The sequence below is a fragment of the Enterobacter sp. 342 genome, assembly GCF_036663495.1.
Taxonomy (GTDB): Bacteria; Pseudomonadota; Gammaproteobacteria; order Enterobacterales; family Enterobacteriaceae; genus Enterobacter.
Genome location: NZ_JAWUEI010000003.1, coordinates 112,334 through 170,004 on the forward strand (window position 1 = coordinate 112,334; position 57,671 = coordinate 170,004).

General features: G+C 54.3%; 48 protein-coding genes, 1 pseudogene and 1 other annotated feature (2 of these 50 running past the window's edge). Of the genes and pseudogenes, 29 read left to right on the forward strand and 20 right to left on the reverse strand.

Annotated elements, in window-relative coordinates:
* On the reverse strand, positions 1-479 hold the 5' portion of the coding sequence (arcA, locus tag V6E55_RS03820) for a two-component system response regulator ArcA (protein ID WP_003856501.1). It extends 238 nt beyond the left edge of the window; 479 of the gene's 717 nt are visible here — the first part of the coding sequence; the start codon lies at positions 477-479; its stop codon lies beyond the left edge, outside the window.
* A 95-nt stretch (positions 480-574) separates the two neighbouring features.
* Between arcA and yjjY the strand changes: the two genes are divergently transcribed.
* The 6 genes from yjjY to thrC all read left to right on the forward strand — a co-directional run bounded on the left by yjjY (position 575) and on the right by thrC (position 6,845).
* Complete coding sequence (gene yjjY / locus V6E55_RS03825; RefSeq protein ID WP_085928893.1) at positions 575-715, forward strand: protein YjjY; 141 nt, start codon at positions 575-577, stop codon at positions 713-715.
* A gap of 399 nt (positions 716-1,114) precedes the next feature.
* On the forward strand, positions 1,115-1,801 hold the full coding sequence (locus V6E55_RS03830; protein ID WP_114979262.1) for a tRNA/rRNA methyltransferase: 687 nt from the start codon (positions 1,115-1,117) through the stop codon (positions 1,799-1,801).
* A 211-nt stretch (positions 1,802-2,012) separates the two neighbouring features.
* A complete protein-coding gene (gene thrL, locus V6E55_RS03835; RefSeq protein WP_015572623.1) occupies positions 2,013-2,081 on the forward strand; it encodes a thr operon leader peptide in 69 nt (22 codons plus the stop codon).
* Positions 2,020-2,137: a sequence feature (Thr leader region), on the forward strand. Its footprint overlaps the gene before it by 62 nt.
* Positions 2,138-2,161: 24 nt before the next feature.
* Positions 2,162-4,624: a bifunctional aspartate kinase/homoserine dehydrogenase I gene (thrA, locus tag V6E55_RS03840; protein ID WP_316942214.1), complete on the forward strand. Its 2,463-nt coding sequence runs from the start codon at positions 2,162-2,164 to the stop codon at positions 4,622-4,624.
* A gap of 1 nt (position 4,625) precedes the next feature.
* A complete protein-coding gene (gene thrB, locus V6E55_RS03845) occupies positions 4,626-5,555 on the forward strand; it encodes a homoserine kinase (RefSeq protein ID WP_028016618.1) in 930 nt (309 codons plus the stop codon).
* 3 nt (positions 5,556-5,558) lie between these two features.
* Positions 5,559-6,845 carry a threonine synthase gene (gene thrC / locus V6E55_RS03850; protein ID WP_129996717.1) on the forward strand — a complete coding sequence of 429 codons (1,287 nt, stop codon included), beginning with the start codon at positions 5,559-5,561 and terminating at the stop codon, positions 6,843-6,845.
* 92 nt (positions 6,846-6,937) lie between these two features.
* On the opposite strand, the gene yaaA is transcribed toward thrC, so the two are convergent.
* Complete coding sequence (gene yaaA, locus V6E55_RS03855) at positions 6,938-7,711, reverse strand: peroxide stress protein YaaA (RefSeq protein ID WP_028016621.1); 774 nt, start codon at positions 7,709-7,711, stop codon at positions 6,938-6,940.
* A gap of 66 nt (positions 7,712-7,777) precedes the next feature.
* On the reverse strand, positions 7,778-9,208 hold the full coding sequence (locus V6E55_RS03860; protein WP_316942215.1) for an alanine/glycine:cation symporter family protein: 1,431 nt from the start codon (positions 9,206-9,208) through the stop codon (positions 7,778-7,780).
* Positions 9,209-9,470: 262 nt separating this feature from the next.
* Between V6E55_RS03860 and tal the strand changes: the two genes are divergently transcribed.
* The 3 genes from tal to V6E55_RS03875 all read left to right on the forward strand — a co-directional run bounded on the left by tal (position 9,471) and on the right by V6E55_RS03875 (position 12,567).
* On the forward strand, positions 9,471-10,424 hold the full coding sequence (gene tal / locus V6E55_RS03865; RefSeq protein ID WP_028016623.1) for a transaldolase: 954 nt from the start codon (positions 9,471-9,473) through the stop codon (positions 10,422-10,424).
* Positions 10,425-10,535: 111 nt separating this feature from the next.
* Complete coding sequence (gene mog / locus V6E55_RS03870) at positions 10,536-11,123, forward strand: molybdopterin adenylyltransferase (RefSeq protein WP_049005231.1); 588 nt, start codon at positions 10,536-10,538, stop codon at positions 11,121-11,123.
* A 121-nt stretch (positions 11,124-11,244) separates the two neighbouring features.
* On the forward strand, positions 11,245-12,567 hold the full coding sequence (locus V6E55_RS03875) for an MFS transporter (protein ID WP_114979266.1): 1,323 nt from the start codon (positions 11,245-11,247) through the stop codon (positions 12,565-12,567).
* Here V6E55_RS03875 and satP read toward each other — a convergent pair.
* Positions 12,544-13,110 (reverse strand): acetate uptake transporter, encoded by a 567-nt coding sequence (satP, locus tag V6E55_RS03880; protein WP_028016626.1) that lies wholly within the window; start codon positions 13,108-13,110, stop codon positions 12,544-12,546. The two genes, V6E55_RS03875 and satP, sit on opposite strands and share 24 nt — an antisense overlap.
* Before the next feature lie 296 nt (positions 13,111-13,406).
* On the opposite strand from satP, the gene dnaK reads away from it, so the two are divergent.
* The 4 genes from dnaK to nhaR all read left to right on the forward strand — a co-directional run bounded on the left by dnaK (position 13,407) and on the right by nhaR (position 18,858).
* The gene (dnaK, locus tag V6E55_RS03885; RefSeq protein WP_108089544.1) at positions 13,407-15,320 is read left to right on the forward strand and encodes a molecular chaperone DnaK; all 1,914 of its coding nucleotides are present in this window, start codon (positions 13,407-13,409) and stop codon (positions 15,318-15,320) included.
* Positions 15,321-15,407: 87 nt separating this feature from the next.
* Entirely contained in the window at positions 15,408-16,553 is a 1,146-nt protein-coding gene (dnaJ, locus tag V6E55_RS03890; RefSeq protein WP_028016628.1) for a molecular chaperone DnaJ, read from the forward strand.
* Positions 16,554-16,725: 172 nt separating this feature from the next.
* Entirely contained in the window at positions 16,726-17,901 is a 1,176-nt protein-coding gene (nhaA, locus tag V6E55_RS03895) for a Na+/H+ antiporter NhaA (protein WP_236920122.1), read from the forward strand.
* 57 nt (positions 17,902-17,958) lie between these two features.
* A complete protein-coding gene (gene nhaR / locus V6E55_RS03900; protein WP_129996712.1) occupies positions 17,959-18,858 on the forward strand; it encodes a transcriptional activator NhaR in 900 nt (299 codons plus the stop codon).
* A gap of 57 nt (positions 18,859-18,915) precedes the next feature.
* Here the strand turns inward: nhaR and rpsT are convergent, their stop codons facing one another.
* Entirely contained in the window at positions 18,916-19,179 is a 264-nt protein-coding gene (rpsT, locus tag V6E55_RS03905) for a 30S ribosomal protein S20 (protein WP_003856458.1), read from the reverse strand.
* 101 nt (positions 19,180-19,280) lie between these two features.
* On the opposite strand from rpsT, the pseudogene V6E55_RS03910 reads away from it, so the two are divergent.
* The 13 genes and pseudogenes from V6E55_RS03910 to folA all read left to right on the forward strand — a co-directional run bounded on the left by V6E55_RS03910 (position 19,281) and on the right by folA (position 34,582).
* Positions 19,281-19,499, forward strand: a pseudogene (locus V6E55_RS03910) (DUF2575 domain-containing protein).
* Positions 19,500-19,506: 7 nt separating this feature from the next.
* Positions 19,507-20,433, forward strand: coding sequence for a bifunctional riboflavin kinase/FAD synthetase (gene ribF / locus V6E55_RS03915; RefSeq protein ID WP_114979269.1), 927 nt, complete (start codon positions 19,507-19,509; stop codon positions 20,431-20,433).
* Positions 20,434-20,478: 45 nt separating this feature from the next.
* The gene (gene ileS, locus V6E55_RS03920; RefSeq protein ID WP_316942216.1) at positions 20,479-23,295 is read left to right on the forward strand and encodes an isoleucine--tRNA ligase; all 2,817 of its coding nucleotides are present in this window, start codon (positions 20,479-20,481) and stop codon (positions 23,293-23,295) included.
* The gene (lspA, locus tag V6E55_RS03925) at positions 23,295-23,795 is read left to right on the forward strand and encodes a signal peptidase II (RefSeq protein ID WP_028016633.1); all 501 of its coding nucleotides are present in this window, start codon (positions 23,295-23,297) and stop codon (positions 23,793-23,795) included. The genes ileS and lspA overlap by 1 nt, the downstream gene beginning before the upstream one ends.
* Positions 23,796-23,847: 52 nt before the next feature.
* Positions 23,848-24,297 (forward strand): FKBP-type peptidyl-prolyl cis-trans isomerase, encoded by a 450-nt coding sequence (gene fkpB / locus V6E55_RS03930; protein WP_013095528.1) that lies wholly within the window; start codon positions 23,848-23,850, stop codon positions 24,295-24,297.
* 1 nt (position 24,298) lies between these two features.
* On the forward strand, positions 24,299-25,249 hold the full coding sequence (gene ispH / locus V6E55_RS03935; RefSeq protein WP_114979271.1) for a 4-hydroxy-3-methylbut-2-enyl diphosphate reductase: 951 nt from the start codon (positions 24,299-24,301) through the stop codon (positions 25,247-25,249).
* Positions 25,250-25,455: 206 nt separating this feature from the next.
* Positions 25,456-26,277: a 4-hydroxy-tetrahydrodipicolinate reductase gene (gene dapB / locus V6E55_RS03940; protein WP_316942217.1), complete on the forward strand. Its 822-nt coding sequence runs from the start codon at positions 25,456-25,458 to the stop codon at positions 26,275-26,277.
* A 454-nt stretch (positions 26,278-26,731) separates the two neighbouring features.
* Entirely contained in the window at positions 26,732-27,880 is a 1,149-nt protein-coding gene (gene carA, locus V6E55_RS03945) for a glutamine-hydrolyzing carbamoyl-phosphate synthase small subunit (RefSeq protein ID WP_129996709.1), read from the forward strand.
* Between the two features lie 18 nt (positions 27,881-27,898).
* Positions 27,899-31,123 carry a carbamoyl-phosphate synthase large subunit gene (carB, locus tag V6E55_RS03950; RefSeq protein ID WP_028016645.1) on the forward strand — a complete coding sequence of 1,075 codons (3,225 nt, stop codon included), beginning with the start codon at positions 27,899-27,901 and terminating at the stop codon, positions 31,121-31,123.
* 139 nt (positions 31,124-31,262) lie between these two features.
* Positions 31,263-31,496 (forward strand): YgdI/YgdR family lipoprotein, encoded by a 234-nt coding sequence (locus tag V6E55_RS03955; protein ID WP_049005244.1) that lies wholly within the window; start codon positions 31,263-31,265, stop codon positions 31,494-31,496.
* A 103-nt stretch (positions 31,497-31,599) separates the two neighbouring features.
* Positions 31,600-32,130, forward strand: a complete 531-nt coding sequence (gene kefF / locus V6E55_RS03960) for a glutathione-regulated potassium-efflux system oxidoreductase KefF (RefSeq protein WP_114979063.1) — start codon at positions 31,600-31,602, stop codon at positions 32,128-32,130.
* Positions 32,123-33,988 carry a glutathione-regulated potassium-efflux system protein KefC gene (gene kefC, locus V6E55_RS03965; protein ID WP_114979064.1) on the forward strand — a complete coding sequence of 622 codons (1,866 nt, stop codon included), beginning with the start codon at positions 32,123-32,125 and terminating at the stop codon, positions 33,986-33,988. The genes kefF and kefC overlap by 8 nt, the downstream gene beginning before the upstream one ends.
* Before the next feature lie 114 nt (positions 33,989-34,102).
* A complete protein-coding gene (gene folA, locus V6E55_RS03970) occupies positions 34,103-34,582 on the forward strand; it encodes a type 3 dihydrofolate reductase (RefSeq protein WP_008502023.1) in 480 nt (159 codons plus the stop codon).
* 38 nt (positions 34,583-34,620) lie between these two features.
* Here the strand turns inward: folA and apaH are convergent, their stop codons facing one another.
* From apaH to lptD, 6 genes are read right to left on the reverse strand one after another with little or no spacing between them, the layout of a single operon-like run.
* Complete coding sequence (gene apaH / locus V6E55_RS03975; protein WP_129996707.1) at positions 34,621-35,469, reverse strand: bis(5'-nucleosyl)-tetraphosphatase (symmetrical) ApaH; 849 nt, start codon at positions 35,467-35,469, stop codon at positions 34,621-34,623.
* A gap of 4 nt (positions 35,470-35,473) precedes the next feature.
* Positions 35,474-35,851, reverse strand: a complete 378-nt coding sequence (gene apaG, locus V6E55_RS03980) for a Co2+/Mg2+ efflux protein ApaG (RefSeq protein WP_028016649.1) — start codon at positions 35,849-35,851, stop codon at positions 35,474-35,476.
* A 3-nt stretch (positions 35,852-35,854) separates the two neighbouring features.
* The gene (gene rsmA, locus V6E55_RS03985) at positions 35,855-36,676 is read right to left on the reverse strand and encodes a 16S rRNA (adenine(1518)-N(6)/adenine(1519)-N(6))-dimethyltransferase RsmA (RefSeq protein ID WP_013095540.1); all 822 of its coding nucleotides are present in this window, start codon (positions 36,674-36,676) and stop codon (positions 35,855-35,857) included.
* A complete protein-coding gene (pdxA, locus tag V6E55_RS03990) occupies positions 36,673-37,659 on the reverse strand; it encodes a 4-hydroxythreonine-4-phosphate dehydrogenase PdxA (protein ID WP_028016650.1) in 987 nt (328 codons plus the stop codon). The genes rsmA and pdxA overlap by 4 nt, the downstream gene beginning before the upstream one ends.
* Positions 37,659-38,945, reverse strand: a complete 1,287-nt coding sequence (surA, locus tag V6E55_RS03995; protein ID WP_129996705.1) for a peptidylprolyl isomerase SurA — start codon at positions 38,943-38,945, stop codon at positions 37,659-37,661. The genes pdxA and surA overlap by 1 nt, the downstream gene beginning before the upstream one ends.
* 53 nt (positions 38,946-38,998) lie before the next feature.
* Complete coding sequence (gene lptD, locus V6E55_RS04000; protein WP_316942219.1) at positions 38,999-41,350, reverse strand: LPS assembly protein LptD; 2,352 nt, start codon at positions 41,348-41,350, stop codon at positions 38,999-39,001.
* 238 nt (positions 41,351-41,588) lie between these two features.
* Between lptD and djlA the strand changes: the two genes are divergently transcribed.
* Positions 41,589-42,404 (forward strand): co-chaperone DjlA, encoded by an 816-nt coding sequence (djlA, locus tag V6E55_RS04005; protein WP_114979069.1) that lies wholly within the window; start codon positions 41,589-41,591, stop codon positions 42,402-42,404.
* A gap of 30 nt (positions 42,405-42,434) precedes the next feature.
* Here djlA and rluA read toward each other — a convergent pair whose 3' ends face one another.
* The 6 genes from rluA to araB all read right to left on the reverse strand — a co-directional run bounded on the left by rluA (position 42,435) and on the right by araB (position 52,543).
* Positions 42,435-43,094, reverse strand: coding sequence for a bifunctional tRNA pseudouridine(32) synthase/23S rRNA pseudouridine(746) synthase RluA (gene rluA, locus V6E55_RS04010; protein WP_316942220.1), 660 nt, complete (start codon positions 43,092-43,094; stop codon positions 42,435-42,437).
* 12 nt (positions 43,095-43,106) lie between these two features.
* Complete coding sequence (rapA, locus tag V6E55_RS04015; protein WP_316942221.1) at positions 43,107-46,013, reverse strand: RNA polymerase-associated protein RapA; 2,907 nt, start codon at positions 46,011-46,013, stop codon at positions 43,107-43,109.
* Between the two features lie 127 nt (positions 46,014-46,140).
* Entirely contained in the window at positions 46,141-48,528 is a 2,388-nt protein-coding gene (gene polB, locus V6E55_RS04020; RefSeq protein ID WP_316942222.1) for a DNA polymerase II, read from the reverse strand.
* A 44-nt stretch (positions 48,529-48,572) separates the two neighbouring features.
* On the reverse strand, positions 48,573-49,268 hold the full coding sequence (gene araD, locus V6E55_RS04025) for an L-ribulose-5-phosphate 4-epimerase (RefSeq protein ID WP_129996700.1): 696 nt from the start codon (positions 49,266-49,268) through the stop codon (positions 48,573-48,575).
* 52 nt (positions 49,269-49,320) lie between these two features.
* Positions 49,321-50,823: an L-arabinose isomerase gene (gene araA / locus V6E55_RS04030; RefSeq protein ID WP_316942223.1), complete on the reverse strand. Its 1,503-nt coding sequence runs from the start codon at positions 50,821-50,823 to the stop codon at positions 49,321-49,323.
* Between the two features lie 10 nt (positions 50,824-50,833).
* Complete coding sequence (gene araB / locus V6E55_RS04035; RefSeq protein ID WP_316942224.1) at positions 50,834-52,543, reverse strand: ribulokinase; 1,710 nt, start codon at positions 52,541-52,543, stop codon at positions 50,834-50,836.
* A 337-nt stretch (positions 52,544-52,880) separates the two neighbouring features.
* On the opposite strand from araB, the gene araC reads away from it, so the two are divergent.
* Positions 52,881-53,726, forward strand: coding sequence for an arabinose operon transcriptional regulator AraC (gene araC, locus V6E55_RS04040; RefSeq protein ID WP_108089555.1), 846 nt, complete (start codon positions 52,881-52,883; stop codon positions 53,724-53,726).
* 128 nt (positions 53,727-53,854) lie between these two features.
* Entirely contained in the window at positions 53,855-54,622 is a 768-nt protein-coding gene (locus V6E55_RS04045) for a DedA family protein (protein ID WP_028016661.1), read from the forward strand.
* Here the strand turns inward: V6E55_RS04045 and thiQ are convergent.
* The 3 genes in view from thiQ to thiB are tightly spaced (each overlapping or abutting the next) and all read right to left on the reverse strand, a layout consistent with a single transcriptional unit that may run on beyond the window.
* A complete protein-coding gene (gene thiQ, locus V6E55_RS04050; RefSeq protein ID WP_316942225.1) occupies positions 54,619-55,314 on the reverse strand; it encodes a thiamine ABC transporter ATP-binding protein ThiQ in 696 nt (231 codons plus the stop codon). The genes V6E55_RS04045 and thiQ overlap by 4 nt on opposite strands.
* Complete coding sequence (gene thiP / locus V6E55_RS04055) at positions 55,298-56,908, reverse strand: thiamine/thiamine pyrophosphate ABC transporter permease ThiP (protein ID WP_316942226.1); 1,611 nt, start codon at positions 56,906-56,908, stop codon at positions 55,298-55,300. The genes thiQ and thiP overlap by 17 nt, the downstream gene beginning before the upstream one ends.
* Positions 56,884-57,671, reverse strand: partial view of a thiamine ABC transporter substrate binding subunit gene (gene thiB, locus V6E55_RS04060; RefSeq protein ID WP_316942227.1) — the 3' portion only. The gene runs 196 nt beyond the window's last position; only the last 788 of its 984 coding nucleotides appear in the window; its start codon lies off the right edge, out of view — the gene reads right to left on this strand; the stop codon is at positions 56,884-56,886. Before thiB ends, thiP begins: the two co-directional genes overlap by 25 nt.

Here is a 57,671-nt window from a genome sequence, read left to right on the forward strand (position 1 = left end):
TTATACTGCTCACCGTTCGGGCTAATCAGTGAACGGCTATTGATATCAAGTTCCCAGCCGTTGAATTTGTAGCTATCTACGCTACGACGCTCTTCGCTGACCGTACCCAGATTCATGGTACGAGACAGCAGGTTGCGTGCACGAATGGTTAACTCGCGAGGATTGAACGGCTTGGTGATGTAGTCATCCGCACCGATTTCCAGGCCAAGAATTTTATCAACTTCGTTGTCACGGCCTGTCAGGAACATTAACGCGACGTTCGCCTGTTCACGCAGCTCGCGCGCCAGAAGAAGACCATTTTTGCCCGGAAGGTTAATATCCATGATCACCAGGTTGATATCATTTTCAGAAAGGATCTGATGCATCTCTGCGCCATCGGTCGCTTCAAAGACATCGTAGCCTTCTGCTTCGAAAATGCTCTTTAACGTGTTGCGTGTTACCAACTCGTCTTCAACGATAAGAATGTGCGGGGTCTGCATGTTTGCTACCTAAATTGCCAACTAAATCGAAACAGGAAGTACAAAAGTCCCTGACCTGCCTGATACATGTCGCAAATTAACATGACCGGCCTAACGTGACTAAAGTACGTAATTGCGTTCTTGATGCACTTTCCATCAACGTCAACAACATCATTAGCTTGGTCTTGGGTACTTTCCCTTTGGACCCGACAGTGTCAAAAACGGCTGTCATCCTAACCATTTTAACAGCAACATAACAGGCTAAGTGACACCAGACACCCAATAAAACTACGCTTCGTTGACATATATCAAGTTCAATTGTAGCACGTTAACAGTTTGATGAAATCATCGTAGCTGAATGCTAGCCTTTATCACAATTTTTCAATAAACCAACTAGTTGCGGACATTGATTTATAAACGAAGTGAATCCAATCAGAATAGGGTATTCATGTCGCCATTATCATTATAAAACATAAGGATAATAGTCTTCTGTTAACATTCTAACTGATTGTTCAGACACAAAATAGTTTAGCGTTTTTAATTTGTTATGAAACGCTATTTCGGTGATTTGTGTTGCAATTTTGTAAATTCGCGCTGCGTAATATGTTGATGTGCATCACATTTTTACCCGCTAACTGATTAAAAAGAGAGCATAAATGCATCTGTCGATTGTACTTGTCGCCCCTGCAAGAGCTGAAAATATAGGCGCTGCCGCGCGTGCCATGAAGACCATGGGTTTTACCGATTTGCGTATCGTGGACAGTACGGCACACCTGGAGCCTGCCGCTCGTTGGGTGGCGCATGGTTCAGGCGATATTCTCGATAATATAACCACTTACGACACGCTCGCCGCCGCGTTGCATGACATCTCCTTTACCGTTGCCACCACGGCACGCAGCAGGGCGAAGTTCCATTATTACGCCACGCCAGCGGAGCTGGTGCCGATGTTGAGTGAGAAAAGCCAGTGGCTGGAGAAAGCGGCGCTGGTGTTTGGTCGTGAAGATTCCGGGTTAACAAACGAAGAACTGGAACTCGCCGACGTGCTGACGGGGGCACCGATGGTGGCAGATTACCCGTCCCTGAATTTAGGCCAGGCGGTCATGGTCTACTGCTATCAATTAGCCTCACTAATGCAAATTCCTCAGCCTCAGGCTGAAGGGGCAAATGAAAACCAGCTGGCCGCACTGCGTGCTCGCGTTGAGCAATTGTTATCTCAACTGGGAGTTGCTGACGATCAAAAAATGGCTGACTGGCTGCAGCAGCGTCTTGGGCGTCTTGAACAACGGGACACTGCAATGTTGCATCGTTTGCTGCACGATATTGAAAAAAAATTGGCCGAGTAAAATACCGCCATAAGTTTTTATTATGGCGAATAAGTCTGTCTTTGTGGGTTGCACCCGGGGGAATCGGATGAAAATAAATCTGCAAGCAGCGGGACGTGAGAGTCTCCCGAAATGTGATCAAATTAAAAATCCATTGACTTAAGGTGCCCGATCCTTTAACCCTAAAAGAATACAGCACAGACAGATAATAATGACAGAGTACACAACATCCATGAAACGCATCAGCATCACCACCATTACCACAACCATCATCATTACCACAGGTAACGATGCGGGCTGACGCGTACAGGAAAAACAAAAAAAAGCCCGCACCTGAACAGTGCGGGCTTTTTTTTCGGCTAAAGGAAACGAGGTAGAACCATGCGAGTGTTGAAGTTCGGCGGTACATCAGTGGCAAATGCAGAACGTTTTCTGCGCGTTGCCGATATCCTGGAAAGCAACGCCAGGCAGGGGCAGGTTGCGACCGTGCTCTCTGCCCCGGCAAAAATCACGAACCATCTGGTGGCGATGATTGAAAAAACCATCGGTGGTCAGGATGCACTCCCGAACATCAGCGACGCCGAGCGTATCTTCGCTGACTTACTGCAGGGGCTGGCAGAGGCGCAGCCAGGCTTTCCGCACGCTCAACTGAAGTCCTTTGTTGAGCAAGAATTCGCGCAAATTAAACACGTTCTGCACGGCATCAGTCTTCTCGGCCAGTGCCCGGACAGCATCAACGCGGCGCTGATCTGCCGTGGCGAAAAACTCTCTATCGCCATCATGGCGGGCGTGCTGGAAGCGCGTGGTCATCACGTGACTGTGATCGATCCGGTTGAAAAACTGCTGGCGGTGGGCCACTACCTCGAATCCACTGTTGATATTGCCGAATCAACCCGCCGCATCGCCGCAAGCAAAATTCCGTCTGACCACATGATCCTGATGGCAGGCTTCACCGCCGGTAACGAGAAGGGCGAGCTGGTGGTGCTGGGCCGTAACGGCTCCGACTACTCCGCCGCCGTGCTGGCCGCCTGTTTACGCGCAGACTGCTGTGAGATCTGGACTGACGTCGACGGTGTTTATACCTGCGACCCACGCCAGGTACCGGACGCCAGGCTGTTGAAGTCGATGTCGTATCAGGAAGCGATGGAGCTTTCTTACTTCGGCGCTAAAGTCCTTCACCCGCGTACCATCTCTCCGATTGCCCAGTTCCAGATCCCTTGCCTGATTAAAAACACTGGTAACCCACAGGCACCCGGTACGTTGATTGGTGCGAGTAACGATGAAGACGGCCTGCCTGTGAAAGGCATCTCTAACCTCAACAACATGGCGATGTTCAGCGTCTCTGGTCCGGGAATGAAAGGGATGGTCGGTATGGCGGCGCGCGTGTTTGCTGCTATGTCCCGCAACGGTATCTCCGTGGTGCTGATCACCCAGTCTTCTTCGGAATACAGCATCAGCTTCTGCGTGCCACAGGCCGACTGCCTGCGCGCTCGTCGTGCGCTGGAAGAGGAATTCTATCTTGAGCTGAAAGAAGAACTGCTGGAGCCCCTGTACATTCAGGAGCGTCTGGCGATCATCTCGGTGGTGGGCGATGGCATGCGCACGCTACGCGGTATCTCCGCCAAGTTCTTCGCTGCGCTGGCACGCGCCAATATCAATATCGTGGCGATTGCCCAGGGCTCGTCAGAGCGTTCAATCTCTGTTGTTGTGGACAACGATGACGCCACCACCGGCGTTCGCGTGGTTCACCAGATGCTGTTCAACACCGATCAGGTCATCGAACTGTTCCTGATTGGCGTGGGTGGCGTTGGCGGCGCGCTGCTGGAGCAGGTGAAGCGCCAGCAGGCGTGGCTGAAGAAGAAACATATTGATCTGCGCGTCTGCGGGATCGCCAACTCAAAAGCGTTGCTGACCAACGTGCATGGCCTGAATCTGGAAAACTGGCAGGCGGAAATGAACGAGGCGAAAGAGCCGTTTAATCTGGGCCGCCTGATCCGTCTGGTGAAAGAGTACCACCTGCTCAACCCGGTGATTGTCGACTGTACGTCGAACCAGGCGGTTGCCGATCAGTACGCTGACTTCCTGCGTGAAGGCTTCCACGTGGTGACGCCGAACAAAAAGGCCAACACCTCGTCGATGAACTACTACCACCAGTTGCGCCTGGCGGCGAGTAAATCGCGTCGTAAATTCCTGTATGACACCAACGTGGGGGCTGGTCTGCCGGTTATCGAGAACCTGCAAAACCTGCTGAACGCGGGTGATGAACTGCAGCGTTTCTCCGGTATCCTCTCCGGATCGCTGTCGTTTATCTTCGGCAAACTGGATGAAGGCATGAGCCTCTCCGAAGCGACCCGTGCTGCGCGTGAACTGGGCTATACCGAGCCGGATCCGCGTGACGATCTCTCCGGGATGGATGTGGCGCGTAAGCTGCTGATCCTGGCGCGTGAAACAGGTCGTGAGCTTGAGCTGTCCGATATCGTGATTGAACCGGTCCTGCCCGCAGAGTTTGATAGCACCGGTGATGTCGCTGCCTTTATGGCTAATTTGCCGCAGCTTGACGATGCGTTTGCCGCGCGCGTTGCGAAAGCCCGTGATGAAGGTAAGGTATTGCGCTATGTTGGCAATATTGAAGAAGATGGTGTGTGCCGGGTGAAGATTGCCGAAGTGGATGGCAACGATCCGCTGTACAAAGTCAAAAACGGCGAAAACGCCCTTGCGTTTTACAGCCACTATTATCAGCCATTGCCGCTGGTGCTTCGCGGTTATGGCGCAGGGAACGATGTTACAGCGGCGGGTGTGTTTGCCGATCTGCTGCGTACCCTGTCATGGAAGTTAGGAGTTTAACATGGTCAAAGTTTATGCCCCGGCTTCCAGCGCCAATATGAGCGTCGGATTTGATGTGCTGGGTGCGGCGGTAACGCCGGTTGATGGTTCTCTGCTGGGCGATACGGTCACGGTTGAAGCGGCAAATAGCTTCAGCCTGAATAACGTGGGCCGTTTTGCCAGCAAACTGCCGTCCGACCCGCGCGAGAATATCGTCTATCAGTGCTGGGAGCGCTTCTGTCAGGAGATTGGCAAAAATGTGCCGGTTACCATGACGCTGGAAAAAAGTATGCCGATTGGCTCAGGGCTGGGCTCCAGTGCCTGCTCTGTGGTTGCTGCACTGGTGGCCATGAATGAACACTGTGGCAAACCGCTGAACAATAACCGCTTGCTTGGGTTAATGGGCGAGCTGGAAGGGCGGATCTCTGGCAGTATTCACTATGACAACGTCGCGCCCTGTTTCCTCGGTGGCATGCAACTGATGATTGAAGAGAATGGCATCATCAGCCAGCAGGTGCCAGGGTTTGATGAGTGGTTGTGGGTGCTGGCCTATCCGGGCATTAAGGTGTCCACCGCTGAAGCGCGTGCGATCCTGCCTGCGCAGTATCGTCGCCAGGACTGTATCGCCCACGGACGTCATCTGGCAGGCTTTATTCACGCCTGCTACACCCGTCAGCCGCAGCTGGCGGCGAAATTGATGAAAGATGTCATTGCCGAGCCATACCGCACAAAACTGCTGCCTGGTTTTAACGAGGCGCGACAGGCATCTTTGGATATTGGCGCGCAGGCATGCGGCATTTCCGGCTCTGGCCCGACGCTGTTCGCCTTATGCGATAAACCAGACACTGCGCAACGCGTGGCGGACTGGCTCTCTAAACACTACCTGCAAAATCAGGAAGGCTTTGTTCATATTTGCCGTCTGGACACGGCTGGCGCACGAGTACTGGGATAACGAATGAAACTCTACAATCTTAAAGATCATAACGAGCAGGTCAGCTTCGCGCAGGCGGTGACTCAGGGACTGGGCAAAAATCAGGGGTTATTCTTCCCGCATGACCTGCCGGAATTTCAGCTGACCGAGATTGATGAACTGCTGAAGCTGGATTTTGTCACCCGCAGTACCAAAATTCTGTCTGCGTTTATCGGCGATGAAATCCCGCAGGAACTGCTGGAAGAGCGCGTGCGGGCGGCGTTCGCTTTCCCGGCTCCGGTTCAGCAGGTGGAGCCTGACGTTGGCTGTCTGGAGCTGTTCCATGGTCCGACCCTGGCGTTCAAAGATTTCGGCGGCCGCTTTATGGCGCAGATGCTAACTCACATCAGCGGCGACAAACCGGTAACCATCCTGACGGCTACCTCCGGTGATACCGGTGCGGCGGTTGCGCATGCGTTCTACGGCCTGAAAAACGTTCGTGTGGTGATCCTCTACCCGAAAGGCAAAATCAGCCCGCTGCAGGAAAAACTGTTCTGTACCCTCGGCGGCAACATTGAAACCGTGGCGATCGACGGTGACTTCGACGCCTGCCAGGCGCTGGTCAAACAGGCCTTCGATGATGAAGAACTGAAAGTGGCGCTGGGTCTGAACTCCGCGAACTCCATCAACATCAGCCGTCTGCTGGCGCAGATTTGCTACTACTTCGAAGCGGTTGCACAGCTCCCGCAGGAAGCGCGTAATCAGCTTGTTGTCTCTGTCCCAAGCGGTAACTTTGGTGACCTGACGGCTGGCCTGCTGGCAAAATCCCTGGGTCTGCCGGTGAAACGCTTTATCGCTGCTACCAACGCTAACGACACCGTGCCGCGTTTCCTGAAAGATGGCAAATGGGCGCCGAACGCGACGCAGGCAACGCTCTCCAACGCGATGGATGTGTCGCAGCCGAATAACTGGCCGCGAGTGGAAGAACTGTTCCGCCGCAAAATCTGGCGTCTGGGCGATCTGGGTTACGCAGCGGTGACGGATGAAACCACCAAATCCACAATGCGCGAGCTGAAAGCAGTGGGGTATACCTCTGAGCCGCACGCGGCAATTGCTTACCGGGCATTGCGTGACCAGCTTAATCCGGGTGAATATGGCCTGTTCCTGGGGACGGCGCATCCGGCAAAATTCAAAGAAAGCGTGGAAGAGATTCTGGGTGAAACGCTGCCGCTGCCGAAAGAGCTGGCCGAACGTGCCGACCTGCCGCTGCTGTCTCATGAACTACCTGCGGATTTTGCCGCGCTGCGTAAGTTGATGATGAGCCGCGCGTGATTTTGTTGCCCGGTGGCGGTTACGCCTTACCGGGCCTACAACAGCGCTGAGCGAAGGCCGGGTAAGGCAAAGCCACCACCCGGCTTTCTGTTTTACTGCTCGTGTCGTTTAAACACCAGTTCACCTTTCCCTGACGACGCTTCGTCAAAGAAATACCCTTCGCTGTTAAATCCGGTCAACTGCTCCGGCTTCGTCAGTCGGTTCTGAATGATGTAGCGGCTCATCAGACCACGCGCTTTTTTGGCGTAGAAACTGATCACTTTGAACTTACCGTTTTTCTCATCAAGGAAGACTGGCTTGATGATTTCCGCATCCAGTTTCTTCGGCTTCACGGACTTGTAGTATTCGTCAGAGGCCAGATTAATCACCACGTTATCGCCCTGGGCATGTAGGGCTGCGTTTAGCTTGTCGGTGATGATGTCTCCCCAGAAATGGTAGAGATCTTTGCCTTTGGCGTTTTCCAGACGGATACCCATCTCCAGGCGATACGGCTGCATCAAATCCAGCGGACGCAGTACCCCGTACAGACCTGAGAGCATGCGCAGGTGCTGCTGGGCAAAATCGAAATCGGCTTCGCTGAACTCTTCCGCCTGCAGGCCGGTATACACATCACCCTTAAAAGCCAGCAGTGCCTGGCGAGCGTTGGCTGGCGTGAAATCCGGGTGCCACTCGTGGAAGCGAGTGGCGTTAAGGTCCGCGAGCTTATCGCTGATGCTCATCAGCGAGGCGATTTGTGGCGCAGAGAGTTTACGTGCTTCGCGGATCAGCTGTTGTGAATAGTCCAGCAGTTCAGGTTGCGTATAGCGCTCGGTGGCGAGTGGGCTCTGATAGTCGAGTGTTTTTGCAGGTGAAATAAGAATCAGCATATCCAGTCCTTGCAGGAAATTTAGAGCGACTTTAGCAAAAAATCGCCCTGAATTGATCGATAGCTGTTATCGCCGGGGCAAATCATCCCAGGAGCCGGGAGCCAGTTGCGCTTCAACTTCGGGATAGCGTGTGGGATCAAATACCGGTGGAATCCCCAGCTTACGCTGACGAAGATAGTCCCGGGCAATAAGACTAACAATGGGCGAGAGCAGCAGGATCGCCGTGAGGTTGGTGATGGCCATCAGTGCCATGATGACGTCAGCCAGTTGCCAGACCAGCGGCATGCTGAGCAGGGAGCCTGCTATGATCATCAGGATCACCCCCAGACGCAACGCACTGATTGCGGCGCGGGAGTCGAGTTTCAGGAAAATAAGGTTATTTTCAGCGTAGAGGTAATTCACCACAATCGAGCTGAAGGCGAACAATATCAGTATGAGCGCGACAAATCCGGCACCCCAGCCGCCAGCAAGGTTTACCAGAGCCTGCTGGAGAAGCTGTATCCCGGCGGTTCCCGCCGAATGCGGTACGGGGCCTGCCAGCAGCAAGATCATCGCGCTGGCAGAACAGATAATAATGGTATCGGTAAAGACGCCAATCATCTGCACAATGCCTTGTGCGGCTGGGTGAGGCGGCCATGAAGAGGCGGCTGCCGCTGCATTGGGGGTTGACCCCATACCGGCTTCATTGGAAAACATTCCACGCTGAAAACCTGCCATCAGCGCCTGGCTGAAGGTGTAACCCAACGCGCCAGATGCCACCTCACGCCAGCCAAAGGCGCTTTTGAAGATCGTGGCAATGATTCCCGGAACCTGGTCGATATGCCGTGCGGCGACAAACAGGCTCGCGCCAACCCAGAGCAGCGCCATCATGGGAACCATCCACTGCATCAGACGGGCAATACCTTTGAGACCAGCAGAAATGGTGAACAGAACGAAGAGGGATAAAACGATGCCTGTGATCCATTCCGGACAAGCGAAGGCATAGCGCAGGGCATTGGCGACCGAATTAGCCTGAACAGTATTAAAAATAAGGCCATAAGCGAGCAGTAAAAAAAGCGAGAACAGAACGCCCATCCAGCGCATCCCTAATCCACGCGCCATATACCAGGCCGGACCGCCGCGAAACTGACCGTGTTTGTCCTTCTCTTTGTACAGCTGTGCGAGAGAGCATTCGGCAAACGAGGTGGCCATGCCAATGATCGCGGTGACCCACATCCAGAAGACGGCGCCAGGGCCACCGGCGCTGATGGCCAGCGCCACCCCCGCCAGGTTACCGCTACCGACACGTGCGGCGAGACTGGTACAAAGCGCCTGAAACGAGGTGAGTCCGCCTGGCTGCGGTGTAATGCTGTTTTTCAGACTTCTGCCAAACTTGCGTATATATCTAAACTGGATAAAACCACTGCGCAGTGTGAACCATATACCTGCTCCTAATAGCAGATATATCATTATCGAACCCCAGAGGATTTCGTTGATAAAGAAAAGGAAATCAGGCATTAACGTCCCTCTTGTTGATGCCAATATGAATATGTAAGCGCTACCACTGATTGAGCATGCTGTTACTTAGCAGCCTGTTAATATTCTGAGTTTATCATACTCTGTCTAAGCGCACTGTCTGCGGTTGCGCTACCTCTCACTCGTGTTATCATCTGGGCAGACCGGTTACATCCCCCTAACAAGTAAACCTGTCATTTTTCCGCTGCAGGCATGCTGTCGGTAGCGTGAATTATCCAGGGCACGTTAAAAGAGAAATACTATCATGACGGATAAATTGACCTCCCTTCGTCAGTTCACCACTGTCGTAGCTGACACCGGAGATATCGCGGCAATGAAGTTGTACCAGCCGCAGGATGCCACAACTAACCCTTCTCTGATCCTGAACGCTGCGCAGATCCCTGAGTATCGCAAACTGATTGACGACGCTGTGACCTGGGCGAAAGCGCAGAGCAATGACCGCGCGCAGCAGATCGTTGATGCCACTGACAAACTGGCAGTGAACATCGGTCTGGAAATCCTGAAACTGGTTCCTGGCCGTATCTCTACCGAAGTGGATGCTCGCCTCTCCTACGACACCGAAGCGTCAATCGCCAAAGCAAAACGTCTGATCAAAATGTACAACGATGCGGGTATCAGCAACGACCGTATCCTGATCAAACTGGCTTCTACCTGGCAGGGCATTCGCGCGGCTGAGCAGCTGGAAAAAGACGGTATCAACTGTAACCTGACTCTGCTGTTCTCCTTCGCGCAGGCACGTGCTTGTGCTGAAGCCGGTGTATACCTGATTTCTCCGTTCGTAGGCCGTATTCTGGACTGGTACAAAGCCAACACCGATAAGAAAGAGTACGCACCTGCTGAAGATCCAGGCGTGGTTTCCGTTACTGAAATCTACGAATACTACAAACAGCACGGCTATGAGACTGTTGTTATGGGCGCAAGCTTCCGTAACGTTGGTGAAATCATCGAGCTGGCTGGCTGTGACCGCCTGACCATCGCCCCTGCACTGCTGAAAGAGCTGGCAGAAAGCGAAGGCGCGATCGAGCGTAAACTGTCTTACACCGGTGAAGTGAAAGCGCGCCCAGAACGCATCACTGAATCCGAGTTCCTGTGGCAGCACAACCAGGATCCAATGGCAGTAGACAAACTGGCGGACGGTATCCGTAAGTTTGCTGTTGACCAGGGCAAACTGGAAAAAATGATCGGCGACCTGCTGTAATCATTTCTGCGTGACCGGGTTCCCGGTCACGCGACTTCTTTCGTACCCTGTCTGAATTTCCTCTCTGCGTGTATCATTCCCTTTAATCAGTATTTTTTAAATGGAATGGCTATGAATACCTTACGCATCGGCTTAGTGTCGATTTCTGACCGCGCCTCCAGCGGTGTTTACCAGGATAAAGGCATCCCGGCTCTGGAAGAGTGGCTGGGCAGCGCGCTGACTACCCCTTTTGAAATCCAGACCCGCTTGATCCCTGACGAACAGCCGATCATTGAGCAGACGTTGTGCGAGCTGGTGGATGAGATGAGCTGTCATCTGGTGTTGACCACGGGCGGAACCGGTCCTGCACGTCGCGATGTCACGCCAGATGCGACGCTGGCAGTCGCCGACCGTGAAATGCCGGGTTTCGGTGAGCAAATGCGTCAGATCAGCCTACACTTTGTTCCAACCGCCATACTCTCTCGCCAGGTGGGTGTGATCCGCAAACAGGCGTTGATCCTGAACCTGCCGGGCCAGCCGAAATCGATCAAAGAGACGCTGGAAGGGCTTAAAGCCGACGATGGCAGCGTAATTGTGCACGGGATCTTCGCAAGTGTACCGTATTGTATACAGCTGCTGGACGGTCCGTATGTGGAAACTGATGAGAAAGTCGTAGCAGCTTTTCGCCCTAAAAGTGCACGCCGCGAGACAATATCCTGAAAATAATGATTATGTGACATTAGCTGAAGCAGCGATGCGTGCTAAAGGTTTTACGGTATAGTAATTTTTTCTTTACGATTGCTGTAAAAATAAATCCACAATACACGCATAATGGTTCGCTATGTCACATAACACCCGACCTCTGAATCGACAGGACTACAAAACCCTCACGCTCGCTGCTCTGGGTGGCGCGCTGGAGTTCTACGACTTCATCATCTTTGTTTTCTTTGCCGCCGTCGTGGGGGAGCTTTTCTTCCCGGCGGATATCCCGGAATGGTTGCGGCAGGTACAAACCTTCGGCATTTTTGCTGCCGGGTATCTGGCTCGCCCGTTGGGTGGCATTGTTATGGCGCACTTTGGCGATCTGGTCGGGCGTAAGAAGATGTTTACCCTCAGTATTTTGCTGATGGCTGTGCCGACGCTGGCGATTGGTTTGCTGCCAACTTATGCCTCGATGGGCCTTGTTGCCCCGCTATTGCTGTTGCTGATGCGCGTTCTTCAGGGGGCCGCGATTGGCGGTGAAGTGCCTGGCGCGTGGGTGTTTGTCGCGGAGCATGTTCCGGTGCGCCGCATTGGTATCGCCTGTGGAACCTTAACGGCGGGCCTGACCATCGGCATCCTGTTGGGCTCGGTTGTTGCAACTCTTGTGAATACCCATATGACGCAACAGGCTGTGCACGACTGGGGCTGGCGTCTTCCGTTCCTGCTGGGCGGGGCCTTTGGTCTGGTGGCGATGTACCTGCGCCGCTGGTTGCAGGAGACGCCGATCTTCCTTGAGATGCAGCAGCGCAAGGCACTGGCGCAGGAGTTACCGGTGAAAGCGGTGGTGGTCCGTCACAGAAGTGCGGTGGTGGTGTCGATGCTGCTGACCTGGCTGCTGTCGGCGGGTATTGTCGTCGTGATCCTGATGTCGCCGGTCTGGCTGCAAAAGCAATACGGTTTCGCACCAGCGGTCACCCTGCAGGCGAACAGTATTGCGACGATTATGCTCTGTTTTGGTTGTCTGGCGGCTGGCCTTGCTGTTGATCGTTTTGGCGCGAGCCGGACCTTTATCGTCGGCAGTCTGCTACTGGCTGCATCAAGCTGGGCGTTCTACCATCTGGCGGGTAGCCACCCGGAGCAACTGTTCCTGCTGTACGGGGTAGTCGGGCTGTGCGTCGGTGTTGTGGGGGCGGTGCCGTATGTGATGGTGCGTGCGTTCCCGCCAGAGGTTCGTTTCACCGGTATCTCTTTCTCTTACAACGTGTCGTATGCCATTTTTGGTGGTCTGACACCGATTGCCGTCACCATGCTGATGGGGATATCGCCGATGGCTCCAGCCTGGTACGTTCTCGCGCTCTCGCTGATGGGGCTGGTGTTAGGGGTCTGGCTTCGCAAAGGGTGGGAATGTCGTGCCCGCGAGGCAGGCACGACAGAGGGATCAGTGTTTTTCACCAATCGGTAGAATGGTGCGGTCAAACTGCTCGTTCAGCACTTCGCCCATTGCCAGGTAGATTGCGCTCGCGCCACATACCAGGCCAATCCAGCCGGCAACGTGAACGATGCCTTCGTTATCCACCAGGTGACCGATCGCCAGCAGGGCGAACAGTACGGTCAGGCTCAGGAAGACGAACTGCAGCGCGCGGTTACCTTTCAGGGTGCCGAAGAACATGAACAGGGTGAAGACGCCCCACAGACCCAGATAAACGCCCAGGAAATGGGCGTTTGCCGCGTCTGCCAGACCCATTTTAGGCATCAGCAGAATGGCAACCAGGGTCAGCCAGAAAGAGCCGTAAGAGGTGAAGGCGGTTAAGCCGAAGGTATTACCTTTCTTATATTCCAGCAGGCCCGCGAAAATTTGCGCGATGCCGCCGTAAAAAATGCCCATCGCCAGGATGATGCCATCCATCGGGAACATCCCGATATTGTGCAGGTTCAGCAGGATAGTGGTCATGCCAAAACCCATCAGGCCCAGCGGAGCCGGATTAGCCAACTTAGTGTTGCCCATAAGTCCTCAAAAAAATCATCATTAATATGGTGAAATGGTGAATCCCGCGTCAATACTCCCTGACGGGGCGCGGCATCATAATGGGCGCAATCGATGGCGTCTATGATCTCATCAGGGTGAAATTAAAATTTTTTTTATCCTTCCCCCTTGATGGATGCTGTGGCGACCCCATCTTGTAGTCAACCGCAGTGTGTGGACCTGAAAAAAATCAAATCTGGGCAGTTGAAAAAGCACGTTCTGCCCTTATTACAGGTACACAACCACATGTTGACTGAATTTTTAGTGGAGACGTTTAGATGGGTAAAATTATTGGTATCGACCTGGGTACTACCAACTCTTGTGTAGCGATTATGGATGGCACTACTGCACGTGTGCTGGAGAACGCCGAGGGCGATCGCACCACGCCTTCTATCATTGCTTATACCCAGGACGGTGAAACTCTGGTTGGTCAGCCGGCTAAACGTCAGGCAGTGACAAACCCGCAAAACACCCTGTTTGCGATTAAACGCCTGATTGGCCGCCGCTTCCAGGACGAAGAAGTTCAGCGTGACGTTTCTATCATGCCTTACAAAATCATCGCGGCAGATAACGGCGATGCATGGCTTGATGTGAAAGGCACCAAAACTGCACCACCGCAGATCTCTGCTGAAGTGCTGAAAAAAATGAAGAAAACCGCGGAAGATTACCTGGGTGAGCCGGTAACTGAAGCTGTTATCACCGTTCCTGCATACTTCAACGATGCTCAGCGTCAGGCAACCAAAGATGCTGGCCGTATCGCAGGTCTGGAAGTAAAACGTATCATCAACGAACCAACCGCGGCTGCACTGGCTTACGGTCTGGATAAAGAAGTCGGCAACCGTACTATCGCGGTTTACGACCTGGGTGGTGGTACCTTCGATATCTCTATTATTGAAATCGACGAAGTTGACGGCGAAAAAACCTTCGAAGTTCTGGCAACCAACGGTGATACCCACCTGGGTGGTGAAGACTTCGATACCCGTCTGATCAACTACCTCGTTGACGAGTTCAAGAAAGATCAGGGCATTGACCTGCGTAACGACCCGCTGGCCATGCAGCGCCTGAAAGAAGCCGCTGAGAAAGCGAAGATTGAACTGTCTTCTGCTCAGCAGACCGACGTGAACCTGCCGTACATCACTGCAGACGCGACCGGTCCTAAACACATGAACATCAAAGTGACCCGTGCGAAACTGGAAAGCCTGGTAGAAGACCTGGTGAACCGTTCCATCGAGCCACTGAAAGTTGCTCTGCAGGACGCTGGCCTGTCCGTATCTGACATCCAGGACGTTATCCTGGTGGGTGGTCAGACGCGTATGCCAATGGTTCAGAAGAAAGTGGCTGAATTCTTTGGTAAAGAGCCGCGTAAAGACGTGAACCCGGACGAAGCTGTTGCTATCGGTGCAGCGGTTCAGGGTGGTGTACTGACTGGTGAAGTGAAAGACGTACTGCTGCTGGACGTTACCCCGCTGTCTCTGGGTATCGAAACCATGGGCGGTGTGATGACTGCACTCATCAACAAAAACACCACTATCCCGACGAAACACAGCCAGGTGTTCTCTACCGCTGAAGACAACCAGTCTGCGGTAACCATCCATGTGATTCAGGGTGAGCGTAAACGTGCGGCGGATAACAAGTCTCTGGGTCAGTTCAACCTGGATGGTATCAACCCGGCACCACGCGGCATGCCGCAGATCGAAGTCACCTTCGATATTGATGCTGACGGTATCCTGCACGTGTCTGCAAAAGACAAAAACAGCGGTAAAGAGCAGAAGATCACCATCAAGGCATCTTCTGGCCTGAACGAAGCTGAAATCGAGAAAATGGTTCGTGATGCAGAAGCTAACGCTGAGTCCGACCGTAAGTTCGAAGAGCTGGTTCAGACCCGTAACCAGGGTGACCATCTGCTGCACAGCACCCGTAAGCAGGTTGAAGAAGCAGGCGATAAACTGCCAGCGGAAGACAAAACTGCTATCGAAGCTGCACTGAGTGCGCTGGAAACTTCACTGAAAGGTGAAGATAAAGCGGACATCGAAGCGAAGATGCAGGAACTGGCACAGGCTTCCCAGAAGCTGATGGAAATCGCTCAGCAGCAGCACGCTCAACAGCAGGCAGGCGCTGACGCTTCCCAGAACAACGCGAAAGACGACGATGTTGTTGACGCTGAGTTCGAAGAAGTTAAAGACAAAAAATAATCGCCCTGATGCAGGGTAATTAATTGGCACGGGCGTAGGAGAACTCTCCACGCCCGTGCTCGCATGTTAAGGGGCTTAAAAAAACCAATGGCAAAGCAAGACTATTACGAGATTTTAGGCGTTCCGAAAACTGCGGAAGAGCGTGAAATCAAAAAGGCGTATAAGCGCCTGGCCATGAAATTCCACCCGGACCGTAACCAGGGTGACAAAGAGGCTGAAGCCAAATTTAAAGAGATCAAAGAAGCCTACGAAGTCCTGACCGATGCACAAAAACGTGCAGCCTATGACCAGTATGGTCACGCAGCCTTTGAACAGGGCGGCATGGGCGGCGGTGGATTCGGTGGCGGCGGCTTTGGCGGCGGCGCTGACTTCAGCGATATCTTTGGTGATGTATTCGGCGACATCTTCGGCGGTGGCCGTGGTCGTCAGCGCGCAACGCGCGGCGCGGACCTGCGCTACAACATGGAACTGACGCTGGAAGAGGCTGTTCGCGGTGTCACCAAAGAGATCCGTATTCCGACGCTGGAAGAGTGTGACGTTTGCCACGGCAGCGGCGCGAAAGCGGGAACCCAGCCGCAGACCTGCCCAACCTGTCACGGTTCAGGCCAGGTACAGATGCGTCAGGGCTTCTTCGCGGTACAACAGGCCTGTCCTCACTGTCACGGTCGCGGTACGCTGATTAAAGATCCGTGCACCAAATGCCACGGCCACGGTCGCGTTGAGAAAACGAAGACCCTGTCCGTTAAAATTCCGGCTGGCGTCGATACGGGCGACCGCATCCGTCTGGCGGGCGAAGGTGAAGCTGGGGAACACGGCGCACCGGCAGGCGATCTGTACGTTCAGGTGCAGGTTAAACAGCACGCCATTTTCGAGCGTGAAGGTAACAACCTGTATTGCGAAGTGCCGATCAACTTCGCGATGGCGGCACTCGGTGGTGAAATCGAAGTCCCGACGCTGGATGGTCGCGTTAATCTGAAGATCCCAGGTGAAACCCAGACCGGTAAGCTGTTCCGCATGCGCGGGAAAGGCGTTAAATCCGTGCGTGGTGGTGCTCAGGGCGACCTGCTGTGTCGCGTCGTCGTGGAAACGCCGGTTGGCCTGAATGACAAGCAGAAACAACTGCTGAAAGAGCTTCAGGAGAGCTTTGGCGGCCCGACGGGTGAGAAGAACAGCCCGCGTTCCAAAAGTTTCTTCGATGGCGTCAAAAAATTCTTCGATGATTTGACCCGCTAATTCGTTAGCTGGCCTTCATCTGCAAAAGCCTGGAAGCAATTCCGGGCTTTTTCTTTTTGTAGGAATAGTTCGGTAAAACTGAACCTATACTCAACATTAATCTGTTTTTGCCGAGCTATGTGGCTTGGTATTATGGTTTTATCGAGGTATTGTTGTAAAAGAGAGAGTTAAAGTGAAATTACTACACCGTTTCTTTAGCAGTGAAGCGTCCGGTGGCGTGATCCTGATTATTGCCGCTGCGGCTGCGATGGTGCTGGCTAACCTGGGGCTTACCCGCGATCTATACCACGCATTTCTGGAAACGCCCGTCGAGCTGAAGGTTGGGGCGCTGGAAATTAACAAGAACATGTTGCTGTGGATCAACGATGCACTGATGGCTGTGTTCTTCCTCCTGGTGGGGCTTGAAGTTAAACGCGAGTTGGTGCTGGGTTCACTTGCCAGCCGCCAGCGCGCGGCGTTCCCGATTATTGCCGCCATCGGTGGGATGGTGGTTCCGGCGTTGCTCTTCCTGGCGTTTACCTGGCAGGACCCCCTTGCGCGTCATGGCTGGGCGATCCCGGCCGCAACGGATATTGCCTTTGCGCTCGGTGTTTTAGCCCTGCTGGGCAGCCGCGTGCCGGTGGCACTGAAGATCTTCCTGATGGCGCTGGCAATTATTGATGATTTGGGCGCTATTGTGATTATCGCGCTGTTCTATACCAGCGAGCTGTCGATCCTGTCACTGAGTGTCGCTGCTGGGGCGATTGCTGTGCTGGCACTGCTGAACATTTTCAATGTGCGTCGCATCGGCATCTACATCCTCGTGGGGATGGTGCTGTGGACGGCGGTGCTGAAATCGGGCGTGCATGCCACGCTGGCAGGTGTGATCGTCGGCTTCTTCGTGCCGCTTAAGCCGCAGGACGGCAAGTCGCCTGCCAAACAGCTGGAACATGTGCTGCACCCGTGGGTAGCCTTTATGATCCTGCCACTGTTCGCATTTGCCAACGCAGGTGTTTCCCTGGGCGGTGTCACGCTGGACGGGCTGACGTCCGTGCTACCTCTGGGCATTATTGCCGGGCTGTTTATCGGTAAGCCGCTGGGGATTAGCCTCTTCTGCTGGCTGGCGCTGAAGCTGAAGATGGCATCATTGCCGCACGGCACAACCTTTGGACAGATTATGGCCGTTGGCGTGCTGTGTGGGATCGGGTTTACGATGTCGATCTTTATCTCGACGCTGGCATTTGGTACGCATGCACCGGAGCTTATCGTCTGGGCAAAACTTGGCATTCTTATCGGGTCATTGCTGGCCGCAGTGATCGGTTATACCTTGTTGAAGGTGAAGTTGTCTGGACAGGCTGTCCAGGCATAACGGAAACCGGGAGGAGGGGAGCCTTCTTCCGATAGACTATCAGGGAGCGAAGACGCAATGTCTCATTTGAATTACAACCATCTTTACTACTTCTGGCACGTCTACAAACAGGGCTCTGTCGTGGGCGCCGCAGAGGCGCTCTACCTGACACCACAAACCATCACCGGGCAAATCAAGGCGCTGGAAGAACGTCTGCAGGGCAAGCTGTTCAAGCGCAAGGGTCGTGGGATTGAGCCCAGTGAACTGGGTGAGCTGGTTTTCCGTTACGCAGACAAAATGTTTACCCTGAGCCAGGAGATGCTGGATATCGTCAACTACCGCAAAGAGTCTAATTTGCTCTTTGATGTCGGTGTGGCCGATGCGCTGTCAAAACGGCTGGTGAGCGGTGTGCTGGATGCGGCAGTGGTTGAAGATGAGCAAATCCATTTGCGCTGCTTTGAATCCACTCACGAGATGCTGCTGGAGCAGTTGAGCCAGCATAAGCTGGATATGATTATCTCGGATTGCCCAATCGACTCCACGCAGCAGGAGGGCTTGTTCTCGGTGAAGATTGGTGAGTGTGGCGTCAGCTTCTGGTGTATTAATCCGCCACCGGACAAGCCGTTTCCTGCCTGTCTGGAAGAGCGTCGTTTGCTGGTGCCTGGACGGCGTTCTATGCTGGGACGAAAGTTGCTGAACTGGTTTAATTCGCAGGGGCTGAACGTTGAAATCCTCGGCGAGTTTGATGACGCGGCACTGATGAAAGCCTTTGGTGAAGCCCACAATGCGATCTTCGTTGCACCAACGCTGTACGCGCACGATCTCTATTCTGATGACAAGATTACGGAGATAGGCAGAGTGGATAACGTGATGGAGGAGTATCACGCCATTTTTGCTGAAAGGATGATTCAACACCCGGCGGTACAGCGAATCTGTAACCGCGACTACTCTGCGCTGTTTACACCTCCGGCAATCTGAAGGCATAAAAAAACCCGCGTTAAGCGGGTTCTTTAAACAAGCAACAACAAATAGCGATTAAGCCAGTTTGTTGATCTGCGCGGTCAGGTTTGCTTTATGACGCGCTGCTTTGTTTTTGTGGATCAGACCTTTAGCAGCCTGACGATCCACGATTGGTTGCATTTCGTTAAATGCGTTCTGCGCTGCAGCTTTGTCGCCAGCTTCGATTGCTGCGTATACTTTCTTGATGAAAGTACGCATCATAGAGCGACGGCTTGCGTTGTGCTTACGAGCCTTTTCAGACTGAACGGCACGTTTCTTAGCTGATTTGATATTAGCCAAGTCCAACTCCCAAATATGATCTATGTGGACAATTCAAAGGCCGAGGAATATGCCCTCTTTGCCTTCTTTTGTCAATGGATTTGTGCAAATAAGCGCCGTTAATTAGCGACGCTACGTTACGTAGTGATGGCGCAGGATTCTACCAGCTTGTCTTCCCTGAATACAGCCTTTCGGCATAAAAATCGCAGTTCACGAGCAGATTTTTTCGCTGCGAAAGGTCAGCCTGATGAAATCATTACGGCTTTCTGTTTTGCGCGAACAATCGCCGGTTAACCTTAACCGCCGTACAAGGTATACTTTGGCGATTTTCACTGTTTTGAGCCAGACATGAAGCTGATACGCGGCATACATAATCTCAGCAGAGCACCGCACGGGTGCGTGCTGACCATTGGTAATTTCGACGGCGTGCATCGTGGTCATCAGGCGCTGTTGCAGGGATTGCGTAAAGAAGGGGAGGCCCGTGGCCTGCCTGTTGTAGTGATGATTTTCGAACCGCAGCCGCTGGAGCTGTTCGCGGGCGATAAATCTCCCGCCCGTCTCACTCGCCTGCGCGAGAAGTTGCGCTACCTGGCTGAGTCCGGTGTGGACTACGTATTGTGTGTACGTTTCGATCGTCGTTTTGCTGCACTGACAGCACAAAATTTCGTCAGTGACCTGCTGGTTGAACGTCTTGGTGTGCAGTTTCTTGCTGTGGGGGATGATTTCCGCTTTGGCGCTGGTCGTCAGGGCGATTTCTTGCTATTACAGAAGGCTGGTCTGGAGTACGGTTTTGACGTCACAAGCGCGATGACCTTCTGTGAAGGTGGCATACGCGTCAGCAGCACGGCGGTACGCCAGGCGCTGGCAGATGATGAACTGGATACGGCAGAAACCCTGCTGGGGCATCCGTTCACCATCTCAGGTCGCGTCGTTCATGGCGATGCGCTCGGCCGCACTATTGGTTTCCCGACGGCGAATATACCGCTGCGTCGTCAGGTTTCCCCGGTTAAAGGGGTCTATGCGGTGGAAGTGGCAGGACTGGGCGATAAGCCGTTTTACGGCGTCGCTAACATTGGCACGCGTCCAACTGTCGCGGGTGTGCGTCAACAATTAGAAGTGCACCTGCTGGATGTTGTAATGGACCTTTATGGTCGCCATATAGATGTGATACTGCGTAAAAAAATACGCAACGAGCAGCGATTTGCTTCGCTGGATGAACTAAAAGCGCAGATTGCGCGAGATGAATTGACGGCCCGCGAGTTTTTTGGGCTTTGAACCCGGCTTAAATGCCTACGTGATAAATACGGAACCGAGAATCTGATGAGTGACTATAAATCAACCCTGAATTTGCCGGAAACAGGGTTCCCGATGCGCGGCGATCTCGCCAAGCGTGAACCGGGAATGCTGGCGCGTTGGACTGATGATGACCTGTACGGCATCATTCGTGCAGCCAAAAAAGGCAAAAAAACCTTCATTCTGCATGATGGCCCTCCATATGCGAATGGCAGCATTCATATTGGTCACTCTGTAAACAAGATTCTGAAAGACATTATCGTGAAGTCCAAAGGACTCACGGGATATGACTCGCCTTACGTTCCGGGCTGGGACTGCCACGGTCTGCCAATCGAGCTGAAAGTTGAGCAAGAGTTTGGCAAGCCAGGTGAGAAGTTCACCGCCGCAGAGTTCCGCGCGAAATGCCGCGAATATGCTGCCACTCAGGTTGATGGTCAGCGTGCTGACTTCATCCGTCTGGGCGTGCTGGGTGACTGGTCACACCCATACCTGACCATGGACTTCAAAACTGAAGCCAACATCATCCGTGCGCTGGGTAAAATCATCGGAAACGGCCACCTGCACAAAGGCGCGAAGCCGGTGCACTGGTGCGTGGACTGCCGTTCTGCGCTGGCAGAAGCGGAAGTTGAGTATTACGACAAAACCTCTCCGTCTATCGACGTGGCGTTCCACGCGGTGGATCAGGATGCAGTAAAAGCCAAATTTGGCGTGTCGTCCGTTAACGGTCCAGTCTCTCTGGTTATCTGGACCACCACGCCGTGGACGCTACCTGCCAACCGTGCGATCTCCCTGTCTGGTGAGTTCGAATACGCGCTGGTGCAGATTGACGGTCAGGCAGTCATCCTGGCGAAAGATCTGGTTGAGAGCGTGCTGAAACGCGCAAACATCACCGACTACAGCGTGCTGGGCACCGTGAAAGGTGACGCGCTGGAGTTGATGCGCTTCAAACACCCGTTCCTGGACTTCGACGTTCCGGCGATCCTGGGCGAGCACGTCACGCTGGACGCGGGTACCGGTGCAGTACATACCGCCGGTGGCCACGGTCCTGACGACTACAACATCAGCCTGAAATACGGTCTGGAAATCGCCAACCCGGTTGGCCCGGACGGTTCATACCTGCCTGGCACCTACCCGGCGCTGGACGGTATCAACGTCTTTAAAGCGAACGACATCATCGTCGATATGCTGCGCACCAGCGGCGCACTGCTGCACGTTGAGAAAATGCAGCACAGCTACCCATGCTGCTGGCGTCACAAGACACCGATCATCTTCCGTGCGACCCCGCAGTGGTTCGTCAGCATGGATCAGAAAGGCCTGCGTGAGCAGTCTCTGAAAGAGATCAAAGGCGTGCAGTGGATCCCGGACTGGGGCCAGGCGCGTATCGAATCCATGGTGGCTAACCGTCCTGACTGGTGTATCTCCCGTCAGCGTACCTGGGGCGTGCCAATGTCTCTGTTCGTGCATAAAGAGACGCAGGAACTGCACCCGAACACCCTGGAACTGATGGAAGAAGTGGCGAAGCGCGTCGAAGTTGACGGTATTCAGGCGTGGTGGGATCTCGACTCCCGCGACATCCTGGGCGCAGACGCTGATAACTACGAAAAAGTACCAGATACTCTGGACGTGTGGTTCGACTCCGGTTCTACCCACTCCTCAGTCGTTGACGTGCGTCCGGAATTTGCCGGTCACGCCGCCGACATGTATTTGGAAGGCTCTGACCAACACCGTGGCTGGTTCATGTCATCTCTGATGATCTCCACCGCCATGAAAGGTAAAGCCCCTTACCGCCAGGTACTGACCCACGGTTTCACTGTGGATGGTCAGGGCCGTAAGATGTCCAAGTCTATCGGTAACACTGTTTCTCCGCAGGACGTGATGAACAAACTGGGCGCAGACATCCTGCGTCTGTGGGTTGCATCCACTGACTACACCGGCGAAATGGCGGTGTCTGATGAGATCCTGAAACGTGCTGCTGACAGCTATCGTCGTATCCGTAACACCGCGCGCTTCCTGCTGGCGAACCTGAACGGTTTTGATCCAGTGAAAGACATGGTGAAACCGGAAGAGATGGTCGTTCTGGATCGCTGGGCGGTAGGCTGTGCGAAAGCGGCGCAGGAAGATATCCTGAAAGCCTATGAGTCTTACGACTTCCACGAAGTGGTGCAGCGCCTGATGCGTTTCTGCTCCATTGAGATGGGCTCGTTCTACCTCGACATCATCAAAGACCGCCAGTACACCGCGAAAGCGGACAGCGTGGCGCGTCGTAGCTGCCAGACCGCGCTGTTCCACATCGCAGAAGCGCTGGTGCGCTGGATGGCACCGATCATGTCCTTCACCGCGGATGAAATCTGGGGTTACCTGCCAGGCGACCGTGAGAAGTATGTCTTCACGGGCGAGTGGTACGAAGGTCTGTTCGATCTCTCCAGCACCGAAGCAATGAACGATGCTTTCTGGGACGAACTGCTGAAAGTGCGTGGCGAAGTGAACAAGGTTATCGAGCAGGCGCGTGCGGATAAGAAAGTCGGCGGCTCTCTGGAAGCGACAGTGACTCTGTACGCAGAACCTGAGCTGGCAGCGAAACTGACGGCACTGGGCGATGAATTGCGATTTGTCCTGTTGACCTCCGGTGCGAAAGTTGCGGATTATGCCGAAGCTTCTGCTGATGCTCAGCAGAGCGAGCTGCTCAAAGGACTGAAAGTCGCGCTGAGCAAAGCCGAAGGTGAGAAATGCCCGCGTTGCTGGCATTACACCACTGATGTCGGCAAGGTGGCGGAACACGCAGATATCTGCGGACGCTGTGTAAGCAACGTCGCCGGAGACGGCGAAAAACGTAAGTTTGCCTGATGAGTAAAACTCTCTGTTCAACAGGACTGCGCTGGCTGTGGCTGGTTGTGGTGGTGCTGATTATTGATCTGGGCAGCAAATTCCTGATCCTCCAGAATTTTGCTCTGGGGGAGACGGTTTCACTGTTCCCGTCACTTAACCTGCACTATGCACGCAACTACGGCGCGGCGTTTAGTTTCCTTGCTGACAGCGGTGGCTGGCAGCGCTGGTTCTTTGCGGGTATCGCAATCGGTATCTGCGTGGTGCTGGCGGTGCTGATGTACCGTTCGAAAGCAACACAAAAGCTGAATAACATCGCTTACGCGCTGATCATTGGTGGCGCACTGGGCAACCTGTTTGACCGCCTGTGGCACGGCTTTGTGGTCGATATGATCGACTTCTACGTCGGGGACTGGCACTTCGCGACCTTTAACCTCGCCGATAGCGCAATTTGTATCGGTGCGGCGTTAATCGTGCTGGAAGGCTTCTTGCCTAACTCGGCCGCGAAAGAGCAGGCGTAACACACTCGCCCGGTGGAGTAGTGCCACCGGGCAAAACAAGCGAGCAATTTGCATGTCTAAATCCGTACAGAGCAACAGCGCGGTTCTCGTTCACTTCACGCTGAAACTGGATGATGGTTCTACAGCTGAATCCACCCGCAATAACGGCAAACCAGCCCTGTTTCGTCTTGGCGATACCTCCCTGTCTGAAGGTCTTGAACAACAGCTTCTCGGTTTGAAAGAGGGGGAGAAAAAGGCGTTTTCACTGGAGCCGGATGCCGCATTTGGCGTGCCAAGCCCGGATCTGATCCAGTATTTCTCGCGCCGAGAGTTTATGGATGCGGGTGAGCCTGAAATCGGGGCGATTATGCTCTTTACCGCTATGGATGGCAGCGAAATGCCTGGCGTGATCCGCGAAATCAATGGCGACTCCATCACCGTTGACTTCAACCATCCGCTTGCCGGGCGCACCGTCCATTTTGATATTGAAGTGCTGGAGATTGACCCAGTACTGGAGGCCTGAAATGCAGATCCTGTTGGCTAACCCGCGCGGCTTCTGCGCCGGTGTAGACCGCGCTATCAGCATTGTTGAAAACGCGCTGGAGATTTACGGCGCGCCGATTTATGTGCGTCACGAAGTGGTGCATAACCGCTATGTGGTCGACAGCCTGCGCGAGCGCGGTGCAATCTTTATCGAGCAGATTAGCGAAGTGCCGGATGGTGCGATCCTGATTTTCTCCGCGCATGGCGTTTCTCAGGCAGTGCGTAACGAAGCGAAAAACCGCGATTTGACGGTGTTTGACGCGACCTGTCCGTTAGTGACGAAAGTGCATATGGAAGTGGCGCGCGCCAGTCGTCGTGGTGAAGAGTCGATTCTGATCGGCCATGCGGGTCATCCGGAAGTTGAAGGCACCATGGGTCAGTACAGCAACCCGGAAGGGGGCATGTATCTGGTTGAGTCACCGGAAGATGTACTGACGCTGAATGTGAAAAACGAAGCCCGTCTGTCGTTTATGACCCAGACGACGCTCTCCGTGGACGATACCTCTGACGTGATTGACGCCCTGCGCCAGCGTTTCCCGAAAATCGTCGGGCCGCGTAAAGATGACATCTGCTACGCGACCACTAACCGTCAGGAAGCGGTGCGTGCACTGGCTGAACAGGCGGATGTGGTGCTGGTTGTTGGCTCGAAGAACTCCTCTAACTCCAACCGCCTGGCCGAGCTTGCGCAGCGTATGGGGAAAGCGGCATTCCTGATTGACGATGCAACGGACATTCAGGAAGCGTGGGTGAAAAATGCGGCCTGCGTCGGCGTTACCGCAGGCGCTTCCGCGCCGGATATTCTGGTGCAGAACGTGATTGTCCGTCTGCAGGAGTTGGGCGGTGGCGAAGCGGTTCCGCTGGAAGGACGCGAAGAGAATATCGTCTTCGAAGTCCCAAAAGAACTGCGTATCGACGCCCGCGAAGTGGAATAACTCCTTATTTGATGAAAGGCCAGCATCTCATGTGCTGGCCTTTTTTTTTGCCCCGTACATTATCGTGACGACAAAATCATGTCTTTTACTGATATTTAAGTCGGTTTCACGTTAAATTCTAATTATTGGTGTTTTCAGTTGGCAGCACAGAGCAAGGCTGGTTAATCTGAAAACGGTTTACATCATTTTAACGTAAGAGAATAACTATGCATGATGCACAGATCCGTGTCGCGATTGCGGGCGCGGGTGGACGTATGGGCCGTCAGCTGATTCAGGCGGCGCTACAGATGGATGGTGTGGCGCTGGGTGCGGCCCTGGAGCGTGAAGGTTCCTCACTTCTTGGTGCCGACGCAGGTGAGCTGGCAGGTGTGGGAAAGACGGGCGTTACCGTCCAGAGCAGCCTTGACGCGGTGAAAAATGACTTCGATGCATTCATCGACTTTACCCGCCCGGAAGGGACGCTGACGCATCTGGCGTTTTGCCGCCAGCACGGCAAGGGAATGGTCATCGGTACTACCGGTTTTGACGACGCAGGTAAGCAGGCTATTCAGGACGCATCAAAAGAAATTGCGATTGTCTTTGCTGCGAACTTTAGTGTGGGCGTAAACGTCATGCTCAAGCTGCTGGAGAAAGCGGCGAAGGTGATGGGCAACTATACCGACATTGAGATTGTTGAAGCGCACCACCGTTACAAAGTTGATGCGCCATCAGGTACGGCGCTGGCAATGGGCGAAGCGATTGCTCATGCACTTGATAAAGATTTAAAAGATTGCGCGGTCTATACCCGCGAAGGTTACACCGGCGAACGCGTGCCGGGAACCATTGGCTTCGCAACCGTGCGAGCGGGTGACATCGTCGGCGAACATACCGCGATGTTCGCCGATATTGGCGAGCGTGTTGAAATTACGCATAAAGCCTCCAGCCGTATGACATTTGCAAATGGTGCCGTACGTTCTGCTTTGTGGTTAAAAGGCAAGGAAAATGGTCTTTTTGATATGCGAGATGTGCTGGATCTTAACAATTTGTAAGGTTTATTACCCATCGTGATGTGGTTATTGCAGTCGTAATTACTTGATTGCATAGGGCAATAATTTATTGCCCTTTTATTTTTCTTATTTCGCCATTTATTTCGCTTATTACTTTTAAAAGTAAGTCTATTGCTCTATTTTTTTGTTGCTAAAATGTAAATTTTGACCATCCGGTCTACTTTTTATTACTCCCTTGCCAGATTTATCATTAAACTTGTCGCGCAAGCGTTTTCCGTGGTGATTTACCTGATCTTTTTGTCGGTTAAGCTATCTTCTGCGCACCAGGCTTGCAAAAGAACAAACAAAATATCCGTTTTAAGTTGACTTTTACCCACCAAATCTCCAGAATGCCGCCGTTTGCCAAAAATCCGCTGGCAACACATTTGCATTGATCCATGACATGGTTATGCATTAATATGCAAATAAAGTGAGTGAATATTCTCTGGAGGGTGTTTTGATTAAGTCAGCGCTATTGGTTCTGGAAGACGGAACCCAGTTTATCGGTCGGGCCATAGGGGCAACAGGTTCGGCGGTTGGGGAAGTCGTTTTCAATACTTCAATGACCGGTTATCAAGAAATCCTCACTGATCCTTCCTATTCTCGCCAAATCGTTACTCTTACTTATCCTCATATTGGCAATGTCGGCACCAATGCGGCTGACGAAGAATCCTCTCAGGTACATGCGCAAGGTCTGGTCATTCGTGACCTGCCGCTGATTGCCAGCAACTTCCGCAATACCGAAGACCTCTCTTCTTACCTGAAGCGCCATAACATCGTGGCGATTGCCGATATTGATACCCGTAAGTTAACGCGTCTGCTGCGCGAGAAAGGTGCACAAAACGGCTGCATCATTGCAGGTGATAACCTGGATGCGGCCCTGGCGCTGGAAAAAGCGAAAGCCTTCCCGGGCCTGAACGGCATGGACCTGGCGAAAGAAGTGACCACCGCGGAAGCCTACAGCTGGACGCAGGGTAGCTGGACGCTGGAAGGCGACCTGCCGGAAGCGAAAAAAGAGAGCGAGCTGCCGTTCCACGTGGTGGCCTACGATTTCGGTGCCAAGCGTAATATCCTGCGCATGCTGGTTGACCGCGGTTGCCGTCTAACCGTCGTGCCTGCACAAACCTCTGCGGAAGCGGTTCTGAAGATGAACCCGGACGGTATCTTCCTCTCCAACGGCCCGGGTGACCCGGCTCCGTGCGATTACGCTATCAACGCCATTAAATCTTTCCTGGAAACCGATATCCCGGTCTTCGGTATCTGCCTCGGACATCAGCTGTTGGCGCTGGCGAGCGGTGCGAACACCGTTAAGATGAAATTCGGTCACCACGGTGGTAACCACCCGGTGAAAGATATCGACAACAACACGGTGATGATCACCGCGCAGAACCACGGTTTTGCTGTCGATGAAGCGTCAATGCCGTCTAACCTGCGAGTGACGCATAAATCACTGTTCGATGGCACCCTGCAGGGTATCCACCGTACCGATAAGCCTGCATTCAGCTTCCAGGGCCACCCGGAAGCCAGCCCGGGCCCGCACGATGCCGCGCCGCTGTTCGATCACTTCATCGAACTTATCGAGCAATACCGTAAGACCGCTAAATAATCAGGAGCTGAGAAGACAATGCCAAAACGTACAGACATAAAAAGCATCCTGATCCTTGGTGCTGGCCCGATCGTGATCGGCCAGGCCTGCGAATTTGACTACTCCGGTGCGCAGGCGTGTAAAGCCCTGCGTGAAGAGGGCTACCGCGTCATTCTGGTGAACTCTAACCCGGCAACCATCATGACCGACCCGGAAATGGCTGATGCAACTTACATCGAGCCGATTCACTGGGAAGTGGTGCGTAAAATCATTGAGAAAGAGCGTCCGGACGCGGTGCTGCCAACCATGGGCGGCCAGACGGCGCTGAACTGTGCGCTGGAGCTGGAGCGTCAGGGTGTGCTTGCCGAGTTCGGCGTAACCATGATTGGTGCGACCGCCGACGCGATTGATAAAGCAGAAGACCGTCGCCGCTTCGACGTGGCGATGAAAAAAATCGGCCTCGACACCGCGCGTTCCGGTATTGCACACAACATGGAAGAAGCGCTGGCCGTGGCGGCCGACGTGGGTTATCCGTGTATCATTCGTCCTTCCTTCACCATGGGCGGCACCGGCGGTGGTATCGCGTACAACCGTGAAGAGTTCGAAGAGATTTGCGAACGCGGTCTGGACCTCTCCCCAACCAAAGAGTTGCTGATTGATGAATCGCTGATTGGCTGGAAAGAGTACGAGATGGAAGTGGTGCGTGATAAAAACGACAACTGCATCATCGTCTGCTCCATCGAAAACTTCGATGCGATGGGTATCCACACCGGTGACTCCATCACCGTTGCGCCAGCCCAGACCCTGACCGACAAAGAGTATCAAATCATGCGTAACGCCTCGATGGCGGTACTGCGTGAAATCGGCGTGGAAACTGGTGGTTCTAACGTGCAGTTCTCGGTGAACCCGAAAACCGGCCGCCTGATTGTTATTGAAATGAACCCGCGTGTATCCCGTTCCTCGGCGTTGGCTTCTAAAGCCACCGGCTTCCCGATTGCCAAAGTAGCGGCGAAACTGGCGGTGGGTTACACTCTCGACGAGCTGATGAACGACATCACCGGCGGCCGCACCCCTGCATCCTTCGAACCGTCTATCGACTACGTTGTGACGAAAATTCCTCGCTTCAACTTCGAGAAATTCGCCGGCGCGAACGACCGTCTGACCACTCAGATGAAATCGGTCGGTGAAGTGATGGCGATTGGCCGCACCCAGCAGGAATCCCTGCAGAAAGCACTGCGTGGCCTGGAAGTGGGCGCGACCGGCTTTGACCCGAAAGTGAGCCTGGACGACCCGGAAGCACTGACAAAAATTCGCCGCGAGCTGAAAGACGCGGGCGCAGAGCGTATCTGGTATATCGCCGATGCTTTCCGCGCAGGCCTGTCTGTGGACGGCGTCTTCAACCTGACCAACATTGACCGCTGGTTCCTGGTGCAGATTGAAGAACTGGTGCGTCTGGAAGAGAAAGTGGCGGATCTGGGCATCAACGGTCTGGACGCTGACTTCCTGCGCGTGCTGAAGCGTAAAGGCTTCGCCGATGCGCGTCTGGCTAAGCTGGCGGGCGTGCGTGAAGCGGAAATCCGTAAGCTGCGTGACCAGTTCAACCTGCACCCGGTTTACAAGCGTGTCGACACCTGTGCGGCAGAATTCTCTACCGATACCGCGTACATGTACTCCACGTATGAAGATGAGTGCGAAGCGAACCCGTCAGTCGACCGCGACAAAATTATGGTACTGGGCGGTGGCCCAAACCGTATCGGCCAGGGCATCGAGTTCGATTACTGCTGCGTTCACGCCTCTCTGGCGCTGCGTGAAGACGGTTACGAAACCATTATGGTTAACTGTAACCCGGAAACCGTATCGACTGACTACGACACCTCTGACCGTCTGTACTTCGAGCCGGTAACCCTGGAAGACGTGCTGGAAATCGTGCGTATCGAGAAGCCAAAAGGCGTTATCGTGCAGTACGGTGGCCAGACCCCGCTGAAGCTGGCGCGCGCGCTGGAAGCAGCAGGTGTACCGGTTATCGGTACCAGCCCGGATGCGATTGACCGTGCCGAAGACCGTGAACGTTTCCAGCAGGCGGTTGACCGTCTGAAACTGAAACAGCCGGCAAACGCCACTGTAACTGCGATTGAACAGGCCGTTGAGAAGGCGAAAGAGATTGGCTACCCACTGGTGGTGCGTCCTTCCTACGTACTGGGCGGCCGCGCGATGGAAATCGTTTATGACGAAGCCGACCTGCGTCGCTACTTCCAGACTGCGGTAAGCGTCTCTAACGATGCGCCAGTACTGCTCGACCGCTTCCTGGACGATGCTGTAGAAGTGGACGTTGACGCTATCTGCGACGGCGAAATGGTGCTGATTGGCGGCATCATGGAGCACATCGAGCAGGCTGGCGTTCACTCCGGTGACTCCGCCTGTTCTCTGCCAGCGTACACCCTGAGCCAGGAGATTCAGGACGTGATGCGCCAGCAGGTACAAAAGCTGGCCTTCGAGCTGCAGGTTCGTGGTCTGATGAACGTCCAGTTCGCCGTAAAAGACAACGAAGTGTACCTGATTGAAGTGAACCCGCGTGCGGCACGTACCGTACCGTTCGTCTCCAAAGCGACCGGTGTTCCACTGGCGAAAGTGGCGGCGCGCGTGATGGCAGGCCAGACGCTGGCTCAGCAGGGCGTAACCAAAGAGATCATCCCACCTTACTACTCGGTGAAAGAAGTGGTACTGCCGTTCAACAAATTCCCGGGCGTTGACCCGCTGTTAGGGCCAGAAATGCGCTCCACCGGGGAAGTGATGGGCGTAGGCCGCACCTTCGCAGAAGCGTTTGCGAAGGCGCAGCTGGGCAGTAGCTCCACCATGAGAAAATCAGGCCGTGCGCTGCTCTCTGTTCGCGAAGGCGATAAAGAGCGCGTGGTTGACCTGGCTGCCAAACTGCTGAAACAGGGCTTCGAGCTGGATGCGACCCACGGTACGGCGATTGTGCTGGGTGAAGCCGGTATCAACCCGCGTCTGGTGAACAAGGTACATGAAGGCCGTCCGCACATTCAGGACCGTATCAAGAATGGCGAATACACCTACATCATCAACACCACGGCGGGCCGTCAGGCGATTGAAGACTCCAAGCTGATTCGCCGCAGCGCGCTGCAGTACAAAGTGCACTACGACACCACCCTGAACGGCGGTTTCGCAACAGCCATGGCGCTGAACGCGGATGCCACCGAGAAGGTGATTTCGGTGCAGGAAATGCACGCGCAGATTAACAAGTAAGTAAAAATGCCCGGCAGCACTCTGTTGCCGGGCATTATTCCCACCTTCAGAACCTTCTGGTTTTCCATCCACATTCAGTCAGTTAGCCTAAAATAGTTAGGTCGATAATGAAATCCAACTGAATGCAGGGGAAAACACCATGCAAAATAAATTACTTATCACTTCTGTCTTTGCTGCCGCAGCGCTGTTCACCGTAGCGGGCTGTTCATCTAATCAGGCAGTAAAAACCACCGATGGTCGTACTATTGTGACGGATGGTAAACCGCAGGTGGATGACGATACGGGCCTCGTTTCCTACAAAAATGCTGAGACCGGTAAAACGGAGCAGATCAACCGTGACCAGGTGAAATCGATGGGCGAACTGGATAACTAATTCAGAATTCTGACGTTAGCCCGTCAATAATATTCACTATTAGCCTGCTGAATTACTGACTACACTCTTTTGTTAAAAGAAAGCAGTAACAACAGGCTAATCAATGATTCTGATAATTTATGCACATCCCTATCCGCAGCACTCGCATGCGAATAAGCGGATGCTTGAGCAGGTAAGGACGCTTGATAACGTAGAGATACGTTCCCTCTATCAACTTTATCCCGATTTTAATATCGACATCGCCGCTGAGCAGGAAGCGGTTTCGCGCGCTGATCTGATTATCTGGCAGCACCCTATGCAGTGGTACAGCACCCCTCCGCTCCTGAAACTGTGGATTGATAAAGTCTTCTCCCATGGCTGGGCATATGGTCATAACGGCCATGCACTGAAGGGCAAAAACCTGATGTGGGCGGTCACGACTGGCGGTGGGGAAAGCCACTTTGATATTGGTTCCTTCCCGGGTTTTGACGTACTGGCACAGCCGCTGCAGGCCACCGCGCTCTATTGCGGGATGAACTGGCTTCCGCCTTTTGCGATGCACTGTACATTTGTATGCGACGATGAAACGTTGCAGGCGCAGGCTCGTCATTATAAACAACGCTTACTTGAGTGGCAGGAGGCGCACCATGGATAGCCATACGCTGATACAGGCGCTGATTTACCTCGGCGCGGCGGCGCTGATTGTGCCCGTGGCAGTACGTCTGGGGCTGGGGTCTGTCCTCGGCTACCTGATTGCGGGTTGCGTCATTGGGCCGTGGGGCTTTCGTCTGGTCACGGATGCTGAGGCGATTCTCCATTTCGCTGAAATTGGCGTCGTGCTGATGTTGTTTGTGATTGGCCTGGAGCTCGACCCACAACGATTGTGGAAACTTCGTGCCTCGGTATTTGGTGGTGGCGCGCTACAAATGGTGGCCTGCGGCCTGCTGCTGGGTGGGTTCTGCATCCTGTTGGGAATGGACTGGAAAGTGGCTGAGCTTATCGGTATGACGCTGGCGCTCTCCTCGACGGCCATTGCTATGCAGGCCATGAACGAGCGAAATCTGACCGTCTCTCAGATGGGGCGCAGTGCGTTTTCGGTGCTGCTGTTCCAGGATATTGCTGCTATCCCGCTGGTGGCAATGATCCCGCTGCTGGCGGCAAGTGGTTCCTCTACGACGCTGGGCGCTTTCGCGTTGTCGGCATTGAAGGTGGTGGGGGCGCTGGCGCTGGTGGTCCTGCTTGGCCGCTACGTGACCCGTCCGCTGTTGCGGTTTGTTGCCCGCTCAGGACTGCGTGAAGTCTTCAGTGCGGTGGCACTGTTCCTGGTGTTCGGTTTTGGCCTGCTGCTGGAAGAGGCCGGTCTGTCGATGGCGATGGGAGCGTTCCTCGCGGGCGTTCTGCTGGCGAGTTCTGAATATCGTCACGCGCTGGAAAGCGATATAGAGCCGTTTAAAGGGCTACTGCTGGGACTGTTTTTCATCGGTGTGGGGATGTCAGTCGACTTTGGCACGCTGATTACACATCCGCTGCGGATCATCATCCTGCTGGTCGGTTTCCTGGTCATTAAAATGGCGATGTTGTGGTTGATTGCCCGTCCGCTGAAGGTGCCAAACAAACAACGGCGCTGGTTTGCTGTGTTGCTGGGGCAGGGAAGCGAATTTGCGTTTGTGGTCTTTGGCGCGGCGCAGATGGCAAACGTACTCGAGCCTGAGTGGGCGAAAGCGCTGACACTTGCCGTGGCGCTGTCGATGGCAGCGACGCCTGTTCTGCTGGTGGTGCTGACGCGTCTGGAAAAATCGGGCAGTGAGCAGGAGCGTGAAGCTGATGAAATTGACGAAGAACAGCCGCGCGTGATCATCGCCGGATTCGGGCGCTATGGGCAGATCGTTGGTCGTTTACTGCTGTCGAGCGGGGTAAAAATGGTTATCCTCGATCACGATCCTGACCATGTCGATACCCTGCGTAAATTTGATATGAAAGTCTTTTACGGGGATGCGACCCGTGTTGATCTGCTGGAGTCTGCCGGGGCGGCAAAAGCCGAGGTATTGATTAACGCCATCGACGATCCTGAGACCAGCATGCAGATGGTGGAACTGGTAAAAGAACATTTCCCGGAGCTAACCATTATCTCCCGTGCACGCGATGTGGATCATTATATCCGCTTGCGACAGGCGGGCGTCGAAGCACCTGAGCGTGAGACGTTTGAAGGTGCACTAAAGTCTGGTCGTATGGCGCTGGAAAATCTGGGGCTTGGCGCGTATGAAGCGCGAGAGCGTGCAGACCTGTTCCGCCGCTTCAATACCGATATGGTAGAAGAGATGGCAGCGATGGCGGGTAGTACAGCCACTGAGCGTGCAGCAGTGTTTAAACGTACCAGTGCGATGCTGACAGAGATCATCAATGAAGATCGTAATCATCTGTCGCTGATCCAGCGTCATGGCTGGCAGGGCACGGAAGAGGGCAAGCACACAGGTAACCCGGAAGACGAACCAGAGAGTAAACCTTCTGTGTGAAGTGGTGTTGCCAGCAATAATAAAAAATTTCTGTTTCTTTACCCTGCCGCCAGTCGACGAAAGATTAAGCTTTCCGTATAGTGGCGGCAATTTTTTGCATCCGGGAAATTTTCAATGATCAGTCTGATTGCAGCGCTGGCGGTGGACCGTGTTATCGGTATGGAAAATGCCATGCCGTGGAACCTGCCTGCCGATCTCGCATGGTTTAAACGTACGACGTTAAACAAGCCGGTAGTGATGGGCCGCCTGACCTGGGAGTCGATTGGTCGTCCATTGCCAGGCCGTAAGAATATTGTTATCAGTAGCCAGCCTGGCACTGATGATCGCGTCGAATGGGTGAAATCCGTGGACGAGGCGATTGCCGCATGCGGTAACGCCGAAGAGATCATGGTGATTGGTGGCGGTCGTGTGTACGAGCAGTTCCTGCCAAAAGCGCAGAAGCTGTATCTGACGCACATTGATGCAGAAGTGGAAGGGGATACCCATTTCCCGGATTACGATCCTGATGAATGGGAATCTGTCTTCAGTGAGTTTCACGATGCGGATGCGCAGAACTCCCATAGCTACTGCTTCGAGATTCTGGAACGTCGTTAAGTGATTTTCCCTCTCCCGGCCGGGAGAGGGAATAAAACTCAGGAGGCAACGGCCTCGTCTTCACCTAAGTCCAGCTGTCGGTTGGATGGCTGAACAAAGTAAGCCTTGTCTTCCCAGCGCAAGCAGGTTAACTCTCCACCCCAGCAGCATCCGGTATCAAGACCGTAGATCCCTTCCGGTGTGCCTTTACCTTCAAGCGCAGCCCAGTGACCGAACACCACGCTGTACTCGTTTGTCACAGGCCCCGGAATGGCAAACCACGGCTTGAGCGGGGCAGGTGCACTTTCCGGTGTCTCTTTTGAATACATGTCCAGCTGCCCGTTCGGGAAGCAAAAACGCATCCGGGTAAAAGCGTTGGTGATAAAGCGCAGGCGGGCCAGACCGCTGAGATCTTCGCTCCAGTGGTTCGGCATATCGCCGTACATGGCATCGAGGAAGAATGGATATGAGTCGCTTGCCAGAACCGCTTCAACATCACGCGCACAGGCTTTCGCCGTTTCAAGATCCCATTGCGGTGTGATCCCGGCATGTGCCATCACCAGCTTTTTCTCTTCGTCGATCTGCAGCAAGGGCTGACGGCGTAGCCAGTTGATCAGATCGTCCGCGTCAGGCGCATCCAGCAATGGCGTGAGCCGGTCTTTAGGTTTGTTGCGACTTATCCCGGCGAAGACAGCCAGTAAATGCAGATCGTGATTGCCCAACACCATGCGCACGCTGTCTCCCAGCGATTTGACGAAACGTAAAACGTCAAGAGAGCCAGGGCCACGCGCAACTAAATCGCCCGTCAGCCAGAGTGTGTCTTGTCCGGGTGTAAAGTCGACCTGTTTTAATAATGCGATCAGTTCATCGTAGCAACCGTGAACGTCGCCAATCAGATATGTAGACATTAGATTAATGAATGAGTGTTGTAACGGCGAGACGGAACACAGGAATAGCAACGCGGAACACATTGCCATCAACGTCGACCATTTCGTAATGGCCTTGCATGGTACCCAGCGGCGTTTCAATCACCGCGCCGCTGGTATACTGATACTCTTCGCCAGGGTCGATATGGGGCTGTTCACCGACCACACCTTCACCCTGAACTTCGATTTCACGGCCATTACCGTTGGTGATAAGCCAGTAGCGCCCGCGCAGTTGCACAGGCATCCGCCCCAGATTGCGAATGGTCACGGTGTAAGCGAAGACATAGCGTTCTTCATCCGGTGAGGATTGAGATTCAACATAAACGCTTTGTACATGGACACAGACGCGGGGCGAATCAATCATGGCTTAACTCTCCTTCGGAGGCGCATTTTCACTGATGTAATTAGCCAGCTTGCAGTACTGCTCGACGGAAATGTTCTCTGCACGCATTGCCGGGTCGATACCCAACTCAGCCAGTACGTCAACCGTAAACAGATTACCCAGGCTGTTACGGATCGTTTTACGGCGCTGGTTAAAGGCTTCCGTAGTGATACGGCTCAGTACGCGCAGATCTTTGACCGGGTACGGCATGGTTTTATGCGGCACCAGGCGCACAACCGCAGAGTCTACTTTCGGTGGCGGCGTAAAGGCAGATGGCGGAACTTCGAGGACCGGGATCACGTTGCAGAAATATTGCGCCATCACGCTTAAACGACCATACGCTTTACTGTTCGGCCCTGCAACCAGACGGTTAACAACCTCTTTTTGCAACATGAAGTGCATGTCAGCAATGGCATCAGTATAGCTAAAGAGATGGAACATTAGCGGCGTGGAGATGTTATACGGCAGGTTGCCGAATACGCGCAGTGGCTGCCCCATTTTTTCCGACAGTTCGCCAAAGTTCATGGTCATGGCATCCTGCTGATAGATGGTCAGCTTTGGCCCCAGGAACGGGTGCGTTTGCAGGCGTGCGGCCAGATCACGGTCCAGTTCGATAACGGTCAGTTCGTCGAGGCGTTCGCCTACTGGCTCGGTCAGTGCGGCAAGACCCGGGCCGATTTCGACCATAGCCTGACCTTTCTGCGGATTAATGGCAGAGACGATGCTGTCGATCACGAACTGATCGTTGAGGAAGTTTTGCCCGAAGCGTTTTCGGGCTAAGTGGCCCTGATGGACTCGATTAGTCATTGAGTATTAACAATCATTTTGATGGCGAGATTAAGCGCCGTAATAAAACTGCCGACATCCGCTTTCCCCTGGCCTGCCAGATCCAGCGCAGTACCGTGGTCAACGGACGTTCGAATAAAAGGTAAACCGAGGGTGATATTCACCCCGCGGCCAAAGCCCTGGTATTTTAGCACGGGCAGGCCCTGATCGTGGTACATCGCAAGTACGGCGTCGGCATTATCCAGGTATTTCGGCTGGAAAAGGGTATCAGCAGGCAGTGGCCCGCTTAAATTCATCCCTTTTGCACGCATTTCTTCAAGTACCGGAATAATGGTGTCGATCTCTTCGGTACCCATGTGCCCGCCTTCACCGGCGTGCGGATTCAGGCCGCAGACCAGAACGTGTGGCTGTTTGATGCCGAATTTGGTTTGCAGGTCATGATGCAGGATCCCGATGATCTCCCGCAGCAGTTCCGGAGTGATGGCATCAGGGATGGCCTTAATGGGCAGGTGGGTTGTCACCAGAGCAACGCGCATCTCTTCCGTCGCCAGCATCATCACCACTTTCGGACTGTGCGAGCGTTCTTCAAAGAACTCGGTATGCCCTGTAAACGGGATACCCGCTTCGTTGATGACGCCTTTGTGCACGGGGCCGGTGATAAGCGCGGCAAATTCGCCCTTCAGACAACCGTCGCAGGCGCGTGCAAGGGTTTCAACGACATAGTGGCCGTTTTCCGTGCTGAGCTGGCCTGGGACAACAGGCGTACGAAGGGGAACAGAAAGCAGCGTGAGCGTACCGGCTTGTTGCGGTGCTGGCTGTTGACCTTCAACGTAAGGGATAAGCGTTAAAGGCAGACCGAGCAGTGTTGCCCGGTCTTGTAACAGTGTTGCATCTGCGCAGACAACCAGTTCTACCGGCCAGCTGCGCTGGGCAAGCTGGACAACGAGGTCAGGCCCAATCCCGGCGGGTTCGCCGGGAGTGATAACAACACGATGCTGTTTCATTAGTTACTCAGAATTTTCACGTAAGCACTGGCGCGTTGTTCCTGCATCCAGGTTGCCGCTTCTTCAGAGAACTTACGGTTAAACAGCATACGGTAGGCTCTGTCTTTCTGTGCCGCGTCGGTTTTATCAACGTTACGGGTGTCCATCAGCTCAATCAGATGCCAGCCAAACGAAGAGTGAACCGGAGCACTGAGCTGGCCTTTATTCAGCTTCATCAGTGCATCGCGGAACGCAGGATCATAAATATCCGCAGCTGCCCAGCCCAGATCGCCGCCCTGGTTAGCAGAGCCTGGATCCTGAGAGAACTCTTTTGCAGCATTTGCGAAGGATGTTTTCCCGCTCTTAATATCAGCAGCAATTTGTTCCAGCTTCGCACGTGCCTGATCATCATTCATGATCGGAGAAACTTTCAACAGGATATGACGAGCATGGACTTCCGTAACGGAAATATTCTGGCTCTGTCCACGGAGATCGTTCACTTTCAGAATGTGGAAACCCACACCTGAACGGATTGGTCCGACGATATCGCCTTTCTTCGCCGTGCTCAGAGCCTGGGCAAAGATGGATGGCAACTCCTGAATACGTCCCCAACCCATCTGGCCGCCTTTCAGCGCCTGTTGGTCTGCGGAGTAGGTGATCGCCAGCTTGCCAAAGTCACCACCATTACGCGCTTGTTCGACAATAGAACGTGCCTGGCTTTCTGCTTCCGCAGCCTGATCGGAGGTTGGGTTCTCTGGCAGTGGGATCAGAATGTGGCTCAGATTCAGCTCAGTGCTGGCATCATTCTGGTTACCGACCTGTTTTGCCAGCGCGTCCACTTCCTGAGGCAGGATCGTGACACGGCGACGCACTTCATTGTTACGCACTTCCGAAATCAGCATCTCTTTACGGATCTGGTTGCGGTAGGTAGCGTAGCTGATACCGTCGTAGGCCAGACGGCTGCGCATCTGATCCAGGGACATGTTGTTCTGCTTCGCGATGTTAGCGATCGCCTGATCGAGTTGCTCGTCAGTGACCTTCACACCCATTTTTTGCCCCATCTGCAGAACGATCTGATCCATGATCAGACGCTCCAGGATCTGGTGGCGCAACGTTGCATCATCCGGAAGTTGCTGGCCTGCTTCGCCTGAATTGAGCTTCACAGATTTCATCAGACCGTCAACGTCACTTTCAAGCACGACGCCGTTGTTAACCACAGCAGCGACCTTATCAACAACCTGGGGGGCCGCGAAGCTGGTATTCGCAACCATAGCGACACCGAGCAGCAGCGTTTTCCAGTTCTTCATACTTTTTCCATTTCAATTAACCGCAAAGCGGATTACGTTGCAAATCAAGCACATTACAAGGAACTGCGGTAAGGCAGAATGTTCGAGCGCAGCATCTGCTGCGTGCCCAGGCCATAGTTGGAGCTCAGGCCGCGCAGTTCGACATTAAAGCCAATCACGTTATCGTATTCGCTTTGATTGTTTTTAGTATCCCAGCCGTTAAGTTTGCGTTCGTAACCGACGCGTAGTGCATAACAGCAGGAGTTATATTGCAGACCCACCATTTGGTCAGCTGGCTTATTGGCGTTGGTGTCAAAGTAGTAAGCACCTACAATTGACCAGCGATCGGCAATTGGCCAACTCGCTGCACCACCCACCTGAGAAATACCTTCTTTATACTGTTCGCTGTTGGCATAGTTTGGCAACGTTGCCTGAATATATTCCGGGCTGGCGTAACGATACGTCAACTGCATCATGCGGTCTTCATCACGACGGTACTCAATTGCCGCACTGCTGGTTGCAATATTGTCGAGACGCGTATCGTACTGCAGACCACCGCGTAAACCCCAGCGATCGGTCATGCGCCAGTAGGTATCACCCGCCCACACCAGGGAACCTGTTTTGTTATCTTTCTCCCAGTTGATATCGTCATCACCGGTACGAGACTCGGTGAAATAGTAGATTTGACCAACAGAAACGTTAAAACGTTCAACGGCTGACTCATCATAAACGCGCGTTGTGACACCGGTCGTTAACTGGTTCGCGGAGGCAATACGGTCGAGACCACCGTAGGTACGGTCACGGAACAGGCCACTGTAGTCAGACTGCAGGAAAGAGGAGTCGTAGTTCTGGATTTTGCTCTGATCGCGATAAGGCACGTATAAATACTGCATACGCGGCTCCAGCGTCTGGGTATAACCATCCGCCAGCAGACCCATATCACGTTCGAAGATCAGTTTGCCGTCCATTTTGAATTGTGGAAGGACGCGGTTCACGGATTCTTCAAGATCGGTGCCATAACGGTTGTTGTACCAGTCCACATTTTTCTGCTGATAGTGGGTAGCCATCAGCTTGGCTTCGGTATTCAGGCTCGACCAGTTGTTCGACACCGGTAAATTGATCGTCGGTTCTAAATGAACACGCGTTGCTTCCGGCATGTTTGAGTTGGTATTGACGAAATGCACCGCCTGACCGTAAACGCGGGTGTCGAAAGGACCTACATCGTTCTGATACCAGTTAACATCCAACTGCGGTTCTGCACCGTAAGTACTTTGCGTCTGGGTATTAAAGACCTGGAACTGTTTAGTCGACACCGTGGCGTTGAAGTTCTGAATGGCATAGCCAACGCTGAATTTCTGCGTGGCGTAGCCATCGGTACTGGAACCGTACTTGGAATCGAAGTCGTTGAAATAGTGCGGATCGCTGACTTTGGTGTAGTCGACGTTAAAACGCCAGACCTGATCCATTACGCCAGCGTGACGCCAGTAGTACATCCAACGGTGTTTATCACCTTCTGTTGGATACTCATCCTGGAAGACTTTATCCGATGGCAAATAATCCAGTTCCATCAAACCAGTACCCGCCTGGGTCAAATAGCGGAACTCGTTTTCCCACATGATGTTGCCGCGCTTATGGATATAGTGCGGCGTGATCGTGGCGTCCATGTTGGGCGCAATGTTCCAGTAATACGGCAGGTAGAACTCAAAGTAGTTCGTGGTGCTGTATTTGGCATTTGGGATCAGGAAGCCTGAGCGACGTTTGTCACCCACAGGAAGTTGCAGGTAAGGGCTGTAGAACACAGGTACCGGCCCCAGCTTGAAGCGCGCGTTCCAGATCTCGGCAACTTGCTCTTCACGGTCATGGATGACTTCGCTCCCGACCACGCTCCAGGTATTCGAACCTGGCAGACATGAGGTAAACGTACCATTTTCCAGAATGGTATAGCGGTTTTCACCACGCTGTTTCATCAGGTCAGCGTCACCGCGCCCCTGGCGACCCACCATCTGGTAATCACCTTTCCAGACGTTAGTATCTTTAGTATTCAGGTTTGACCAGGCTTTCGGACCTTTCAGGATGACCTGATTGTCGTCATAGTGCACATTACCCAGCGCATCCACCGTTCGTACCGGCTCGGCCGCACCTTCCGGCTGCTTCTGGTGCAACTGCACTTCATCTGCCTGCAGGCGGCTGTTACCCTGGTTAATATCCACATTGCCCGTAAACGTGGCGTTGTCTGGATAGGTACCTTTGGAACTGTCGGCAGTAATGGTTACCGGTAAGTTATTTGTATCGCCACTCACCAGTGGGCGATTATAACTTGGGACGCCAAGCATACATTGCGAGGCGAGATCGGCCGCCAGCCCCTGTTGACTGTACAGGGCTGTGCCAATCATTGTGGCCAGGAGGGTGGGGATACGTTTTTTCATACGTTGTATTTTATTGTTCCGTCATCAGTGGCTACGGCTTACAAACGCTCAGAGACTATCTTACTCATCAGCGCAGTACCAGCGTTAATCCTGCCGTTTGCGTGCCAGAGTGTTAGGCTCGCTATCGAATGACGAGTATGATAAAGCAAATTATAGGCGATGTCCTTCAATTGACCGTGGCTTGAACACTGTGATGATGGCGTTGCGTCGTCCAGGAATATGACTATCCGGGGAGTATATGCAGTATTGGGGTAAAATAATCGGCGTTGTGTTCGCCATCATCATGGGTGCCGGGTTCTGGGGAATTGTGCTTGGGCTTATTATCGGCCATATGTTTGACAAGGCGCGCAGCCGCAAAATGGCCTGGTTTGCCAACCAGCGCGAGCGCCAGTCCCTCTTTTTCTCAACCACCTTTGAGGTCATGGGGCACTTAACCAAATCCAAAGGACGTGTGACAGAAGCCGATATTCAGATTGCCAGCGTCTTTATGGATCGCATGAATCTGCATGGTGACTCCCGTCTGGAGGCGCAAAATGCGTTCCGCATCGGTAAATCGGATAACTATCCACTGCGCGACAAAATGCGTCAGTTCCGCAGCGTTTGCTTCGGACGTTTCGATTTAATTCGGATGTTTCTGGAGATTCAAATTCAGGCGGCATTCGCCGACGGCTCACTTCATCCTAATGAACGTGATGTTTTATACGTCATTGCGGAAGAGCTGGGGATTTCCCGTATGCAGTTCGATCAGTTCCTGCGAATGATGCAGGGCGGTGCGCAATTTGGCGGCGGCTATCACCAGCAGTCATCTGGCGGTGCCTGGCAGCAGGCGCAGCGTGGTCCGACGCTGGAGGACGCCTGCAATGTGCTTGGTGTGAAGTCAACGGACGACGCGACAACCATTAAACGCGCTTATCGCAAGTTGATGAGTGAACATCACCCCGACAAGCTGGTGGCAAAAGGTTTACCGCCAGAGATGATGGAGATGGCGAAGCAAAAAGCGCAGGAAATTCAGAAGGCTTATGAGCTCATTAAAGAGCAGAAAGGCTTTAAATAAGAACGGGCCCGACAGTGTCGGGCCTTATTTTTAGAAGTCTACCGGTGCTCTAAATGTCATCGCATTACCGAAAGCCGGATGGGTAATGGTCAGCGTCTGGGCATGCAGTTGCAGACGCGGAGCCATCGCCAGCGCTTCTGGCGGCGCGTAGAATCGGTCTCCCAGAATCGGATGTCCTATGGCGAGCATATGTACGCGTAGCTGGTGAGAGCGTCCGGTAATCGGCTTTAATAATACGCGCGCGGTGTTATCCGGCGCGTACTCCAGCACTTCATACTCGGTTTGCGCCGCCTTGCCGGTTTCATAACACACTTTCTGCTTTGGCCGGTTCGGCCAGTCGCAAATCAGCGGTAAATCCACCAGCCCTTCCTCCTGCGCCGGGTGACCCCATACGCGCGCCACGTATTGTTTTTTCGGCTCGCGCTCGCGGAACTGGCGTTTAAGCTCCCGCTCCGCCGCTTTATTCAGAGCCACCACAATCACGCCGCTGGTTGCCATGTCCAGACGATGGACGGACTCAGCCTGCGGATAATCGCGCTGAATGCGCGTCATCACGCTGTCTTTGTGTTCATCCAGACGTCCTGGCACGGACAACAAGCCGCTTGGCTTGTTGACGACCATAATGTGCTCATCCTGATAAAGAATGACCAGCCAGGGATCCGTCGGTGGATTGTAGGGCTCCATTACCATTTCGCGCTCCGTTTACTGATGCGTCACAACGATGAGACGCAGGGCATCCAGACGCCAGCTAGCCTGGTTCAGGCTTTCCAGCACCTGCTGGCGGTTGCTTTCAATCGCCGTCAGCTCGTCGTCACGGATGTTCGGGTTCACCGCTTTCAGCGCTTCCAGACGGGAAAGTTCAGCAGACAACTTCTCGTCTGCTTCACTGCGCGCAGCATCAATCAGCGCCCTGGCCGCTTTTTCAACCTGGGTTTCACCCAGTTGCAGAATGGCATGCACGTCCTGCTGAACTGCGTTGACCAGCTTGCTGCCCGTATGACGGTTTACCGCACTTAACTGACGGTTGAAGCTCTCGAACTCGACCTGTGCAGCCAGGTTGGTGCCGTTTTTGTCCAGCAGCAGACGCACTGGGGTTGGCGGCAGGAAGCGGGTGAGCTGCAGCTGTTTCGGTGCCTGTGCTTCCACAACGTAGATCAGCTCGACCAGCAGGGTCCCGACTGGCAGCGCTTTGTTTTTCAACAGGGAGATGGTGCTGCTGCCGGTATCACCAGAGAGGATCAGATCCAGACCGTTACGGATCAGCGGGTGCTCCCAGGTAATGAACTGGGCATCTTCGCGAGAGAGGGCCACATCACGCTCGAAAGTGATGGTGCAGCCATCTTCAGGCAGACCTGGGAAATCAGGAACCAGCATGTGATCGGACGGGGTCAGAACGATCATATTCTCACCGCGATCATCCTGGTTGATCCCGACGATGTCGAACAAGTTCATGGAGAAGCTGATCAGGCTGGTGTCGTCATCCTGCTCTTCAATGCTTTCAGCCAGCGCTTGTGCCTTTTCGCCACCGTTGGAGTGGATCTCCAGCAGGCGGTCGCGCCCCTGTTCCAGCTGTGCTTTCAGCGCGTCATGCTTCTCACGGCAAGATTTGATCAGCTCATCAAAACCGTCAGTTGTTTCTGGCGCTGCCAGGTAACCGATCAAGTCGCTATGAACCTGATCATAAATGGTGCGGCCGGTTGGGCAGGTATGTTCAAACGCATCCAGACCTTCGTGGAACCAGCGCACCAGAACGGACTGAGCGGTTTTTTCCAGATATGGAACGTGGATCTGAATATCGTGCGCCTGACCGATACGATCCAGACGACCGATACGCTGCTCCAGCAGATCCGGGTTAAACGGCAGATCGAACATCACGAGATTGCTGGCGAACTGGAAGTTACGACCTTCAGAGCCGATCTCAGAACACAGCAGAACTTGTGCGCCGCTGTCTTCTTCACCAAACCAGGCTGCCGCACGGTCACGTTCAACAATAGACATACCTTCGTGGAACACGGCGGCACGAATACCTTCACGTTCACGCAGAACCTGCTCCAGCTGCAGTGCTGTGGCGGCTTTGGCGCAGATCACCAGCACTTTCTGAGAACGGTGTGCGGTCAGGTAGCCCATCAGCCACTCAACGCGTGGGTCAAAGTTCCACCAGGTGCCGGTATCACCTTCGAATTCCTGGTAAATTTGTTCCGGGTAGAGCATGTCACGCGCACGTTCCTCGGCAGTTTTACGCGCCCCCATAATTCCGGATACTTTAATCGCCGTCTGGTACTGCGTTGGCAGTGGCAGTTTGATGGTGTGCAGTTCGCGTTTCGGGAAACCTTTCACGCCGTTACGGGTGTTACGGAACAGGACACGGCTGGTTCCGTGACGGTCCATCAGCATATCGATCAGTTCTTTACGTGCTGATTCCGCGTTGTCACCTTCGCTGTTGGCTGCCTGCAGCAGCGGCTCAATATCCTGCTCGCCAATCAGATCGCTCAGGGTGTTGAGTTCGTCATTGGACAGACGTTTACCCGCCAGTAAAAGGGCGACAGCGTCGGCAACCGGGCGGTAGTTTTTCTGCTCTTCAACAAACTGCTCAAAATCATGGAAACGGTTTGGATCGAGCAGGCGCAAACGCGCAAAGTGGCTTTCCAGCCCCAGCTGTTCCGGCGTTGCGGTCAGCAGAAGGACGCCAGGTACACGTTCGGCAAGCTGTTCGATCGCCATATATTCGCGGCTCGGCGCATCTTCACTCCAGACCAGATGGTGCGCTTCATCGACGACCATCAGATCCCATTCGGTATCGCACAGATGCTCAAGACGCTGCTTGCTGCGGCGCACGAAGTCCAGCGAGCAAATGACCAGTTGTTCAGTTTCAAACGGGTTGTCAGCATCGTGCTGGGCTTCTGCGTAGCGTTCGTCGTCAAACAGCGAGAAGCGCAGGTTAAAGCGGCGCAGCATTTCGACCAGCCACTGATGCTGCAGGGTTTCAGGAACCACAATCAGCACGCGTTCGGCTGCGCCAGAAAGCAGCTGTTGATGCAGGATCATACCGGCTTCAATGGTCTTACCCAGACCCACTTCGTCTGCCAGCAGTACGCGAGGTGCATGACGACGGCCGACGTCATGGGCGATATTCAACTGGTGAGGGATCAGGCTGGTGCGTTGACCACGCAGGCCGCTCCACGGCATACGGTACTGTTCACTCTGGAACTTACGTGCGCGATAGCGCAGAGAGAAACGATCCATGCGGTCAATTTGCCCGGCAAACAGGCGGTCCTGCGGCTTACTGAAAACCAGTTTGCTGTCGAGCAGCACTTCACGCAGGATGACATTGGTCTCGTCAGTGTCCAGGCGAGTACCAATGTAGGCGAGCAGTCCATTCTCTTCTTTTACGTCTTCAACCTTGAGCTGCCAGCCGTCATGGCTGGTCACGGTGTCACCCGGATTAAACATCACGCGGGTCACAGGGGAGTCATTGCGAGCGTACAGGCGGTTTTCACCAGTGGCAGGGAAGAGGAGGGTAACCATGCGCGCATCGACGGCAACGACAGTTCCTAATCCGAGTTCGCTTTCTGTATCGCTGATCCAGCGTTGACCAAGTGTAAAAGGCATAGTTGTTCGGCTCTAATCTTTAATTGCAGGCAATAGTTCGACCCCGTCAAAAAAGACGGTCATCGAAAAATGGGTCCGGGAATGGAAAGGGCGCTATGGTACTGGATGGCAGCCATTTCGTCACGTGTCAAAATAGGCCAAGTTGCCCTGTCACTAGTGTAGCAAAATCATCGTCGATGAAGGGTAAAATTCCCTCCGCAACGGGCTGGAGCTGACGCGTCAGGTAGTGATCGTAATCGAGTGGCGACTGTTGATAATCAACAGGTTCCGGGCCGCTGGTGGTCCAGACATATTTGATTGTCCCCCGGTTTTGATACTGCGGCGCGCGACCCCGGCGCACATTCTCTTCATCCGCCAGACGGGCGGCGCGCACGTGTGGCGGCACGTTGCGCTGGTATTCAGGCAGTGGACGGCGCAGGCGTTTACGGTACACCAGTTGATCGTCCAGCTCACCGGCCATCAGGCTGGCAATGGTTTCGCGTACGTAATCCTGATAAGGCTCATTGCGAAAGACCCGCAGATAGAGCGTTTGCTGGAACTGTTGCGCCAGCGGCGTCCAGTCGGTGCGTACCGTCTCCAGCCCTTTAAAAACCATCCGCTGCGCGTCACCTTCCTGAATCAACCCGGCATAACGCTTCTTACTGCCCTGATCGGTACCACGAATAGTGGGCATTAAAAAGCGAGCAAAATGGGTTTCATATTCCAGTTCTAATGCGCTGGTTAACCGCTCTTTTTGCAAATGTACCTGCCACCAGTCGTTTACGAAGGCCACCAGCGCTTTGCCAATTTGCGCGGCATCATCTTCCGAATGTGCCCCCTTGAGCCACACAAAGGTGGAGTCCGTATCGCCGTAGATGACGTCATAACCCCGGGACTCAATAAGCGCTTTGGTCTGGCGCATAATCTCGTGTCCGCGCATGGTGATTGAGGAGGCCAGCCGTGGGTCGAAGAAACGGCAGGCGCTGGTACCCAGCACGCCATAAAAGGCATTCATGATGATTTTCAGTGCCTGCGAGAGCGGCTTGTTACCGTGACGCTTGGCCTCGTCGCGACCATGCCAGATGCTTCCGACGATTTCCGGCAGGCAGTGTTTCTCGCGTGAGAAATGTGCCCCGAGGAAGCCTTCGGTGCTGTGTTCAGCATCCGGTTGGGCCATGCCCTCAACCAGCCCCACGGGGTCGATCAAGAAGGTGCGGATTATCGACGGGTACAGGCTTTTGTAATCCAGCACCAGAACGGAGTCATACAACCCTGGCCGGGAATCCATAACATAGCCGCCAGGGCTGGCCTGCGGTGGAACCTCCCCGAGGTTGGGGGCGACGTATCCTGCCCGGTGCATCCGCGGAAAATAGAGGTGGCTAAAGGCCGCCACGGAGCCGCCGTGTCGATCGGCCGCGAGGCCGTTTACTGTCGCGCGCTCCAGCAGGAACGGCATAATTTCCGTCTTGTGGAAAATCTGCGTGACCAGCTCGCAATCTTTCAGGTTATAGGTGGCGAGCGCGGGTTTGTCTTCGTTAAAGCGGCGGTCTATTTCATCCATTCTGTCCCAGGGGTTGTCGATAGATTTACCCTCGCCGAGCAGCTCCTGCGCGACGGCTTCCAGAGAGAACGAAGAGAAGTTCCAGAAGGCGGATTTCAGTGCTTCAATGCCGTCGATAATCAGGCGGCCATTAGCCTGGGCGAAGAATACGCCGTTTTTAAATCCATGTTCGCGCCATTCTATTTCCGTGTTGCCACGCCCCAGCATCAGTGGAATTCGGTACCGCTCGGCGTGTTTTTGCAACACCCGCAGGTCAAACTGCACCACGTTCCAGCCGATCAGCACATCGGGGTCGTACTCAGCGAACCACTGATTCAGTTTTTCCAGTAACTGAGGACGGCTGTTGACATACTCAAGCCGGAAATCCAGTGCGGAAGCATCACCATTGGATGGCCCGAGCATATAGACAACCCGATCGCCGCAGCCTTCCAGACCAATGCAGTAAAGTTCCCCATGGCGGGTGGTTTCGATATCCAGAGAGACCCATTTCAGCGGCGGGCGATAGTGCGGGTTGTGCTTCAGGCGTGCATCGACAATTCGGCCGTTTTGCTCGGTGCCATCGACCCAAACAGGTGCGGTAATAAACCGCTCCATCAGAAAACGCTCCGGCGGACGGATATCCGCTTCATAAAGCGTGACGCCCGCTTCACGCAGCAGTTTTTCATAGCGCATTAATTGCCGGTGGGCGCGACAGTAAAGTCCGTAAACCGGTTGCCGGTGAAAATCCTTCAGTTCAAGCGGCGTGATGCGCCAGTTATTTTCGCCGCGCAGCAACTGCTTCGCTTTTTCGACGTGTGCTTCAGGAATAAAGGCCACGGATTCCTGCGGCGGAAGCGTAACGTTCAGCGGGCCGTTGTCCGTTGCCAGCCAGAATGCAACCTCAGTACCCTGAGGGGTATCCCGCCAGTGTCGGGTCAGTAAAAAGCCTTCTTGCGCCTGCGCCACGCCGTTATCCCATAAAACAAAACCAGGCATGATTATAGCCTGGTTGGATAGTTTATGCTGGGTATATATACAGTTTATTGCCCGTAATAGGCCTTCGCGCCGTGCTTGCGCAGATAATGTTTATCCAGCAGGGTTTGCTGCATATCCGGTAACTGCGGTGCCAGCTGGCGACAGAAGATCCCCATATAGGCAATTTCTTCGAGCACTATCGCGTTATGTACTGCATCTTCCGCGTTTTTCCCCCAGGCAAACGGGCCGTGGGAGTGCACCAGAACCCCTGGCATCTGAGCCGCGTCGATTCCCTGCTTTTCAAAGGTTTCGACAATCACGTTACCGGTTTCCCACTCATATTCACCGTTGATCTCTGCATCGGTCATTAAACGGGTGCAGGGAATAGTGCCGTAAAAGTAGTCCGCATGCGTGGTGCCAGTGGCCGGGATGGACTGTCCCGCCTGCGCCCAGATGGTCGCATGGCGTGAATGGGTATGGACAATGCCGCCGATCGTCGGGAATGACTGGTACAGCAGACGGTGAGTTGGCGTGTCGGAGGAGGGCTTTTTCGTTCCTTCCACCACTTCGCCCGTGGCGATACTGACCACGACCATATCTTCCGCCGTCATTACGCTGTAATCGACGCCGGAAGGCTTGATCACAAACACGCCTTTTTCCCGATCAACGGCGCTAACGTTACCCCAGGTCAGGGTCACCAGATTATGTTTCGGCAGCGCCAGGTTGGCTTCGAGCACCTGACGTTTGAGATCTTCTAGCATGCAATCCTCCAGGAAAAGAGGCCCGCCCTGCGGCAGGCCAAAGATTCCCCTGTTAACGTTTTGAACCGTAATAGACTTCGTTCCAGCGCAGCGCGTCTTTGAAGGCTGGCAGGCGGGTATCGTTATCAATCACAGTTAGCTCAATATCGTGCAGTTCGGCGAACTGACGCATGTCGTTGAGATCCAGTGCGTGGCTGAAGACCGTGTGGTGCGCACCACCGGCCAGGATCCAGGCCTCTGACGCGGTTGGCAGGTCAGGCTGTGCTTTCCACAACGCGTTGGCGACCGGCAGTTTTGGCAAGGAGTGTGGTGTTTCAACCGCGTCGACGCAGTTGACCAGCAGGCGGAAACGATCGCCCAGATCGATCAGGCTGGCGTTGATAGCCGGGCCAGTACGCGTGTTGAAGATCAGACGCGCCGGATCGGCTTTGCCACCAATACCGAGGTATTGCACATCGAGGATCGGTTTCTCTTCGACAGCGATTGAAGGACACACTTCCAGCATGTGCGAGCCGAGCACCAGATCGTTGCCGCTCTCGAAGTGGTAGGTGTAATCCTCCATAAAGGAGGTGCCGCCCTGCAGACCGGTTGACATCACTTTCATGATGCGAAGCAGAGCGGCAGTTTTCCAGTCGCCTTCGCCCGCAAAGCCGTAGCCCTGCTGCATAAGACGTTGTACTGCCAGTCCAGGCAGTTGTTTCAGACCGTGGAGATCTTCAAACGTGGTGGTGAAAGCGTGGAAGCCGCCCTGTTCCAGGAAACGCTTCATACCCAGCTCAATGCGCGCGGCATCCAGCACGTTCTGACGTTTGTCGCCGTGGATCTGCGCGGCGGCGGTCAGCCGGTAGCTGCTTTCGTACTCATCCACCAGCGCGCTCACGTCACCATCGCTGATTTCATTCACCACCTGTACCAGGTCGCCCACGGCCCAGGTATTCACGGAGAAACCGAACTTGATCTGCGCGGCCACTTTGTCGCCGTCGGTTACCGCGACTTCACGCATGTTGTCGCCAAAACGCACCACTTTCAGGTGGCGGGTATCCTGTTTCGATACAGCCTGACGCATCCAGGAGCCAATACGGCCTTGCGCATGTTGATCCTGCCAGTGGCCAGTCACGACGGCGTGCTGCTGACGCATACGCGCGCCGATGAAGCCAAACTCACGGCCGCCGTGCGCGGTCTGGTTCAGGTTCATAAAGTCCATGTCGATGCTGTCCCACGGCAGGGAAGCGTTAAACTGGGTATGGAACTGCAGCAGCGGTTTATTGAGGATCGTCAGGCCATTGATCCACATTTTGGCAGGCGAGAAGGTATGCAGCCACACCACCATCCCGGCGCATTTATCGTCGTAGTTGGCGTCGCGGCAGATGTGAGTGATTTCATCCGGCGTGGTGCCCAGCGGTTTCAGCACCAGTTTGCACGGCAGTTTAGCTTCTGCATTCAGCGCGTTAACGACATGTTCCGCGTGTTTCGTCACCTGTTTCAGTGCTTCCGGCCCGTACAGATGCTGGCTGCCAATCACAAACCACACTTCATAATTATTAAAAATGGTCATCGTCGTGTCCTTAATGTGTCAGGGTTGCCGTAGTGTCCGCGGTACTTTTGGCCGGGGCGGCGACAGGGAGATAGTGGAGTTCGGCGCTTTTTGCCCATTGCTGGTAGCGCTGATAAAGCTGTTCAAAGCGCTGCGCCTGCGAAGCGCGCGGCTGAAGCGTGTTTTCGACGGCGCTCGCCATATGCTGCTGTGCAGCCGGAATATCCGCGTGAACACCCGCGGCGACGGCGGCGAAAATTGCCGCGCCCAGTGCGCAGCACTGATCGGAGGCCACAATCTGCAACGGACGGTTCAGTACATCGCAGCAGGCCTGCATGATCACCGGGTTTTTACGGGCGATACCGCCCAGCGCCATCACGTTGTTCACGTCGATGCCCTGTTCGGTGAAGCACTCCATAATGGCGCGAGCGCCAAACGCGGTGGCGGCAATCAAACCGCCAAACAGCGCAGGGGCGTCGGTTGCCAGGTTGAGATCGGTAATCACCCCTTTCAGGCGCTGGTTAGCAAACGGCGTACGGCGGCCGTTGAACCAGTCCAGCACCACCGGGAGATGATCGAGAGACGGATTTTTTGCCCAGGCGTCCGTGAGTTGTGGCAGGAGCTGTTTTTTGCTCTCGGCTATCTGGGTTTTCAGTTCAGGATGCGCTGCTGCCAGTTGATCCAGCGGCCAGTTCAGCACTCGGCCAAACCAGGCGTAGATATCACCAAACGCGGACTGACCCGCTTCCAGACCGATGAAGTCCGGCACCACGCTACCGTCAACCTGGCCGCAGATGCCTTTTACTGCGCGGTTGCCAACGGTGGTTTTATCGGCCGTCAGAATGTCGCAGGTCGAGGTGCCGATCACTTTCACCAGCGTATTGGGTTGTGCACCCGCGCCGACAGCACCCATATGGCAGTCAAACGCGCCGCCGGAGATGGCCACATTCTGTGGAAGCCCGAGACGCTTCGCCCACTCTTCGCAGAGCGTGCCGACAGGAATATCAGCGGTGAAGGTGTCGGTAAACAGCGGATATGTCAGGCTCTTGTTGATGATCGGGTCGAGTTCATCGAAGAACGCAGCCGGAGGCAGGCCGCCCCAGCTTTCGTGCCACAGGGATTTATGCCCGGCGCTGCAGCGTCCGCGACGGATATCCTGCGGGCGAGTGGTGCCGGAGAGCAGAGCGGGAACCCAGTCGCACAGTTCAATCCAGGAGACGGCCGCCTGGGCAACCGATGCGTCTGCGCGGGTAACATGCAGGATCTTGGCCCAGAACCATTCGCTGGAGTAAATGCCGCCAATGTAGCGCGAGTAATCTGTTTTACCCGCTTGATGGCACAAGCGGGTGATCGCTTCGGCCTCTTCCACGGCAGTATGGTCTTTCCACAGCACGAACATGGCGTTCGGGTTGTCGGCAAACTCAGGGCGCAGCGCCAGCACGCGGCCTTCCGCATCCACAGGGGCTGGCGTGGAGCCGGTGCTGTCGACGCCAATCCCGACAATCTCTGCCCGCTGAGCGTCAGTCAGTTCAGCGAGAACGGTTTTGATTGCCGCTTCCATTGACTCAATGTAGTCACGCGGGTGGTGACGGAACTGGTTATTTGGCGCATCGCAGTAGCGCCCCTCTTGCCAGCGCGGGTACCACTCAACGCTGGTTGCTATCTCCTGGCCAGACGTACAGTCCACTGCCAGCGCGCGAACCGAGTCGCTGCCAAAATCGAGGCCAATCGCAATTGCCATGGTGTTGCTCCATCAAAAAAACAGGTATGGAAGAACATTAGAGACTGGGGGCGAAAATCGTCAGGCAGGATCCGCTAATCTTATGGACTAAATTGCTGTTGCGATGGAAAGTGTGACGCTGTGCAAATATTCAATGTGGACATTTCTGCCGCACTTATAGACACTTTTGTTACTGGTTATCTGCCTGCTCTGGCGGAGAAATCAGGGGGAAAGGCTGAAACATGGCGGACGTAAAAGCGGCGTGATGCTTTTTGGATCTTTTCGCGGGCCATTTTTAACCTGCTTTTTATGATATGGACAATTGGTTTCCTTCAGGACCCTTGGGAGAACTGAATCTATGGCCGAAACGCAAAACGATCCTTTGCTGCCGGGATACTCGTTTAACGCGCACCTTGTGGCGGGACTGACCCCTATCGAGGCTGAGGGATACCTCGACTTTTACGTCGACCGTCCGCTTGGGATGAAAGGGTATATCCTCAACCTGACCGTGCGTGGGGAAGGGATCATCAAGAACGGTGACCAGCAGTTTGTCTGCCGCCCCGGCGATATTCTGTTGTTTCCACCTGGGGAGATCCACCACTACGGACGTCACCCGGATGCAAAAGAGTGGTATCACCAGTGGGTCTACTTCCGTCCGCGCGCTTACTGGCAGGAGTGGCTTTCCTGGCCTGCGATTTTTGCACATACCGGTTTTTACCGACCGGATGATGTCCATCTGGCTCAGTTTCGCGAGCTTTTTGCCCAGATCATTGAAGCGGGGCAGGCAGGAGGACGTTATGCCGAACTGCTGGCGATTAACCTGCTTGAACAACTGCTGCTGCGGCGTATGGAGGCCATTAACGAATCGCTTAACCCTCCGCTGGATAACCGCGTGCGCGACGCCTGCCAGTACATCAGTGACCATCTGGCAGATAGTCAGTTTGATATCGCCAGCGTTGCTCAGCACGTCTGTCTGTCTCCGTCGCGGCTGTCGCATCTTTTTCGCCAGCAGCTTGGCGTCAGCGTGCTGAGCTGGCGTGAGGACCAGCGTATCAGTCAGGCGAAGCTGTTACTCAGCACCACCCGGATGCCGATTGCCACCGTGGGGCGTAACGTGGGCTTTGAAGATCAACTTTATTTCTCTCGTGTGTTCAAAAAATGCACGGGTGCCAGCCCCAGTGAATTCCGCGCGGGTTGTGAATAAACGGTAAAAAAAGATAAACAAACAGGTGAACTGTGGAAGCAACCTGTAAACTATTCAGACAATTGATGCCTTGACGCGGTGCGGGGCGCTAAGCAGAATCGCTGATTCGTTTTCTGACCGGAATAGTTATGCAGGCTTTGCTGGAACACTTTATTACCCAGTCCGTTATGTACTCGCTCATCGCCGTGGCGCTGGTAGCGTTTCTGGAATCACTGGCGCTGGTCGGGTTAATTCTGCCCGGCACCGTGATGATGGCTGGGCTTGGCGCGCTGATTGGCAGCGGTGAGGTCAACTTCTGGCAGGCGTGGCTGGCTGGGATTATCGGCTGCCTGCTGGGCGACTGGATCTCCTTCTGGCTGGGCTGGCGCTTTAAGAAGCCGCTGCACCGCTGGTCGTTCATGAAAAAGAACAAAGCCTTGCTGGATAAAACCGAACATGCGCTGCATCAGCACAGCATGTTTACCATCCTGGTGGGACGCTTTGTCGGGCCGACGCGTCCGCTGGTGCCAATGGTCGCCGGGATGCTGGATCTTCCAGTCACAAAATTTGTTGTGCCGAATATTATCGGCTGTGTCTTCTGGCCGCCGTTTTACTTCCTGCCGGGGATCCTCGCGGGGGCGGCTATTGATATTCCTGACGGTATGCAAAGCGGTGAGTTTAAGTGGCTATTGCTGGCGACTGCTCTGCTGCTGTGGATCGCCGCATGGCTGTGCTGGCGACTGTGGCGCAGCGCAAAAGCGAATATTGATCGTCTGACGCGCTACCTGCCTCGCTCACGCCTTTTGTGGCTTGCGCCGTTGACGCTCGGTATAGCCGTAGTGGCGCTGGTGGCGTTGATCCGCCACCCGCTGATGCCGGTGTATGGCGAGATTTTATTGAAGGTCGTCAGCCGTTAACTAATACCCAGAAGCTGTGATGCGCTCGCTTTACCACTTACCAGTGCTTCCGTTTCGCCATCCCATAAAATGCGACCCTCCGCGATCACCACCGATCGCGGAGCAATCCTCGCGGCATCCTCAATACTGTGCGATACCATCAACATGGTGAGCTTCTGACGCTGGCAGACCTCCTGTACCAGAGCCAGCATCTCCTGGCGCAGCGCCGGGTCAAGCGCAGAGAATGGCTCATCCAGCAACAGAACAGGCTGCTCGCGTACCAGACAACGCGCCAGCGCGACACGCTGGCGCTGACCGCCGGAAAGCTCCCCTGGCAGACGGTCGATAAACCCGGTGATCCCCATCTGCCCGGCAATGAGCTCCAGCTTCTGGCGTTGGGTATCGTTCAGTTTTAAACCCGGATCCATCCCCAGGCCGATGTTCTGCCGTACGGTAAGATGGGTGAAAAGATTATTTTCCTGAAACAGCATCGACACCGGGCGCCGGGCGGGGGGCGTGCGGGTGTGATCGTGGTTTTCAATGATTATTGACCCGCTTGCCGGTTGCAGAAACCCGGCTATCAGATTGAGCAACGTGCTTTTTCCTGCTCCACTTGGGCCCAGAACCGCAATCATCTCTCCCTGGCGGGCAGAAAGCGTGAAGCGCATTGGCAGGTGCTGGTAGAGCCAGGTTACATCAATCAGTTTTAACATCACGCCCCGGAAGTTTTTCGATAACAGTAAATAAGGCAAAGCAGAGTAGCAGCAGTAAGAGTGCCGTGACGGCGCCGTCCTGGCTACGGTAAGAGCCGATCTGCTGGTACAGCCAGTATGGCAGTGTGCGGAAATCTTCATTGCCGAAGAGCGCGACTACGCCAAAATCACCAATTGAGAGCACACAGGCGAAAGCCAGCGCCTGTGCCAGCGGGCGTTTTAGTGCCCGCAATTCGACCACTCTTAACCGTTGCCAGCCCTGAATGCCAAGTGACTGACACAGCAGAGCGTAGCGGCTATTAACGTCGCGCATCGGGTTTTCCAGTACCTTCAGGGCATAAGGGATCGCCATCAGGGCATTGGTAAATATCACAATGCCGTCGGCACTTTCCGGCAGACCCACGGTGCTGTTGAAAAGTAGAAAGAATCCTGTCGCCAGTACTATTCCTGGCATGGCCAGAATCAGCATACCTGTTAGCTCCAGCGCCTGTCCGGCTTTACGGGCATGGCAGGCATAAAGCTCGCGGCTACTCCACAGCAGCATCATGGTCAGTATGACGCACAGCAGCCCGGCGGCCAGCGCAATGCGCAGTGAAGTCCAGGTTGCTTGCCAGAGCACGGACTGCTGCAACACGGACAGGAGATTGAGGTTCAGGCCATCGACGATAACGGCCATCAGCGGCGGCAGCAACAGCAGCAGCGCCAGCGTAATAAGCAAAACATCGGTGATACGGCTACGCAGGCTGTCCTGGGGATCGCGCCAGCCTGCTATCTGGTTACTGCCCGGTGGAATGGCTTTACTCAGACGCTGACTCAGCAGCACCAGTACAAGACAGCACATCATCTGAACTATCGCCAGCAGCGCGGCCCGACCAGGATCGTAGTCGTAACTTAGCGCCTGATAGATTGCCAGCTCAATGGTTGTTGCCTGCGGTCCGCCCCCCAGTGAAAGCACGGTAGCGAAGCTGGCAAAGCAGAGCATGAAGATCAGTGCGGCAACAGGCGGGATTTGGCGGCGCAACCACGGCCACTCAACAAAGCGGAAGAAAGACCAGCCGCGCATGCCCAGCTGTGCCGCAAGCTGGCGTTGTTCGCCGGGGATATTTTCCAGCGCCTGTAAAAAGAGCCGGGTCGCCATCGGCATATTGAAAAAGACATGCGCCAGCAAGATGCCTTTAAGCCCGTATGGCGAGAAATGCCACTCCAGACCGAGCAGGCCGAACAGTGAAGCCAGCCAGCCCTGACGACCATAAACGCTCAGGATGCCAAACACGGCTACCAGCACGGGCAGGATCAGCGTCATGGCGCACAGGCGCAGCAGCGCCTGCCTGCCAGGGAAACGCCGGCGATAAAGCGCACGAGCAAGGAAAATGGCGGGGATCACCGACAGCAGGGCAGAGAGAAACGCCTGCCAGAAAGAAAAACGGATAACGTGCCAGAGATAGCTGTCGTGCCAGAGGGAGAGCAGGTCACTCTCTGGCGCGTTCAACCACAATGCAAGAAAAGCGCCCAGGCTGACCGCCACCATCAGCATGGCGGCGAGCAGCCCAGGAATTAACCAGCCGGGAATTAGCGGCTGACGGCGCGTTGCCATTCACTTACCCATGCTGCACGCTGCGAAGCGACCTGTTGCGGCGTAAACTCCAGAGACGTTTGCGGTTTGGTCAGCTGCTCGAAACCTGCTGGCAGTGCTACGTTGGTCACGGGATACATCCAGTTACCCGCTGGAATGGCATTCTGGAATGCCGGTGAAACCATAAATTTCAGGAACTTCTCGGCAAGTTCTGGCTGTTTGCTGGCCGCGGTAAGCGCAGCCACTTCCACCTGCAGGTAATGGCCTTCAGCGAAATTGGCCGCGGCATAGTTATCTTTTTTCTCAGCGATGATGTGGTAGGCCGGGGAGGTGGTGTAACTCAGTACCAGGTCGCTTTCCCCTTTCAGGAACAGGCCGTAGGCTTCACTCCAGCCTTTCGTCACGGTGACGGTTTTGGCGGCCAGTTTCTGCCACGCTTCCGGTGCTTTATCACCGTAGACTTTCTGCATCCACAGCAGCAGACCCAGCCCCGGAGTACTGGTGCGAGGGTCTTCATAAATGACGCGCCATTTCTGATCGCTTTCCACCAACTCCTTCAGGCTTTTCGGTGGGTTCTTCAGCTTGTTTTTATCGTAAACAAAGGCAAAGTAGCCGTAGTCGAACGGAACGAAAGTGTCATTTTTCCAGCCACCCGGAACGTTGACGGCATCTGCTGCTACGCCACTTTTGGCAAACAGTTTGGTCTGCGAGGCAGCTTCCAGCAGGTTGTTATCCAGCCCGAGCACCACATCAGCTTTACTGTTTTTCCCTTCCATACGCAGGC

What these genes read in the sequence shown, in the direction of transcription:
- V6E55_RS03830 (WP_114979262.1), top strand. Translation starts at nt 1,115, where the DNA reads ATGCATCTGTCGATTGTACTTGTCGCCCCTGCAAGAGCTGAAAATATA.
- thrA (WP_316942214.1), top strand. Translation starts at nt 2,162, where the DNA reads ATGCGAGTGTTGAAGTTCGGCGGTACATCAGTGGCAAATGCAGAACGT.
- thrB (WP_028016618.1), top strand. Translation starts at nt 4,626, where the DNA reads ATGGTCAAAGTTTATGCCCCGGCTTCCAGCGCCAATATGAGCGTCGGA.
- thrC (WP_129996717.1), top strand. Translation starts at nt 5,559, where the DNA reads ATGAAACTCTACAATCTTAAAGATCATAACGAGCAGGTCAGCTTCGCG.
- yaaA (WP_028016621.1), bottom strand. Translation starts at nt 7,711, where the DNA reads ATGCTGATTCTTATTTCACCTGCAAAAACACTCGACTATCAGAGCCCA.
- V6E55_RS03860 (WP_316942215.1), bottom strand. Translation starts at nt 9,208, where the DNA reads ATGCCTGATTTCCTTTTCTTTATCAACGAAATCCTCTGGGGTTCGATA.
- tal (WP_028016623.1), top strand. Translation starts at nt 9,471, where the DNA reads ATGACGGATAAATTGACCTCCCTTCGTCAGTTCACCACTGTCGTAGCT.
- mog (WP_049005231.1), top strand. Translation starts at nt 10,536, where the DNA reads ATGAATACCTTACGCATCGGCTTAGTGTCGATTTCTGACCGCGCCTCC.
- V6E55_RS03875 (WP_114979266.1), top strand. Translation starts at nt 11,245, where the DNA reads ATGTCACATAACACCCGACCTCTGAATCGACAGGACTACAAAACCCTC.
- satP (WP_028016626.1), bottom strand. Translation starts at nt 13,110, where the DNA reads ATGGGCAACACTAAGTTGGCTAATCCGGCTCCGCTGGGCCTGATGGGT.
- dnaK (WP_108089544.1), top strand. Translation starts at nt 13,407, where the DNA reads ATGGGTAAAATTATTGGTATCGACCTGGGTACTACCAACTCTTGTGTA.
- dnaJ (WP_028016628.1), top strand. Translation starts at nt 15,408, where the DNA reads ATGGCAAAGCAAGACTATTACGAGATTTTAGGCGTTCCGAAAACTGCG.
- nhaR (WP_129996712.1), top strand. Translation starts at nt 17,959, where the DNA reads ATGTCTCATTTGAATTACAACCATCTTTACTACTTCTGGCACGTCTAC.
- ribF (WP_114979269.1), top strand. Translation starts at nt 19,507, where the DNA reads ATGAAGCTGATACGCGGCATACATAATCTCAGCAGAGCACCGCACGGG.
- ileS (WP_316942216.1), top strand. Translation starts at nt 20,479, where the DNA reads ATGAGTGACTATAAATCAACCCTGAATTTGCCGGAAACAGGGTTCCCG.
- lspA (WP_028016633.1), top strand. Translation starts at nt 23,295, where the DNA reads ATGAGTAAAACTCTCTGTTCAACAGGACTGCGCTGGCTGTGGCTGGTT.
- fkpB (WP_013095528.1), top strand. Translation starts at nt 23,848, where the DNA reads ATGTCTAAATCCGTACAGAGCAACAGCGCGGTTCTCGTTCACTTCACG.
- ispH (WP_114979271.1), top strand. Translation starts at nt 24,299, where the DNA reads ATGCAGATCCTGTTGGCTAACCCGCGCGGCTTCTGCGCCGGTGTAGAC.
- dapB (WP_316942217.1), top strand. Translation starts at nt 25,456, where the DNA reads ATGCATGATGCACAGATCCGTGTCGCGATTGCGGGCGCGGGTGGACGT.
- carB (WP_028016645.1), top strand. Translation starts at nt 27,899, where the DNA reads ATGCCAAAACGTACAGACATAAAAAGCATCCTGATCCTTGGTGCTGGC.
- V6E55_RS03955 (WP_049005244.1), top strand. Translation starts at nt 31,263, where the DNA reads ATGCAAAATAAATTACTTATCACTTCTGTCTTTGCTGCCGCAGCGCTG.
- kefF (WP_114979063.1), top strand. Translation starts at nt 31,600, where the DNA reads ATGATTCTGATAATTTATGCACATCCCTATCCGCAGCACTCGCATGCG.
- kefC (WP_114979064.1), top strand. Translation starts at nt 32,123, where the DNA reads ATGGATAGCCATACGCTGATACAGGCGCTGATTTACCTCGGCGCGGCG.
- folA (WP_008502023.1), top strand. Translation starts at nt 34,103, where the DNA reads ATGATCAGTCTGATTGCAGCGCTGGCGGTGGACCGTGTTATCGGTATG.
- apaH (WP_129996707.1), bottom strand. Translation starts at nt 35,469, where the DNA reads ATGTCTACATATCTGATTGGCGACGTTCACGGTTGCTACGATGAACTG.
- apaG (WP_028016649.1), bottom strand. Translation starts at nt 35,851, where the DNA reads ATGATTGATTCGCCCCGCGTCTGTGTCCATGTACAAAGCGTTTATGTT.
- rsmA (WP_013095540.1), bottom strand. Translation starts at nt 36,676, where the DNA reads ATGACTAATCGAGTCCATCAGGGCCACTTAGCCCGAAAACGCTTCGGG.
- pdxA (WP_028016650.1), bottom strand. Translation starts at nt 37,659, where the DNA reads ATGAAACAGCATCGTGTTGTTATCACTCCCGGCGAACCCGCCGGGATT.
- surA (WP_129996705.1), bottom strand. Translation starts at nt 38,945, where the DNA reads ATGAAGAACTGGAAAACGCTGCTGCTCGGTGTCGCTATGGTTGCGAAT.
- lptD (WP_316942219.1), bottom strand. Translation starts at nt 41,350, where the DNA reads ATGAAAAAACGTATCCCCACCCTCCTGGCCACAATGATTGGCACAGCC.
- djlA (WP_114979069.1), top strand. Translation starts at nt 41,589, where the DNA reads ATGCAGTATTGGGGTAAAATAATCGGCGTTGTGTTCGCCATCATCATG.
- rluA (WP_316942220.1), bottom strand. Translation starts at nt 43,094, where the DNA reads ATGGTAATGGAGCCCTACAATCCACCGACGGATCCCTGGCTGGTCATT.
- rapA (WP_316942221.1), bottom strand. Translation starts at nt 46,013, where the DNA reads ATGCCTTTTACACTTGGTCAACGCTGGATCAGCGATACAGAAAGCGAA.
- polB (WP_316942222.1), bottom strand. Translation starts at nt 48,528, where the DNA reads ATGCCTGGTTTTGTTTTATGGGATAACGGCGTGGCGCAGGCGCAAGAA.
- araD (WP_129996700.1), bottom strand. Translation starts at nt 49,268, where the DNA reads ATGCTAGAAGATCTCAAACGTCAGGTGCTCGAAGCCAACCTGGCGCTG.
- araA (WP_316942223.1), bottom strand. Translation starts at nt 50,823, where the DNA reads ATGACCATTTTTAATAATTATGAAGTGTGGTTTGTGATTGGCAGCCAG.
- araB (WP_316942224.1), bottom strand. Translation starts at nt 52,543, where the DNA reads ATGGCAATTGCGATTGGCCTCGATTTTGGCAGCGACTCGGTTCGCGCG.
- araC (WP_108089555.1), top strand. Translation starts at nt 52,881, where the DNA reads ATGGCCGAAACGCAAAACGATCCTTTGCTGCCGGGATACTCGTTTAAC.
- V6E55_RS04045 (WP_028016661.1), top strand. Translation starts at nt 53,855, where the DNA reads ATGCAGGCTTTGCTGGAACACTTTATTACCCAGTCCGTTATGTACTCG.
- thiQ (WP_316942225.1), bottom strand. Translation starts at nt 55,314, where the DNA reads ATGTTAAAACTGATTGATGTAACCTGGCTCTACCAGCACCTGCCAATG.
- thiP (WP_316942226.1), bottom strand. Translation starts at nt 56,908, where the DNA reads ATGGCAACGCGCCGTCAGCCGCTAATTCCCGGCTGGTTAATTCCTGGG.